Origin of the sequence: Streptomyces sp. NPDC004111 (assembly GCF_042874215.1) — a bacterium.
In the GTDB taxonomy this organism is placed as follows: domain Bacteria; phylum Actinomycetota; class Actinomycetes; order Streptomycetales; family Streptomycetaceae; genus Streptomyces.
In genome coordinates, this window is record NZ_JBIAMU010000014.1 from 223468 (window position 1) to 281138 (window position 57671).

Genomic DNA, 57671 nt, shown 5'->3' on the forward strand with positions numbered 1-57671 from the left:
GAAGCAGCGCGCCTGGGCGACCTCCGCGGGCACCTTCAAGCTCAGTGGTCTGAGCCTGCGCCTGCACAAGGGCGTCAAGGAGTGCTACTAAGCACTCCCTTGCGGGCGGGGCGCTCCCAGGGGCGTCCCGCCCGCTCCTTCTCCCTCATCTTCTGCACAGCAACACCGGTTCCAGGGAGCTGTTTTCATGAGCGCCGAGACCTCGGTTCCGAGCCAGAGCCGCGACTTCCACTACTGGCGGCTGCGCTTTCGCGCATGGCGAGGCGTCCGGCCGTTCTGGGCGGGACTCTTCACCATCATCGGTGGCGTCCCGATCATGTATTTCCCGTACAACGACCTCAAAATGGGCGCGCTCACGCTCACCATGGCGACCACCGCGGGCGCCGGTTCGCTGATCATCGGCGTTCTGCTGGTCACGCTCGGGCTCACGATGTGGTTCCACTCCATCGTGCGGATCTTCGCGGGTGTGGCCGCGATCCTGCTCGCGCTGGTGTCCATCCCGGTGTCGAACATCGGCGGATTCCTGATCGGCTTCCTCTTCGCGCTGCTGGGCGGTGCGATGTCCATCGCCTGGGCACCGGCGAAGCCCGGCGCGGAGCCCGCGGGCGCCGGCGCCGCTGATCCCTCCGCCGCCCCTGCCTCCTTCCCCGGTGCGGAACCGGGCGCGGGCGGTGTTCCGGCCGCCGAGCAGACGATGGCCCTGGGCCGGCTGCCGCAGCAGGCGGGCGGGCCGAAGGCGGATCTCACGAAGAGCGAGGGACCGGGGAGCGGCCCGGACACGAACACGACCGACTCAGCTGGCGACGCCGATGGCAGGAGGAACAGTGCGGGGTGACGAGGCCCAGGAGACCGTAGGTGGGGGAGTGGAGGCGCGCGGCAGAAGCGGGCCGCGCCACGCGGCCCCCAGGAAGTCGCTGCTGACCAAGCTCCACATGCCGGCGGGCAAGGCCCTGGCCCTCGCGGCGATGCCGACCGCCGTGTTCGTCGGGATGAGCCTGACGCCGAAGCTGGCGATGGCCGCCGAGGAACCGGCGAACCCGTTCGCCCCCGGCCCGTGCGTCACCCAGCCGGACGCCGACGCCGACAAGGACGCCGAGGCCAAGGAGAAGGACAAGGCCGAGGACGAGGCGAAGGACGGCGCGGCCGGCGACAACGCCGATGGCGCGAAGGACGACGCCGGGACGAAGCCGAAGGACGACACCGCGGACGGCGCGAAGCCGGGCACCACTCCGGCCCCGGGCGCCACGAAGGCCCCCGGGAAGCCGGCCGGCGACACCGCCCCGGAGACCGGCGGGACCGCGGGCGGGAGCACCCCCGCCCCGAAGCCCACTCCCGCGGAGACGGAGCCGAAGAACCCGCTCGACCCACTGGGCGTCGGCGACAAGATCAAGGACTTCTTCGACGGGCTCGGCGGCAAGAAGGAGGAGGCCCCGGCGACCCCGGCGCCCACCACCTCTGCGCCCGCCCCGAAGGAGACTCCCGCGCCGCAGAAGTCCGCCGGGACGCCGGCCCCTCCGGCGAAGAAGGCGCCCGCCGCGGACGGACCCGCGGCACCGAAGCCGGCGGCGGACGCCCCGAAGGCGGGCGACGACGCGGACACCAAGGCGGAGAAGGACGCCAAGGCGGCCAAGGAGAAGCTCGACAAGGCGGCCGAGGAGGCCGAGGAGAAGGCCGAGCAGGCGGCGGCCAAGACCGAGAAGTCGATCCGCGAGGCCGCCGAGAAGCTCGGCATCAAGGTCGCGGACCTCGACCAGGACGGCGACGGCAAGCCCGACCTCGTCCCCAACGCCGACGGCTCGATCCCCTTCCCCTGCCCCACCGCCGACCCCAAGGCGCTTGCGGACGCGAAGCTGGAGCCGGGAATTCCGGACCTGCCGGACGACCCGTGGACGCTGGAGACGTCGATGCTCACCCTGCGGGGCCTCAACTACGAGGGCATCGTCGAGGTCCGCACCGCGGGCGGCAAGATCAAGAAGGTCCTGAAGTTCACCGCCAAGGAAACCGACATCAAGGACCTGCACCAGACCACGGTGGGCCCGAACGGCACCACCGGTCACGTCCAGGCGCGCAAGGGCTCCACCTCGACCCTCCGCCAGGGCACGGTCACCATGTACACGGAGGAGCTGAAGGGCAACCTCTTCGGGCTCATTCCGGTCACCTTCAGCCCGGAGACCCCGCCGCCGCTGAACGTCCCGATCGCGATGTTCACCAAGGCGAAGGTCACCCAGGCCGGTCAGTTCGGCGGCACCCTGACGGTGCCGGGGCTGCACAACTACTTCACGGGTCCGGGCACGGGCCAGTAGCGGGTGGGCGCCCGGGTGCCACGCACACCGGGCACCCCCGCACCGTACGTACGAGGGCCCGGCAGGACGGAGAACGTCCTGCCGGGCCCTCGGCGTTGGGGCACGGCACGGCACGGCCGGGCGGCGGTCCGGCGGCGGCGCGATCCGGCCGGGCGGCGGTCCGCCGGGCGCGGAGGCCCGTCCGGTAATGCTCACTCCGGACACTTGACCTATGACATGGCCATGTCTATTTTCGCGTTACCGCCGGTAATCGACCGGCGCGAACGCGGAGGTACTCGCAATGCCCCGTTTCATCTCCCCCCACAAGGTCGCCGGCGTGCTCGTGGGCGCGCTGACCGTGGCCGCGCTGACGGCCGGACCCGCAAGCGCGGCGCAGGGCAAGGTCGACGGCACCATCGGAGCGGGCGACAAGTCGTGCAGCTGGACCGGCGGTGTCACCAGCGACACCGCTCCCAACAGCCTCACGGTGGACCGCAGCACCATCAACACCCCCGGCGGCAACCTCAGTTGCTCGGGCCTCAGCGCTTCCCTCAACAACGACCCCGCGGTGACCTTCGACGACGCCGCGGGCACCGCCAAGGCGGACGCCCTCGACGTGTCGGTCACGGTCATCGGCGTCACCTGCCGCTACCGGGCCGAGGGGCTGACGGCACAGCGCGACGGCACCACCCGCAGTTACGCGGCGACCGCCGACGTACCGCTGAAGGAGGGCGGATTCCTCTGTCCGGCCACCCAGACGGTCACGGCCACCCTGGCCTTCCACTGACCGCAGGCCAACCGCGCCCCGGCCGGGCACACCCCGGACCGCCGCCGGAACCCGGCCGGGCGTACCCGTGAACGACGGCGGGCCCGGAGTCCCAGGGACTCCGGGCCCGCCCGCGTGCGTGCGTGCGAGGCTGCCGCCGTCAGGCGGTGGCCCCCTCACCGCCCAGGTGGTGCACCCGCACCATGTTCGTGGTGCCGGGGATGCCGGGGGGCGAACCGGCCGTGATGATCATGGTGTCGCCCTTGTTGTAGCGCTTGAGCTTCAGCAGCTCGGCGTCCACCAGGTCGACCATCGCGTCCGTGTTGTCCACGTGCGGCACCACGAAGGACTCCACGCCCCAGCTCAGCGCCAGCTGGTTGCGGGTGCCCTCGTCCGTGGTGAAGGCCAGGATCGGCTGGGCCGCGCGGTAGCGGGAGAGCCGGCGGGCCGTGTCGCCGGACTGGGTGAAGGCGACCAGCGCCTTGCCGTCCAGGAAGTCCGCGATCTCGCACGCGGCACGGGCCACCGAACCACCCTGCGTGCGCGGCTTCTTGCCCGGCACCAGCGGCTGGAGGCCCTTGGAGAGCAGCTCCTCCTCGGCCGCCACGACGATCTTCGACATCGTCTTGACGGTCTCGATCGGGTACGCGCCGACCGAGGACTCGGCGGACAGCATGACCGCGTCCGCGCCGTCCAGGATCGCGTTGGCGACGTCGGACGCCTCGGCGCGCGTCGGCCGCGAGTTGGTGATCATCGACTCCATCATCTGGGTCGCGACGATCACCGGCTTGGCGTTCCGGCGGCACAGCTCCACCAGGCGCTTCTGCACCATCGGGACCTTCTCCAGCGGGTACTCCACGGCCAGGTCGCCACGGGCCACCATCACACCGTCGAACGCCGCGACGACGCCCTCCATGTGCTCGACCGCCTGCGGCTTCTCCACCTTGGCGATGACGGGGACCCGGCGGCCCTCCTCGTCCATCACCTTGTGGACGTCCTTGACGTCGTCGGCGTCGCGGACGAAGGACAGCGCGACCAGGTCGCAGCCCATCCGCAGGGCGAAGCGGAGGTCCTCGACGTCCTTCTCGGAGAGTGCCGGGACGTTGACCGCCGCGCCGGGCAGGTTGATGCCCTTGTGGTCGGAGATGACACCGCCCTCGATGACGATCGTCTTCACCCGGGGGCCGTCCACGGAGACGACCTTCAGCTCGACGTTGCCGTCGTTGATGAGGACCGGGTCGCCCTTCTGGACGTCGCCCGGCAGGCCCTTGTACGTGGTGCCGCAGATGGACTTGTCGCCCGGGACGTCCTCGGTGGTGATGGTGAACTCGTCACCGCGCACCAGCTCGACGGGGCCCTCGGCGAACTTCGCCAGGCGGATCTTGGGGCCCTGGAGGTCGGCGAGCACGCCCACCGCGCGGCCGGTGTCCGAGGCGGCCTTGCGGACGCGGTCGTACCGGGCCTGGTGCTCCTCGTGGGTGCCGTGGCTGAAGTTGAATCGGGCCACGCTCATGCCGGCTTCGATCAGAGCGACGAGCTGCTCGTGCGAGTCGACGGCGGGGCCAAGGGTGCAGACGATTTTGGAACGGCGCATAAGGCGGATCCTAACGGTTTGTTTCGCTGCGGAATATTCCGTCTGGTGGAATGTACAAATGGGCGGGCGGGCGCTCAGACGGGCCCCGTCGGTCATTTGCTGACGAGGTCGAAAACCTGGTTCGCGATTTCCAGTTCCTCGTCGGTCGGTACAACGGCCACGGCCACGCGTGCGTACTCCGGGGAAATGATCCGGGGTTCGTCGGAACGTACGGAGTTCAGCTCGGCGTCGACCGCCAGGCCCAGCTCGGCGAGGCCCGCGACGGCCGCCTCGCGCACCGGGGCCGCGTTCTCGCCCACACCCGCGGTGAAGGCGACGGCATCCACCCGGCCGAGCACGGCGGAGTAGGCGCCGATGTACTTCTTCAGCCGGTGGATGTAGATCTCGAAGGCCAGCTCGGCCCGCCGGTCGCCCTCGTCGATACGGCGGCGGATTTCCCGCATGTCGTTGTCGCCGCAGAGACCGACCAGACCGGACTTCTTGTTGAGGAGCGTGTCGATTTCGTCGGTCGACATTCCCGCCACCCGCTCCAGGTGGAAGATCACCGCCGGGTCCAGGTCACCCGACCGGGTGCCCATGACCAGACCTTCGAGCGGGGTGAGCCCCATCGAGGTGTCGACGCACCGGCCGCCCGCCACGGCGGAGGCGGACGCCCCGTTGCCGAGGTGCAGCACGATCACGTTGACCTCCTCGGGCGCCTTCCCGAGCAGCTCCGCGGTGGCGCGCGAGACGTAGGCGTGCGAGGTGCCGTGGAAGCCGTAGCGGCGGATCCGGTGCGCGTCGGCGGTCTCCACGTCGATCGCGTACCGGGCCGCGTACTCCGGCATCGTCGTGTGGAAGGCGGTGTCGAACACGGCGACCTGGGGGAGGTCGGGGCGCAGCGACTGCGCGGTCCTGATGCCGGTGATGTTCGCGGGGTTGTGCAGCGGGGCGACCGGGACCAGCCGCTGGATCTCCGCCAGCACCTCGTCGGTGACCACGGTCGGGGCACTGAACTTCAGCCCGCCGTGCACCACCCGGTGGCCGATGGCCGCCAGTTCGGGGGAGTCCAGGCCGAGCCCGTCGGAGGCCAGTTCCAGGGCGACCGCCTGGAGCGCCTCGTCGTGGTCGGCGAACCGGGTCTCGGTGACCCGCTTCTGGCCGGCCCGCTCGCCGGTCAGCGCGGTGTGCACCAGTGCGGAGGTCTGCTCGCCGATCCGCTCGACCAGCCCGACCGCCAGCCGCGAGCGGTCCCGCATGTCCAGGAGCTGGTACTTCACCGACGAGGAGCCGGAGTTGAGGACGAGGACGCGGGTGGGGGAGGTGCTCACGGGTGGGGTGCTCTCTGTGGGGGGTACGGAGGTCATGCGCGCTCACCGTCCGGCCGGTCCTGGCTCTGGGCCTGGATCGCGGTGATCGCGACGGTGTTGACGATGTCCTGCACGAGCGCGCCGCGCGACAGGTCGTTGACCGGCTTGCGCAGGCCCTGGAGGACCGGGCCGACGGCGACGGCGCCCGCCGAGCGCTGCACGGCCTTGTAGGTGTTGTTGCCGGTGTTGAGGTCCGGGAAGATCAGCACGCTGGCCTGGCCCGCGACCTCGGAGTCCGGCAGCTTGGTCGCGGCGACCGAGGGCTCCACTGCCGCGTCGTACTGGATCGGGCCCTCGACCTTGAGGTCGGGGCGCGAGGAGCGGACCAGTTCGGTGGCCTCGCGGACCTTGTCGACGTCCGCGCCGGCGCCCGAGGTGCCGGTGGAGTACGACAGCATCGCCATCCGGGGCTCCACGCCGAACTGGGCGGCGGTGCCCGCCGACTGGATCGCGATGTCCGCGAGCTGCACGGCGTTGGGGTCCGGGTTGACCGCGCAGTCGCCGTACACCAGCACCTTGTCGGCCAGGCACATGAAGAAGACCGAGGAGACGATCTTGGCGTCCGGCTTGGTCTTGATGATCTCGAAGGCGGGGCGGATGGTGGCGGCGGTGGAGTGCACCGAGCCGGAGACCATGCCGTCGGCCAGGCCCTCCTGGACCATCAGCGTGCCGAAGTAGTTCACGTCGGCGACCACGTCGTACGCCAGCTCCACCGTGACGCCCTTGTGGGCGCGCAGCGCCGAGTACCGCTCGGCGAAGGACTGCCGCAGCTCGGAGGTCTGCGGGTCGATGAGCTGGGTGGAGCTGAGGTCGATGCCCAGGTCGGCGGCCTTCTTGCGGATGGTGTCCACGTCGCCGAGCAGGGTCAGGTCGCAGACGTCGCGGCGCAGCAGGACGTCGGCGGCGCGCAGCACGCGCTCCTCGGTGCCCTCGGGCAGCACGACGCGGCGGCGGTCGGACCGGGCCTGCTCCAGCAGCTCGTGCTCGAACATCATCGGGGTGACCCGGCCGCTGCGGGCCACCGACATCCGGTCCAGCAGGTCCGCGGTGTCCACGTGCCGCTCGAAGAGGCCGAGCGCGGTCTCCGCCTTGCGCGGGGTGGCCGCGTTCAGCTTGCCCTCCAGGGCGAACAGCTCGCCCGCGGTCGGGAAGGAGCCGCCGGCCACCGAGATGACCGGGGTGCCGGGCGCCAGCCGGGCCGCCAGGGTCAGCACCTCCTGGCCGGGCTTCTCGTCCAGCGTCAGCAGCACGCCCGCGATCGGCGGGGTGCCGGCGCTGTGCGCGGCCATGGAACCCACCACCAGGTCGGAGCGGTCGCCGGGGGCCACCACCAGACAGCCGGGGGTCAGCGCGTTGAGGAAGTTCGGCAGCATGGCGCCGCCGAAGACGAAGTCGAGCGCGTCGCGCGCGAGTCCGGCGTCGTCACCGAGCAGCACGGTGCCGCCCAGGGCCTGGGTGATCTGCGCGACGGTGGGCGCCGCCAGGGCGGGATCGTCCGGCAGGACGTACGCGGGCACCGGCAGCCGGCGGCTGTCGTTGAGCTTCTCGGCTATCTCCGCCCGGTCCGGCGGGGCGACCCGGTTGACCACCAGGGCGAGCACGTCGCAGCCAAGTCCGTCGTACGCCCGGTAGGCGTTGCGGGCCTCGGCGCGGACCGACTCGGCCGGCTGGTCCTGGCCGCCCACGACGGGTATGACGGACGCGCCGAACTCGTTGGCCAGCCGCGCGTTCAGCGCCAGTTCGTCGGGGAGCTGGGTGTCCGCGAAGTCCGTACCGAGCACGAGGACCACCTCGTACCCGCGGGCCGCCGCGTGGAAGCGGTCGACCAGCCGGGACACCAGCTCGTCGGTGCCCTTCTCGGCCTGCAGCGCGGATGCCTCGTGGTAGTCCATCCCGTACACCGTCGCCGGGTCCTGGGACAGCCGGTAGCGGGCCCGGAGCAGGTCGAAGAGGCGGTCGGGGCCGTCGTGGACCAGCGGCCGGAATACCCCCACCCGGTCCACCTGTCGGGTCAGGAGCTCCATGACTCCAAGCTCGACGACCTGGCGGCCGTCCCCCCGGTCGATCCCGGTCACGTACACGCTGCGCGTCACGCGTGCTCTCCGTCTCGTGTCGTCTTCTTCGGTCGTTCGCAGTGACCCCGGCGGTGAGAACCGGGACCGGGCGGTGCGGACCGATTCGGACGGCTCCTGACCCGACTGCCACTGCGACCAGCATTTTTGTTGAGTTTGTACGGTTAGGGTGGTCTTGCACCCTTGACAATACCTTTGGGCATGGATAGGGCGCCCGCCGGAGAAGGTCCCGCGGACAGGGGCCAAAGACCCCCTGTCCCTCTTGTCCCGGAGTATCCGAAAGCGCGCCGCGCATTCGGACCGTGGAACAATTGGCACCTGGCTCACAAGTACCACCAAGAGCAGGAGACACAGCACGATGCGTATCGGAGTTCTCACCGCAGGCGGCGACTGTCCTGGGCTGAACGCAGTCATCCGGTCGGTCGTGCACCGTGCCGTCGCCGGTCACAACGACGAGGTCATCGGGTTCGAGGACGGCTTCAAGGGCCTCCTCGACGGTCACTACCGCCCCCTCGACCTCAACGCCGTCAGCGGCATCCTGGCCCGCGGCGGCACCATCCTCGGCTCCGCCCGCCTGGAGCGCGACCGCCTTCGCGAAGCCGCCGAGAACTGCTCCGAACTCGCCGCCAAGTACGGCATCGACGTCCTCATCCCGATCGGCGGCGAGGGCACCCTGACCGCCGCCCGGATGCTCTCGGACGCCGGAATGCCCGTCGTCGGCGTGCCGAAGACCATCGACAACGACATCAACGGCACCGACCGCACCTTCGGCTTCGACACCGCCGTCGGCGTCGCGACCGAGGCCATAGACCGTCTCAAGACCACCGCCGAGTCCCACCAGCGGGTGATGGTCGTCGAGGTCATGGGCCGTCACGCGGGCTGGATCGCCCTGGAGTCCGGCATGGCCGGCGGCGCCCACGGCATCTGCCTGCCCGAGCGCCCCTTCGAGATCGACTCGCTGGTCAAGATGGTCGAGGAACGCTTCGCGCGCGGCAAGAAGTTCGCCGTCGTCTGCGTCGCGGAAGGCGCCCGTCCGGCCGAGGGCACCATGCCGTACGAGAAGGGCGTGATCGACCAGTTCGGCCACGAGCGCTTCACCGGCATCGGCACCCGCCTCGCCGTCGAACTGGAGGCCCGGCTCGGCAAGGAGGCCCGGCCGGTCATCCTCGGCCACGTCCAGCGCGGCGGCACCCCCACCGCCTACGACCGCGTCCTGGCCACCCGCTTCGGCTGGCACGCGGTGGAGGCGGCCCACGCGGGTCACTTCGGCAAGATGACCGCGCTGCGCGGCACCAGCATCCGGATGGTCCCGCTCGCCGAGGGCGTCACCGAGCTGAAGACGGTCCCCGAGGACCGCATGTACGAGGCCGAGTCGGTCTTCTAGGTCTTCCGGAGCGCTCCGGAGCGCTTTTTGGCCAGGGTGCCTTCCGCGTACCTGCCGTGTGCCATCCGTGCGCCTTCTGGGCGCCTTCTGGGCAAAGCGCCCCGGAGCCCCGTCGAACGGCCCCCGTCGTCTCCCCTGTGGACGGCGGGGGCCGTTCGGCGTGCTGCCGGAGTTGGCGATTCCCACTCTTGAGTTGTCCGGCCGCCTCAACAAGGCTTCAGCCTGTCCGGGACATGTCCCAACCGCCTTGTCGCCGCCCTCCGGACACCGGCCGGACCAGGTGACAGGAGGCGCCCCGGATGCCCGAGCCCGACCCGCGCGACGCCCGCACGCCCGCCGAGTACGTGGCCCGGCTGCAGGCACTGAAGGAGTGGTCCGGCCTCACCTACCGCGAGCTGACCGTCCGCGCCGAGGCGCTGGGCGAGGTGCTGCCGCGCAGCACGGTCGCGAACATGCTCTCCCGGGCGACCGTGCCGCGCGAGGAACTGGTGGCGGCCTTCGTACGGGCCTGCGGTTGCGGTCCCGCGGCGGTGACCGAGTGGCTGGCGGTGCGCAAGGAACTCACGGCCGGGGGCGGACGCGGGAGCGAACCGGCCGCCGGGCCGCACCCGCGGACGGCCGGCGCACCAGAGGCCACGGTCCCGGAAGCGGCGGGACCGAAGTCCCCGCCCGACGGGCCCCGCGGGGGCCGGGGGTCCCGTCTTCCCCGGGCGAAGGTCCTGGTGCCGTCGCTCGCCCTGCTGGTGACGGCGGCGACCGCGGCACTGCTGGTCGGCGACTTTCCCGGTCCGGTCCCCGGTTCCGGCTCCGGGCCTGCCGCCGGTTCCGTTCCCGGCTCCCGTCCCGCCACCGGTTCCGGTTCCGTATCGGGTTCCGTTTCGCCGCCGGGGCCGGTGCGGGGAGCTCCCGCTCCGGGGGAGCGGACACTGCGTGCGGTGCATTCGGGACTGTGCCTGGCCGAGCGCGCCGGGGCCGGCAGCGGCAAGGTCCACCAGGCTCCCTGCAAGGGCCGGATACCCAAGTACTCCCTGGTCAAGATGGATGGAGAGAACTGGCGGATCGCCTCCTGGCACCCGCAGTTCGAGGACGGGTGCATGGGGGTGCGCTGGGGGAGGACCGGCCCGGGGGTCTGGCTGGAGGACGATGTCTGCGAGAACAGGAACCCGGCCGCCGAGACGTTCCGCTTCGAGCCGGTGGGCAGTCCGGTCAAGGGCTACCGGATCCGCCCCCTGCACACGGACATGTGCGTGACGGTGCCGGGAGCCGCCGTCGCGGAGTGGACGGCGCTGGAGCAGCGGCCGTGCACCGCCGACGCGGCGGGACAGCTGTTCCGCTTCGACCCGGTGGGGGCGGACGGATCCTGACGGGTACGGGTACGGGTACGGGTACGGGTACGGACCGGGGCGGTCGGCACGGGCCGGTGCACGCGAGGTCGGGTGACGGCGGCCGGGCCGGGCCGGGGTTGCGCGCGGTCCGGCGGCGGCCCGTCGCGGCGGCGCCCCCGGTCAGCGGGTGCCCTCGGCCCGTTCCCAGAAGTGCGCCACGATCCCGTCCAGGAACTCCCGGCCCGCCGCCCCGTCGCCCGCGTCCCCGACACCGCCGCCCCAGCCCAGCGTGGCCACCATCCGCGACTGGTAGTCGGCGTGCAGCCGCAGCAGTACGTTCTCCAGCGCGCCGCCCTCCAGCGCGGCCCGCGGCACCGGGAGCATCTTGGTCAGCGGCTTCACGTACGCCTGCCAGCGGGTCGTCACCGCGCTCCGCAGCAGCTCCGCCAACTCCTCGTCACGGCCCGCCGCGGTCATGAACTGGGCCGGGGTCAGGCCGAGTTCGGCGGTGAGCGCGGCGGACTGGCGCTCGTTGCCGCGCCACTTGCCCGCCTCCTCCATCCGTACGTACGCGTCCACCCCGAGCCCGACCCGGCGGGCCAGGTCGGCGGCGTCCAGGCCGTGGGCCGTGCGGTGTTCGCGCAAGGTGCGGGCGGCGTGCAGCAGTTCGGCGGGCGCGCACCACAGCACCCCGGCCAGCGCGGTCACCTCGCGGCTGCTGGGGGTGCGCAGTCCGGCCTCCCAGGCGGCCACCAGGTCCGGGCCGACGTCCAGTCCGTACTGGGCGTTCAGTCCGTACGCGACGTTGCCGTGCACCATTCCCAGCGCCTCGCGCAGGCGCCGCGCGGCGGCGGCGTCGAAGGGCGGCGGGGCGTCGGGCGGCGGGACGGCGGAAGGCTGGCGCACCGGCTCACGGTAGGACGAAAGGAGCGCTTTGGCTACGGTGCGTTCCCACGAGATCACAGGTCGGAGGAATGTCCAGGGTGTACAGAGTCGTGAATCTGTGAACTCTACGACCCAAAGGGTGTGTCGCCGGGGCCGGTGATGCATAGTCGCCGCACCTGATGACGAGCAAGGAGGCACCGGTGGCGGAAGAGAGAACGGAGACGGCCGGGACGGAGGGCCGGGGGGCGCGGCGACGCGACCGCTCGCACTACCTGTATCTGGCGGTCATCGTCGCCGTCCTGTGCGGCATCGCGGTGGGGCTCCTGTTCCCGGACGTGGCCAAGGACCTGAAGCCGATAGGTACCGGCTTCGTGAACCTGATCAAGATGCTGATCTCGCCGATCATCTTCTGCACGATCGTGCTCGGCATCGGTTCGGTGCGCAAGGCGGCCAAGGTCGGCGCGGTCGGCGGGCTCGCGCTCGGCTACTTCATGGTGATGTCCACCGTCGCCCTCGGCATCGGTCTGCTGGTCGGCAACCTGATCCACCCGGGCGACGGCCTCGACCTGAACGCGGGCAAGGAGGCCGCCGCCAAGCAGGCGGAGGGCGCCAGCGAGGGCACCGCCGACTTCCTGCTGAGCGTCATCCCCAAGACGCTCGTCTCGGCCTTCACCGAGGGCTCCGTACTGCAGACCCTGTTCGTCGCGCTGCTGGTGGGCTTCGCGCTCCAGGCGATGGGCGCGGCGGGCGAGCCGGTGCTGCGCGGCGTCGGGCACATCCAGCGGCTGGTGTTCCGGGTGCTGGCGATGGTGATGTGGGCGGCTCCGGTGGGCGCGTTCGGCGCCATCGCCGCGGTGGTCGGGGAGACCGGCTTCAAGGCGCTCCAGTCGCTGGCCGTCATCATGATCGCCTTCTACGTGACCTGCGTGCTGTTCGTCTTCATCGTGCTGGGCACGGTCCTCAAGCTCTGCACCGGCGTGAACATCTTCAGCCTGCTGAAGTACCTGGGCCGGGAGTTCCTGCTGATCCTGTCCACCTCGTCCTCCGAGACGGCGCTGCCGCGGCTGATCGCGAAGATGGAGCACCTCGGGGTCAGCAAGCCGGTCGTCGGCATCACGGTGCCCACCGGCTACTCCTTCAACCTCGACGGTACGGCGATCTACCTGACCATGGCGTCGCTGTTCATCGCCAACGCGATGGGCGACCCGCTGAACGTCGGCGAGCAGATCGCCCTGCTCGGATTCATGATCATCGCGTCGAAGGGCGCGGCGGGCGTCACGGGCGCGGGCATCGCCACCCTGGCCGGCGGCCTCCAGTCGCACCGCCCCGAACTGGTCGACGGCGTCGGACTGATCGTCGGCATCGACCGCTTCATGAGCGAGGCGCGCGCCCTGACGAACTTCGCGGGGAACGCGGTGGCGACCGTACTCGTGGGGACCTGGACGAAGGAGATCGACCGCGAGCGGGTGGACCGGGTACTGGCGGGGCACGAGCCCTTCGACGAGCGCACCCTCATGGACGAGGGCGCCCACGACGCCCCGCCCGCCCCCGCCGACACCCCCAGCCTCAGCAAGCCCTGACCAGGCCCTCAGCCGGACCCGGCCGGGCCCTGAACCGGCCCTGACCAGGCCCTGATCCGGCCCGAAAACACCGCCCCGCCCCCGGACCCGGGGGCGGGGCCCGGCGCGTCGCACTGTCGGTGCCGGATGTCAGGATGATCTCCATGAACTCAACGGGGGATCAGGTCATGAACGACGCCCGCACGCAGGACTCCCACGCCTACGAGCCCCACGGGCGCGCACCGCACGGCCTGGACGCCCTGCTCGCCGACCCGGCCGCCCTGCTCCACGCCGACCGCGACTCGGTGCGCGAGGAGTTGACCTCCCGGGCACGCAGGACGGCGGCGGCCGAGGACGGCCGGGCCGTCTTCCGGCAGGCCGAGGCGATATTCGGCCTCCAGGACGTCCCCCGCGCCGAGTTCGCCGCCTGGCTGCACTTCGCCGCGACCGTCCTCGGCCGGTCCGCGTACGCGGACCGCATCAGGGCCGCCGCCCCCGACATGCCGTGGAGCACCGAGTGGGCCTGGTGGCGCCCGGTGGGCCACTACGTGGCCGACCCCAACCTCAGCGGCGACTGCTCCGCCGCGCACCTCCGTCACGAGGGCCGGGAGTTGATCCAGGTCGACGGACTGTGGTGCGACGACCGCTGGTTCGACGCGCACACCGGTGCGCCGGTCGACCCGGTGCCGGAGGACGAGGCCGAGGACTGGGGTCCGGGCCGCGCCGCCGAGGAGGTGCTGCCCGTCCTCTTCGACGAGGACCCGTCGGCGCCGGCCCTGTCCGTCCCGCCCACCTGGGAGTACGCGGAACCCCTCGACACCGAGGGCCGGTACCTCATCGAGGAGCCGCGCGGCATCGCGGTCCTGCGCATCCACAACGACGTACTGGCGGACTGGCCCGTCGGCGGGGTGAGTTACGAGTCGTCGGAGGACGGCGGCTGCGACCTCGACCCCTCGCCCGAGCTGGGTCTTCCGCTCACCGCGGCCCGGATGGACGACACCTTCGGCGCGGGCGTGCGACGGGTGCCCGAGGCCGATCTGCCCGCCGCCCTGGAGCACGGACCGACCCGGAAGTTCCTCTCCGGCGTCGGCATACCCGGCTGGTGGGCGGGCGGCGCCAGCGGGTTCTCCGCGGACTCCGTGCCCACCCCCCTGGACGGCCACCCGGACCTGCTGGTGCTCGGCTCCCTCGACCTGGGGCACGACGAGGGCGAGGTGTGCGTCCACCGCACCACCGGCACCGTCCACTTCGTGCGGTCGGACGAGGACGGCGACGGCGACGGGACCGGCGGGGACGGAACCGGCGGGGACGATGACGGCGACGGCGGCACCGTCGTCCGGCTGGTGCGCGACGTGGAGACCTTCACCCTGTTCCTGGAGAACCTGCGCCGCTACATGAGCGCGAGCTGGGACCCCTACCCCGAGGAGTCCGGCGCGGAGTTCGAGTACGAGAGCCGGATGGAGCGCCTGGACCCGGAGGCGTTCGCGGACGGAGCGCCGTCCCGTGAGATCTGGGAGCAGGTCTTTGCCGCGATCACCGTCCTGGGCGTCTACGGTTACTGACGCGTCCAACGATGCGTGGCCCGGCGACGAACGGTTTCCGGTCGCCCTCGCTGGGGACCCATGTCCGGGCGCAGGCAGGGTAGGAGTTCCAGTCGACGGGCAGCGCCGCCCGCGCGGTATGGGGTGACCAATATGGGCAGGGAACACCGTTGGATGGACGCATCGGTCTGTCTCGCCGAGCTGATGCTCAGCGAAAGGGAGGTCAGCGGGTTCCTGCGGGAGTTCTGCGGCCTCTCGGTCAAGCTGCTCGACACGGTGGCGGTGGGCACGATGCTGGCCGACGAGAGCGGGCTGCTGCGGGTCGCGGCCGTGTCGAACAACGAGCCCGCGCTCCTCGAACTCATAGCCTCCCAGCCCCAGGAGGGCCCCTGCGTCGACGTCTACCGCTCGGGCGAGCCGCAGTACGACATCGACCTGCGCACCTCGGCCGCCCGCTGGCCGGGCTTCTGCGCCCGCGCCCTGGAGAACGGCATCGGCAGGATCGCCGTGCTGCCGCTGCGCCGCACCGGCGAACTGCTCGGCACCTGGCAGGTGTACGGCTCCGACCGCCTGCCCGACCAGGAGGAACTCGAACTGGCCCAGCGGCTGGCCGACATCACGGTGCTGTCGCTGAGCCATTCCAAGAACCTCTGGCACCTCGCCCGCTCGGCCGGTGAACTGCGCACCGCCCTGACCAGCCGGGTCGCCATCGAACAGGCCAAAGGGATGCTGGCGGCCCAGTGGGGCGTGCACCCGGAGCGCGCCTTCCAGCCGCTGCGCGCCTATGCGCGTTCCCGGCAGCGCAAGCTCCGGGACGTGGCGATCGACGTCGTCGAGGGCCGCCTGAAGCTCCCGCCGAGCGATCAGCCGTAGCAGTCGAACACCCCATCAAGTCAAGCAACTTTTCAGAAATTCACTCGAACGAGTCGATTCTGGATGGCTAACCGATTCTGCGTGGAGCCCTCTGCGTACGTTCGGGAAGGCATCCCAGACCCCGGTGCGTCCGTCGCAAGACCGCAGACTGTCCGATCACCTGGGGTGGGTCCTATGTCGCAATCAGCTGCCGAGCAACCCGTGAGGCTGCGCCGTGCGGGAGACGTGCTCGTCGTCACGCTGGCGGGGGAGTTGGATCTCTTCATGGCCCTTCAGTGCGGCCCGCCGATCGACCGGGCGCTCATCGCGCGCCCGGGTCGCACGGTCGCCGACCTGAGCGGGGTCACCTTCATCGACTGCAGCGGCCTCGCCCTGCTGCTGCGGATGCGCCGGCGGGCGGCCCGCTGGGGCGGTGAGTTCGCCATCTGCAGCCCGGACCGCGGCCTGCTCAGGATCCTGCGGTACGTGGAGGTGGGCGAGCCGCTGGCCTTCGTCGACTCGCTGCCCGACGGCGGCGAGGAGCCCGGCATCCCCGCCTGGATGCACTCCCTGCGCTGACGCACGGCAAAGAGAAATACCCCGGCTGGATTGACAGCCGGGGTATTTCTCTGCGTATATTGAGCGTTTCCATGACTGCATCCGAAAAAGGTCATGGTGAACCGCTCTGTCGATACCTTAACCCAGTGGGGGAAGACTTGTCAACCGAGGAATTGTCAACCCAGGAACTGCACCGGGAACAGCAATTCATTGATGGGCTGTACGCGCGCCTCGACGTGCTCCGGGAGCAGGCCGAGACCGCGGTGCAGGGCTCCTTCGCCCAGAGGGGGAACGGCCTCCAGGCCCGGGTGGAAAGGGAAGTGACCGCGACGGAGCGCTCCGGCGCGCTCTCCGCGCTGAACGCGGTGGAATCCGGACTCTGCTTCGGCCGCCTCGACTTCTCCGAGGAAACGGAAGGCGGCGCCACCCACCACATCGGCCGGATGGGAATCCGCCGCGACGACGCGGAACGCAGCCCGCTGCTGATCGACTGGCGGGCCCCCGTCGCCCGCCCCTTCTACCTGGCGACCGGGCATTCCCCCATGGGCCTGCGCCGCCGCCGGCACCTCACCACCCGGGGCCGCACCGTCACCGCCCTGCACGACGAGATCCTCGACCTCGGCGACACCACCCGAACCGGACACGAGGACCCCAGCGGCGACGCCGTGCTGCTCGCCGCCCTCAACAGCGCCCGCACCGGCCGGATGGCCGACATCGTGCAGACCATCCAGGCCGAGCAGGACCGCATCATCCGCGCCCCCCACCGCGGCGTCCTGGTCGTCGAGGGCGGCCCCGGCACCGGCAAGACCGCCGTCGCCCTGCACCGCGCCGCCTACCTCCTGTACGCGTACCGCGAGCAGCTCGCCCGCCGCGCCGTCCTCGTGGTGGGCCCCAACCCCGCCTTCCTCGGCTACATCGGCGACGTGCTGCCCTCCCTCGGCGAGACCGGCGTCCTGCTCGCCACCACCGGCGAACTCTTCCCCGGCGTCACCGCCACCGGCACCGACACCCCCGAAGCCGCGGCGGTCAAGGGCGGGGCGGCCATGGCGGACGTGCTCGCCCGGGTGGTACGGGACCTCCAGAGCGTCCCCGACGACGTGCGGGAGATCGCGCACGACCAGTACACGCTCCGGCTGGAACGGGCCATGGCGGAGGACGCCCGCCACCACGCCCGCGCCACCCGCCTCCCGCACAACCTGGCCCGCCCGCACTTCGGCAGGTACCTCCTGGACGCGCTGACCGAGCAGCTCGCCGACGGCATCGGACGCGCACCCTACGAGGAGATCGCCGAGGAACTGGGCGAGGAGATCCCCGACGGGAACCTGCTGACCCCGCCGGAGATCGAGCAGCTGGGCAAGGAGATCGCGGGCAACCCGGACGTGCTGGCCGCGATCGAGGAGCTGTGGCCCGAACTGACCCCGCGGCAGCTGATCGGCGACTTCCTCGCCGATCCCGCCGGACAGCTGTCCGAGGAGGAGGCCGCGCTGGTCCGGCGGGAGGCCGGCGCCGCCTGGACCCCCGCCGACGTGCCGCTCCTCGACGAGGCCGCCGAACTGCTCGGCGAGGACGACCACGCGGCCCGGCAGGCCGCCGCCCGTGAGTACGCGGAGCGGGTCGAGTACGCCAAGGGCGTGCTGGACGTGTCCTACGGTTCGCGTACCTACGAGTTCGAGGACGTCGACGACGAGGACTCCGAGGTGCTGGGTGCGCACGATCTGATCGACGCCGAGCGGTTCGCCGAGCGGCACGAGGAGGGCGACCACCGCAGCGCCGCCGCACGGGCCGCCGTCGACCGCACCTGGGCCTTCGGCCACATCATCGTGGACGAGGCGCAGGAGCTGTCGCCGATGGCGTGGCGGCTGCTGATGCGCCGCTGTCCCACCCGCTCGATGACCCTGGTCGGCGACCCGGCGCAGACCGGCGACGCGGCCGGCTGCGACTCCTGGAAGCAGATCCTGGACCCGTACGTGGGCGACCGCTACGAACACACCCGGCTCGGCGTCAACTACCGCACGCCCGCCGAGATCATGGAGGTCGCCGCCTCCGTGATGCGGGGCGTCGCCCCCGACTTCCAGCCGCCGGGATCCGTACGCTCCACGGGCGTGGCGCCGGCCCTGGTGACCGTCGACCTGTCGGACGCCGACGCGGTGGCCGCGGCGGTCGCCGACGCGGTGGCCCGCGAGGCGGGCGACGACCGCAGGCTCGCGGTCATCGCCCCGCCCGCCCTGCACGGCGTGCTCGCCGCCCACGGACAGCCCGCGGGCGAGCCCCTCGACCTGACCCGGCCGGTGGTGCTGGTCGACCCCCGGCAGGCAAAGGGCCTGGAGTTCGACACCGTGGTGGTCGTCGCCCCCGAACTGATCCGCGACGCAGGACCGCGCGGCGTCAACGACCTGTACGTCGCCTTCACCCGCCCCACCCGCGGCCTGTGCGTCGTCAGCGGGGTCGGCGACCTCTCGGAACTCGCCGCGCACACCGGCTGAGCGGCCGGGGCGGGTGACCGGAGCCCACCCCGCTCCGGTCACCACCAGGGCCGCCGGTCCTGCCCCGTCCCGGCGAAGGGCCCTACGGCAGTTCGGGCCGCAGCCAGAGGGTCGCCAGCGGCGGGAGGGTCAGGGTGATGCTCGCCGGGCGGCCGTGGCTGCCGACCGAGTCCGGCTTCAGCGGTTCCGCGTTGTGCACACCGCCGCCCCCGTAGCGCTCGGCGTCCGTGTTGAGCACCTCCGTCCACGCCGGTACGTCGTCCGGGACGCCGATCCGGTACTCGTGGCGCACCACCGGCGAGAAGTGGGACACCGCGAGGAGGGGGCTGCCGGAGGCGTCGAGGCGCAGGAACGCGAAGACGTTGTCCTCGGCGGCGTCGCCGTCCACCCAGGCGAACCCCTCGGGGACGGTGTCCCGCTCCCACAGCGCGGGGTTCGCCGTGTACGTGGAGTTCAGATCGCGGACCAGGTCGCGCACGCCCCGGTGGTCGGGCTCGGCACCGTACGACGGATCCAGCAGCCACCAGTCCGGGCCGTACGCCTCCGACCACTCCGCGCCCTGCGCGAACTCCTGTCCCATGAAGAGGAGTTGCTTGCCCGGGTGGGCCCACATGAAGCCCAGGTAGGCGCGGTGGGTGGCGCGCTGCTGCCACCAGTCGCCGGGCATCTTGGAGACCAGCGACCGCTTGCCGTGCACCACCTCGTCGTGCGAGATCGGCAGCACGTAGTTCTCGCTGTACGCGTACACCATCGAGAAGGTCATCTCGTGGTGGTGGTACCTGCGGTGCACCGGCTCCTTGGCGACGTACCCCAGCGAGTCGTGCATCCAGCCCATGTTCCACTTCAGGCCGAAGCCGAGACCGCCGAAGCCGCCGGGGCCGATGTGGTGGGTGGCGCGGGTGACGCCGTCCCAGGCGGTGGACTCCTCGGCGACGGTGACCACACCGGGATTGCGGCGGTAGACGGTGGCGTTCATCTCCTGGAGGAAGGCGACGGCGTCCAGGTTCTCCCGGCCGCCGTGCGCGTTGGGCACCCACTGGCCCTCCTCGCGCGAGTAGTCGAGGTAGAGCATCGAGGCGACCGCGTCGACCCGCAGGCCGTCGATGTGGAACTCCTCGCACCAGTACGTGGCGTTGGCGACCAGGAAGTTGCGCACCTCGGCCCGGCCGAAGTCGAATTCGAGGGTGCCCCAGTCGGGGTGCGCCGACTTCAGCGGGTCCTCGTGCTCGTACAGCGGCCGGCCGTCGAACTCGGCGAGCGCCCAGTCGTCGCGCGGGAAGTGCGCCGGGACCCAGTCCATGAGCACCCCGACACCCGCCCGGTGCAGCGCCTCCACCAGGAACCGGAAGTCGTCGGGGGTGCCCATCCGGGCGGTCGGCGCGTAGAAGCCGGTGACCTGGTAGCCCCAGGAACCGCCGAACGGGTGCTCGGCGACCGGCATCAGCTCCACGTGGGTGAAGCCCAGATCGGCCACGTACGCGGGCAGTTGCTCCGCGAGCTGCCGGTAGGTGAGCCCGGGGCGCCAGGACGCCAGGTGCACCTCGTACACCGAGAACGGGGCCTCGTGCACCGGCCGCCGCGCGCGCCCGGCCATCCAGTCGGCGTCCCGCCAGACGTGGTGGGTGTCGGCGACGATCGACGCGTTAGCCGGCGGCACCTCCGTGCGGCGCGCCATCGGGTCGGCGCGCAGGGTGTGCGAGCCGTCCGGGCGGGTGATGTCGAACTTGTAGAGGTCCCCCTCGCCGACCCCGGGCAGGAACAGCTCCCACACCCCGCTGCCGCCCAGCGAGCGCATCGGGAAGCCGGTGCCGTCCCAGTAGTTGAAGTCGCCTACCGCCCGCACCCCGCGCGCGTTGGGCGCCCAGACGGTGAAGCGCGTGCCCGTGACGCCCTGGTGGGTGAGCGGCTGCGCGCCCAGTGCCCGCCACAGCTCCTCGTGCCGCCCCTCGCCGATCAGGTGCAGGTCGAGACCGCCCAGGGTGGGCAGGAAGCGGTACGGGTCGTGGATCTCGATCTCGTTGTCGTCGTAGGTCACCCGCAGCCGGTACTCGGGCACGTCGGTGAGCGGCAGCAGCCCGGAGAAGAACCCGTCGCCGTCGTCGCGCAGCCGGGCCCGCAGCCCCTCGGCGAGCACCGTCACCGCCTTCGCGTACGGGCGCAGCACCCGGAAGAGGACCCCGCCGGGACCGGGGTGGGCGCCGAGCACGCCGTGCGGATCGTGGTGCGTGCCGGCCAGCAGCCGCTCCCGGTCCGCCCCGTCCAGCGGCGGCGCGGCCCGCACCCCGGGGGGCGACGCTGGCGGTGCGGGCGGTGCGGCAGGGGGAGTGCCGGGGCCGTCCTGCGCGGCGCGGCCCTGGCGCGCGCCGTCCTTCGCGGTCCTTGCCCGGGGAGTTCTGGGGGCCGTGGCCCCGGTCGGGGTGCGGCGCGGCGGCCGGGGGGTCTCCCCGCCGGATGCGGGGGTGGGACGGGGAGTCACGGGTGGGTCCTCTCGCCGGTCGACGTGCGGGGGTCGGGGTGCGGGCCCGGTCAGGGGGCCGGGGAGGCGGCCAGTCTGCGGACGGCCGCCATCGGGACGGTGAGCCAGTCGGGCCGGTGCCGGGCCTCGTAGAGCACCTCGTACACCGCCTTGTCGGTCTCGTACGCCCGCAGCAGTACGGGCATCTCGCGCGGATCGGTGCCAGCGGCGGCCGCGTACCCGTCGCAGTACGCGCCGCGGCAGTCCTCGGCCCAGTCCGGCTGCCAGGGCCGGTGGTGGCGGGCGGCGTAGTCGAAGGAGCGGAGCATGCCCGCGACGTCGCGCACGACGGGCTGCGGGCGGCGGCGTTCGGTGAGCGGTTTGGACGGCTCGCCCTCGAAGTCGATCACCGACCACTCGCCGTCCGGGCCGCGCAGCGTCTGCCCCAGGTGCAGATCGCCGTGCACGCGCTGGGCGGTCACGATCGGGCCGCGCGCGCCCAGCTCCCGCAGCGCGTCGAAGGCCTCGCGCAGTCCGCCCGCGTAGGGCCGCAGCGTGGGGACGGCCTGCACGGCCGCCGCCAGGCGCTCGGTCATCAGGTCGGCGAGGAGCCCGGCCTGCGGGCGGCCGAGGGTGAGGGTGGGCAGGGCGGCGGCGAGCGCGGTGTGCACATCGGCGGTGGCCCGGCCCAGCGCGTACGCCTCGACGGTGAAGTCCCGGCCGGTGGCCAGGGCCCCGAGGGCGAGCCGCCAGCCGTCGTCGGCGTCGTTCAGGAAGGGCTGGAGCAGGCCGAGCGTGAACGGTTCGAAGGGGTCGTCGGGGTTGGCGCCCCGGAACCAGGCGACCGGTGCGGGCACCCGGGCGCAGCCCTCCCGGGCGAGGGCCAGCGGGAGTTCGAGGTCGGGGTTGGCGCCCGGATGGAGTCGCCGGAAGACCTTGAGTATGTACGAATCGCCGTACACCAGTGAGGAGTTGGACTGCTCGGCGCCCAGCGGGCGCGGGGTGAGGCCGGCCGGCAGCGACGCCTCGGGGGCCTTGTCGAAGCGGAGCGGTCCCAGCGGTCCCGGCACCCGCAGCCGCTCCAGGAGCAGCCCGGCCAGCCGGGGGTCGGCCAGGCCCTCGTACACCGTGTGCCCGGCGAGCGGGCCGTCCGTCACCCGTCCCATGCGCGAGGACGCGAGTGCGGGGGGCAGGGAGCGGCGGGTCCCGACGAGGAGCTGGTAGCAGTCGGCGGGCGGCGGCGCGGGGTCGGCGTGGGGCGAGGAGGGCCCCGGTAAGGGGGGCTGCTGCGTACGCACCAGCAGGTGGAGCAGCCCGGGGGAGCCGGCCGGCGGGAGCAGTTCGGTCGCCGAGACCAGGCTGAACCCGGTGATCGGGCGGCCCTTGCCGGCGAACCACCGCTGCCGGGGCAGCCACTCGTGCAGCAGCGGGGCCAGCGAGGTGAGCAGTGCCGATGCGGCCTGTGGGGCGGGTGGGGCGGTGAGGGCGGAGGAGAGGGGTGAGGCGGGGGACGAGGCGAGCGGCGAGGCGGAAGCGGCCTCGGACATGGCATCGCGTCCTTTCCCCGGGCACCCTCGACGGAAGTGCGGAGTGTCCCGGATCGCGGCTGTGCTGTACGGGACGTTCGCTGTGCGGGACGTGACGGGTGCCCCGGGGCCGGAGGGCGAAACCGTCCGGCCCCGGGACACGGGCTCACTGCTTGGGCCGCGGCGGCCTGATCTGCTGCCCCGCGTCCTGGCGCAGCCGGAACCAGTAGAAGCCGTGCCCCGCCAGCGTGAGCAGGTACGGCAGTTCGCCGATCGCGGGGAAGCGCACCCCGCCGATCAGCTCGACGGGGTGGCGGCCGTTGAAGACCTGGAGGTCGAGCTCGGTGGGCTGGGCGAAGCGCGAGAAGTTGTGCACGCACAGCACCAGGTCGTCCTCGCCGTCCCTGGTCGAGGGCGCCTCGCGCAGGAAGGCGAGCACCGCCGGGTTGGACGAGGGGAGTTCGGTGTACGAGCCGAGCCCGAAGGCGGGGTTCTGCTTGCGGATCTCGATCATGCGCCGGGTCCAGTGCAGCAGGGAGGCCGGCGAGGTCATGGAGGCCTCGACGTTGGTCACCTGGTAGCCGTAGACCGGGTCCATGATCGTCGGCAGTGAGAGCCGGCCCGGGTCGCAGGAGGAGAATCCGGCGTTGCGGTCCGGTGTCCACTGCATCGGGGTGCGGACCGCGTCGCGGTCGCCCAGCCAGATGTTGTCGCCCATGCCGATCTCGTCGCCGTAGTAGAGGATCGGCGAGCCGGGCAGCGACAGCAGCAGCGCGGTGAACAGCTCGATCTGGTTGCGGTCGTTGTCCAGCAGTGGCGCCAGACGTCGGCGGATGCCGATGTTGGCGCGCATCCGCGGGTCCTTGGCGTACTCCGCGTACATGTAGTCGCGCTCCTCGTCGGTGACCATCTCCAGGGTCAGCTCGTCGTGGTTGCGCAGGAAGATGCCCCACTGGGCGTTGTGCGGGATGGCCGGGGTCTTGGCGAGGATCTCCGAGACCGGGTAGCGCGACTCGCGGCGCACGGCCATGAAGATGCGCGGCATCACCGGGAAGTGGAACGCCATGTGGCACTCGTCGCCGCCCTTGGAGAAGTCCCCGAAGTAGTCGACGACGTCCTCGGGCCACTGGTTGGCCTCGGCGAGCAGCACCGTGTCCGGGTAGGAGGCGTCGATCTCCTCGCGCACCCGCTTCAGGAAGTCGTGGGTCCTGGGCAGGTTCTCGCAGTTGGTCCCCTCCTCCTGGTAGAGGTAGGGGACCGCGTCCAGCCGGAACCCGTCGATGCCCAGGTCCAGCCAGAACCGCAGCGCGGAGATGATCTCCTCCTGCACGGCCGGGTTCTCGTAGTTGAGGTCCGGCTGGTGGGAGAAGAAGCGGTGCCAGTAGTACTGCTTGCGGACCGGGTCGAAGGTCCAGTTGGACGTCTCGGTGTCGACGAAGATGATCCGGGCGTCCTGGAACTGCTTGTCGTCGTCCGCCCAGACGTAGTAGTCGCCGTACGGTCCCTGCGGATCGCTCCTGGACTGCTGGAACCACTCGTGCTGGTCACTGGTGTGGTTCATGACGAAGTCGATGATCACGCGCATGCCGCGCTGGTGCGTGGCGTCGACGAACTCCACGAAGTCCGCAAGATCGCCGAACTCCGGCAGCACGGCGGTGTAGTTGGAGACGTCGTAGCCGCCGTCGCGCAGCGGCGACATGAAGAACGGCGGCAGCCAGAGGCAGTCGACACCCAGCCACTGGAGGTAGTCCAGCTTCGCGGTGATGCCCTTGAGGTCGCCTACTCCGTCGCCGTTGCTGTCCTGGAAGGACCGGACGAGGACTTCGTAGAACACGGCGCGCTTGAACCACTCGGGGTCCCGGTCCTTCGCCGGGGTGTCCTCGAAGGTGTCGTGCACGGGCTCGTTGACGATCATGTGGGTGACCCTCCGGTCAGCGGGGACGGTCGCAGGGTGACGAGGTGGGCGGGCGCGCGGCCCGGCTCCAGTCGCACGTACGTGGCCCTGCCCCAGTGGTAGGTCTCGCCGGTGAGCTCGTCGCGCACCGGGACGGTCTCGTGCCATCCGTGGCCGAGTGCCGGCATGTCCAACGAGACCGTGGCCTCCTGGGTGTGGTGGGGGTCGAGGTTCACGACCACCACAACGGTGTTCGAGGCGGCCCCACCCCCCGTGGTGCCACTGCTTGCTCCACTGCTGTCGACGGGTGGGCCGGCGGCGTGTTTCGAGTACGCGAGGACCGAGTCGTTGTCGGTGTGGTGGAAGTGGATGTCCCGCAGCTGCTGGAGTGCGGGCAGTTCGCGGCGCAGCCGGTTCAGGGTGGTGATCAGCGGAGTGATCGTCCGGCCCTCGCGCTCGGCCGACTCCCAGTCGCGGGGCCTGAGTTGGTACTTCTCCGAGTGCAGGTACTCCTCGCTGCCCTCGCGCAGCGGGATGTTCTCGCACAGCTCGTAGCCCGCGTACACGCCCCAGGAGGGCGACATGGTCGCGGCCAGCACGGCCCGTACCTCGAAGGCGGGACGGCCGCCGTGCTGGAGGTAGGCGTGCAGGATGTCGGGGGTGTTCACGAAGAAGTTCGGCCGCATGTACGCGGCGCTCTCGCGGGAGAGTTCGGTGAGGTACTCGGTCAGCTCCGCCTTGGTGTTGCGCCAGGTGAAGTAGGTGTACGACTGCTGGAACCCGACGGCGCCCAGGGTGCGCATCATGGCGGGCCTGGTGAACGCCTCGGCCAGGAAGATCACGTCGGGGTCGGTGCGGTTGATGTCGGCGAGCACCTTCTCCCAGAAGACGACGGGCTTGGTGTGCGGGTTGTCGACGCGGAAGATCCGCACGCCGTGCGCCATCCACAGCCGCAGGATCCGCAGGGTCTCGGCGACCAGCCCCGCCATGTCCCGGTCGAAGGCGATCGGATAGATGTCCTGGTACTTCTTCGGCGGGTTCTCCGCGTACGCGATGGTGCCGTCGGGGCGGTGGTGGAACCACTCGGGGTGCTCGCTCACCCAGGGGTGGTCCGGGGAGCACTGGAGGGCGAAGTCGAGCGCCACCTCCATGCCCAGGTCCCGTGCGGTGGCGACGAACTCGTCGAAGTCCTCGAAGGTGCCGAGGTCCGGGTGGATCGCGTCGTGGCCGCCGTCCGGGGAGCCGATCGCCCAGGGCACGCCGACGTCCGAGGCGGAGGCGGAGAGCGTGTTGTCCGGGCCCTTGCGGTACGTCGTGCCGATCGGGTGGACCGGCGGCAGGTACACCACGTCGAAGCCCATGGCGGCGACGGCCGGCAGCCGTTTCGCGGCCGTGCGGAAGGTGCCGGGAGTGGCCGGAAGTCCGCCCTCGGACGCGCTCGCGCCCTCCGAGCGCGGGAACAGCTCGTACCAGGAGCCGAACAGGGCGCGCCTGCGCTCGACGAGCAGCGGCAGCGGCTCGGAGGCCGAGACCGGCTCGCGCAGCGGGTGGCGGGACAGTGCGGCGTCGACGTCGGGGGTGAGGGCGGCGGCGAGCCGGGCGGGGGCCGGGCGGCGGGTGTCGCGCAGGGCGTCCACGGCGGTGAGCACGGCCTCGCGGCCGTCCCGCTTCGGGATTCCGGCGGCGGCCCGTTCGTACAGCGCGGCGCCCTCGGCGAGGACGAGTTCGGTGTCCTGGCCGGCCGGGACCTTGATCGTGGCGTGGTGCCGCCAGGTCGTCACGGGGTCCCCCCAGGCCTCGACGGCGTACGACCACAGTCCCTCGCCGTCGGGCGTCACCTCGGCGCCCCACCGGTCGGTGCCGGGGGCGAGTTCGCGCATCGGGGTCCAGGGGCCGGGGCGGCCCCCGGGATCCAGCAGGACCACGTTGGCGGCCACGGCGTCGTGGCCCTCGCGGAAGACGGTGGCGGAAACCTGGAACGTTTCTCCTGCCACCGCCTTGGCCGGCCTTCTCCCGCGGTCCACCGCGGGAAGGACGTCCAGGACGGGGATACGACCGATCATGCGCTCACCTGTCCGCAATCGCTCGGGGTCTCGGAGGGGGGTGGTGCGAGTTCTCGACTCAGGCGCTCGACGGTGCTCTGCGTTGCTCGACGCGGGTGCTTCGACGCGGGTGTTTCGGCGTAGGTGTCCGGCGGGGTGCTCGACGGGGCTCGTGGCCGTGCTCGGCGTGCTGCCCGACGAGGGTGCTCACTTATACGAGTACCGGGGGAGGCTTCCCCTACACATCGGGGGGTCAATCCGGTGCTTTGTTAACTACCGTCGCGTAACGGTGCGGACAAGGCGTGACGTGGCGAAAAGCAAAGGGACCCGTCGTTCGCGACGAGGCCCCTTTGCTCAACTTTGCTTCTTTCGCGGTCAGTTGTTGACCTGAAGAAGCAGGTTCGGAGAGCCGGTGCCGGGTCCCTTCACCTTGCCCCTGGCCGCCCGGCCGGTGAGTGCGCCGCTCACGTCCGCGGGGGTGGCCCACGCGTGGTCCGCGAGGTACAGCGCCGCCGCACCGGAGGCGTGCGGGGCGGCCATGGAGGTGCCGGAGTAGGTGTCCTCGGCGCCGTCACCGCTGTTCACCGCCGAGGTGATGCCGACCCCGGGGGCGAACAGGTCCACCCGGGAACCCCAGTTGGAGAAGCCGGCCCGGGTGTCCTTGGCGTCGGTGGCGCCGACGGTGACGGCCTCCCCGACCCGGGCGGGAGAGGAGAGGCTCGCGGGCATCCCGTCGTTCCCGGCCGCGACCACGAAGGACACCCCGGACCGGATCGCGTTGCGCACCGCCGCGTCCAGCTGGGCGTTGGCCACCCCGCCCAGACTGAGATTTGCCACCGCGGGTTTCCGCGCGTTCCTCGCCACCCAGTCGATACCGGCGATGACCTGCGCGGTCGTCCCCGAACCCGCGGCGTCCAGCACCCGCACACCGACGACCTCGGCCTTCTTCGCCACCCCGTACCGCTCGCCGACGGCGGTCCCGGCGACGTGCGTGCCGTGCCCGTTCTCGTCCTGGGCCACGGCGTCGTTCTGCACGAAGTCCCAGCCGTCGCTCGCGCGCCCGCCGAAGTCCCGGTGGGAGGTGCGGATTCCGGTGTCGATGACATACACGTGGACGCCCGCCCCGGCGCTTTCGGGCCAGGTGTACGAGGTGTCCAGCGGCAGGCTGCCCTGGTCGATCCGGTCCAGCCCCCAGGACGGCGGGTTCTCCTGCCGGTGCCCGGCCCTCACCACGGTGTCCTGCGTCACCGAGGCGACCCGCGGATCCGCCGCCAGCCGTTTCGCCTGCGCGGGGCTCGCCCGTACCGCGTACCCGTTGAGCGCGCTGCTGTACGTGTGACTGATCCGCACCCCGTACGCGGCGGCGAGCGCCCGGCCCTCCGCCGACGGTGCCCGGACTCCCTGCGGCCCCGCCCGAAGGGTGACGAGATAACCGCCGGCCACGGAACCGGCCGACCCGGCCCCCAGTATTCGCCCCTCCGCAACCGCAACCGTGGCCCCGGCGGCCGGAGCGGCCTGGGCGGGCAGCGCGACGGCCGAAAGGACCGCCGCCGCACCCACGGCGGCAACGGCCCCGACCGTGCGAAGACGACGGCGACGCGACAGTGTCATGTGCTGGCTTCCCCTCCTCGACCCGGCGCATGTCCCGCGGAACCGACCCGCTCGGGCCCCGGCACGATCCGCGGAACGGCCGACCTCCCGCCCGGCGGAACCCCGGGGCCACGACGCGCGCACTTGTCAGCCTCTCGTGCGGTGTGAACCACAACAAGACCGCACGAGGGGGCGGAATCGGCCATATCGCTCGTGAGGGAAATGCGAGGCGAGCGGGCGGGGCCGGGCGGGGGCTTTCCGCCTACTTCTCCCCGGTGGCCGGCGGCGGGGTGGCCGCCGGCTCCATGGTCGCCCTGAAGTACAGGCGCGTGCTGCCCGGGGCGAACTCGTGGAGGAAGAGCGTGACGCAGCGCTGGAGGTACTTGCCCTCGGGGGTGCGGAGCCCGTCGGGGCACGCACGGGCCGTCCGCATGCCCTCGGTGAGGGTCTCCGGTTCCGGCAGCCCGAGGTGGGCGAAACCGTCGGCCGGGCTGTAGTCCTTCTTCTGGGGCCGGTCGTTCGGGAACGTCTTGGGAGACCCCTCGACCAGGCGGTCGACGTAGCCGGTCGCGTCCCGGGTCGGCAGGGTGAAGACCAGCAGCCCCGTGTCCAGTCGCTGCCCCGCCTTGTACCCGGCCCGCCGGTCGGTGGCCGCCTCCGGGGGTCTGACTCCGAGTTCCTCACCCACCCAGGCAGGTGTGGCCCCCTCCTCCCAGCAGCAGTTCTTCTCCTGCGCGTCGATCTCGGACCCGGCCCACTCGAACACCAGCGAGAGCGCCCCGATCCCCAGCGCACCGATCAGACACAGCACCCCCAGCCAGGTGAGCACATGACGCCGCAGGGTCCACCGGCGCCCACCGGGCGCCCTCGGCCGTGGCGCCGACGGACTGCCGCTCGGTGACTCGTTCATGGACGGGATGCTCACCGGCCTTCCTGCTGTTCACGCCCCAGGTCTGTGCGGCTGCCTTCGCGCCCCGGTTCCTCGGGGCCAGGAAGGGGCCCGGAATTCGGAGCCTCTCCGCCGAGGTCGTAGTGCTTGACGGAGCTACTGCCGGCCATGTTGTACTCCTGGGCGATTCCGGCGTTGTGGAGACGGGCCATCTGCCCGTCCGGAATCGACATCGGACCGATCGTGACGCCCTTGCCCTCGTCCCAGTTGTAGCGGTCCCACGCGTTGGCCTGGTAATCGAGGCCGACCCGAGGGCGACCATTCTCATCGGGAACAACCGTCACCACACCCGTGACGTTCGATCTTGTCGAGCCCACCGCGTAGAACCAGTTGCGCTGCGTTTCCTTGTTGAACGAGTAGTCCTCGTTCCTGGTTTCCACGGGGAAGGCGACCGGCTGACCTCCGTTTCTACGGAACTCGGCCAACGCCTGTGCGTGCCATTCGTCCTTGTTCTTGTCGATGTGCAGATTCCGTACATGCTTCTCGAAACCGGCATCATCGAGCATCATCTTGTCGACGGGCAGGTCCATGTCCGTACCACTGTTGCCCAGATAGTGCGCCATGTTGCGCGAGGCGTCGTTCATCCCTCCCCAGTCGGCACCCTCCGCGATCAAGTTCATCGTCTCGCGCGTCCGACGGTCCTCCGCGTTGGGTTCGCGGATTCCGTAGGGCCCGGCCCCTCGGTCGGCCGCGATCTGCTTCACCGTGGGGGTCAGCAGGCCCGCCGCGAGCAGCCCGTCCTTCTGCTCGCTCCACAGCCGGGAGCGGGCCGACGGGCTCAACGAGCCGAACAGACGGTGAAGCTCCGCGCGCTGTGCCTTGTTCGCGTCCTCCCCGAGTGAAGCCAGCTTGGTCGCGCGCGGGAGCTGGTCCTGGTCGAGGGAGGTGTAGCTGCCGTGGCCCGCGTCGTGCGGGTCGTTGCCATGGCTCCTCGACAGTGACCGGGCCAGCGATGCGTCGATCTCCGCCGCGTGCGAGACCAGCCCGGTCAGCGTGTCGGCATACCACTGCATCAGGTCCTTGGTGCGCTGCGAGGTGCCGTCGACGTCGCACACCGCCTCCATGACCTTTACCGTGCCGCCGGGTCCATCCATGACCAGCAGCGCCGGGGTCGGCGATCTGCCGGCCTGGTTGCCTTCACGCGCTTCCGCCGACAGCTGCTTCGCCTGCTTCTGTACCTGGGAGAGTTCGTCGTATGCGTCCTCCAGAAGCTTGGCGATGCTCGTGGCCTCGGTGTGCAGGTCCGTGAACTCCTTCGCGGTCCTGCGTACGAACTCCTGGGTGACCGTGGCGTTCAACCCCGCCCACTTCGCGCCGTCGGAGAGCCTCACCAGGCCGTCACGGGACTGGGCGGCCAGCTTCTTCAGTCCCTCGGCGGTGTTCGCCCATTGAGTCCGAGCGGCCTTGAGCTTGCCGAGATCGACCTCGACAAGATCTGTGTAGGTGAAGGTTCCCATGTCGCATGCCCCCTAGGTCATTTCACGTACTTTTCGAGCTCGGACACGGGGACCGGACGACCATTGCGCTGCTTCATCGATGCTTCGATGAGCGCCTCGTCCTTGGCGTGCTGACCTACGGAATAGTCCAGGTGGTTCGAAATGTGTGCGCACATCTGCAGCACCGTCTTCACCTGGGACGTCCACATCTCCAGCGTCGTGTAGAGCTCGGAGCCGGAGGAGAGGTTCCGGCTGCGCAGTTCGGCAGCCGCCTGGGCGGTCGTGCCCGCGCCGCTCTTGTTCGCACCGCCCCCCGCAACATCTGCCGTCTTCTGCAGAATGCCGTGCAGTCGGAACGCTTCGTTGCCCACTTTCCCGAGGTCGTCCTGGTGAACCCGGAGGTGGGGACCCGGCCCGCTGTTCGCGCCACCCGGCCCAGGACCGTTTGCGTTGAGTTGCATCTGTTCGGCTCGGCCGGCCTTGGCCTCGGCCTTGAGTTGGGCCCACTCCTCGCGGAACGTCACAGTTCCCCCCGGTTGTCGCGCTCCATGTGGGCAAGCTAGCCCATCAGTTCGGATTTGCAGAAGCGTGTTTCCCGATTGTGATCGCGAACCACTGCCTGCCTACGTGCCCCGTCACGCGTACTCCCGCCCGCCCGTCGTGCGCCGTGGATCGGGGGCGTGGGTGCGCACTACCGTCGAGGGGGGTGGGCGCACGCGCGGTGGGTTCGCCCGGAGTCCTTTTGTCCCCTGCGAAGGTGGTCACGTGAAGGCAATTCGTCGGTTCACCGTGCGTCCCGTACTCCCCGACCCGCTCCGGCCGCTCAGTGATCTCGCCCGGAATCTGCGCTGGTCCTGGCACACCGAGACCAGGGAACTCTTCCAGGCCGTCGACCCGGAGGGCTGGCAGGCGTCCGGCGAGGACCCGGTGCGGCTGCTGGGGGCGGTGTCCGCCGAGCGGCTGGCGGCGCTGGCCGGGGACCGCAGGTTCCTGCGGCGGCTGGACGCCGTCGCGGACGACCTCGCCGACTACCTGGGCGGCCGGCGCTGGTACCAGCAGCAGGAGACGCGCGAAGGCGCCGAACTGCCGCGCGCGCTCGCCTACTTCTCGCCCGAGTTCGGGGTGACCGCCGCACTGCCGCAGTACTCGGGCGGTCTCGGCATCCTCGCCGGGGACCATCTCAAGGCGGCCAGCGACCTCGGCGTACCGCTCATCGGGGTCGGACTGCTCTACCGGCACGGCTACTTCCGGCAGTCGCTGTCCAGGGACGGCTGGCAGCAGGAGCACTATCCCGTGCTCGACCCCAACGAACTCCCCGTCAGCCTGCTGCGGGAGGCCGACGGAACCCCCTGCCGGGTGGCCCTCGCCCTCCCCGGCGGCCGGCTGCTGCGCGCCCACATCTGGCAGGCCCGGGTGGGCCGCGTACCGCTGCTCATGCTCGACTCCGACGTCGAGGAGAACGGACCGGGGGAGCGCGACGTCACCGACCGGCTGTACGGCGGCGGCAGCGAGCACCGGCTGCTCCAGGAGATGCTGCTGGGGATCGGCGGGGTGCGCGCGGTGCGGGCGTACTGCCGGCTGACCGGCCACCCCGAGCCCGAGGTGTTCCACACCAACGAGGGGCACGCCGGCTTCCTCGGCCTGGAGCGCATCCGCGAACTCGGCGCGCGCGGCCTGGAGTTCGACGCCGCGCTGGAGTCCGTACGGGCCGGAACCGTCTTCACCACCCACACCCCCGTGCCCGCCGGCATCGACCGCTTCGACCGCGAACTGGTCGCCCACCACTTCGGCTACGACGGCGAGCTGCCCGGAGTGGACGTGGAGCGGGTGCTCCAGCTCGGCATGGAGACCTATCCCGGCGGCGAGTGCAACCTCTTCAACATGGCCGTGATGGGACTGCGCCTCGCCCAGCGCGCCAACGGCGTCTCCACCCTCCACGGGGCGGTCAGCAGGGAGATGTTCGCCGGGCTGTGGCCGGGGTTCGACCCCGACGAGGTGCCGATCACCTCCATCACCAACGGCGTGCACGCCCCCACCTGGGTCGCCCCCGAGGTGGTCCGGCTCGGCGCCCGGCAGATCGGCGCGGGCCGCACCGAGGACGCGCTGACCGTCGGCGGCTCCCCCCGCTGGGACGCCGTCGCGGAGATCTCCGACGCCGAGGTGTGGGACCTGCGCCGGGTCCTCCGCGAGAAACTGGTGCACGAGGTGCGCGGCCGGCTGCGCACCTCCTGGCTCCAGCGCGGCGCGGTCGACGCCGAACTCGGCTGGATCGACGGGGTGCTCGACCCCGACGTGCTCACCATCGGATTCGCCCGCCGGGTGCCCTCGTACAAACGCCTCACGCTGATGCTGCGCGACCGCGACCGGCTGATGGAACTGCTGCTGCACCCCGACCGGCCGATCCAGATCGTCGTCGCGGGCAAGGCGCACCCGGCCGACGACGGCGGGAAGCGGCTGGTGCAGGAGCTGGTCCGGTTCGCCGACGACCCCCGGGTGCGCCACCGCATCGTCTTCCTGCCCGACTACGGGATGCGGATGGCGCAGAAGCTCTACCCGGGCTGCGACGTCTGGCTGAACAACCCGCTGCGCCCCCTGGAGGCCTGCGGCACCAGCGGCATGAAGGCCGCGCTCAACGGCTGCCTCAACCTCTCGGTGCTCGACGGCTGGTGGGACGAGTGGTTCGAGCCCGACTTCGGCTGGGCGGTGCCCACCGCCGACGGCGCCGCCACCGAGCACGACCGCCGCGACGACCTGGAGGCGAGCGCCCTCTACGAGCTGATCGAGCAGCGCGTGGTGCCCCGCTTCTACGAGCGGGGCAGCGGCAGGCTTCCCGACCGGTGGATCGAGATGGTCCGCCGCACCCTGGTCACCCTGGGACCCAAGGTGCTCGCCGGGCGGATGGTGCGCGAGTACGTGGAGCGGCTGTACGTACCGGCCGCGCGCGCCCACCGGGCCCTGACCCCGGACGCCGCACGGGAGCTGGCCGGCTGGAAGGGGCGGGTGCGGGCCGCCTGGCCGCGGGTCGCCGTCGACCACGTCGAGGCCGTCGCCGCCACCGCCGTCAACGGCACCGCCGAACTCGGCTCCACCCTCTCCCTGCGCGTCCGCCTCTGCCTCGGCGAACTGGGGCCCGACGACGTGGAGGTGCAGGCGGTGGCGGGCCGGGTCGACTCCGAGGACCGGATCGGCGACGCCCAGTCCTTCCCGCTCAAGCCCGCTGCGGGCCCCGACGGGGAGGGCCGCTGGACCTACGAGGGCCCCCTCGCCCTCGACCGCACCGGCCCCTACGGCTACACGGTCCGGGTGCTGCCCACGCACCCGCTGCTGGCGAGCGGCGCCGACCTGGGCCTGGTGACCCTGCCGACGGAGGCGACGGGGGAGGGGGCCGGGGTCCTGATGCGCTGACGGCGGGATGCGGCCGGGGTCCTGGTGCGCTGACGGCGGGGTGCGGCCGGGCCTCACGGCCGTGGCCGGTTCTCCTCGTTCGGCACGTCGTCCACCAGGGCCTTCGCGCTGAGCACCTGGCCCGTGAAGCACAGCCGGTACACCGGCAGCGGCTCGTAGCGGTCGTAGCGGTAGTACACGCAGTCGTCGGCCCCGGCCGGTTCGGGGCCGACGCCCGCCGGGGGCCCGTCCAGCGGATGGTCGGGCAGCCGGTGATCCAGCACCGCCCGCCGGTCGCCGACCTGCACCTCCTTGAACAGGTCGCCGTCGAGCACCGCCCGCGACTGGCTGTACTGCTGGAAGACCAGCATCAGCACACCGAGCACCGCGAACACCGCCGCCGGAGCCACGACCGCCTGCACCAGACCGCGCCGCACCCGCCGCCTCGCGGCACTCAACTCCCGCGCCGCCGTGGCCGACCGGTCGGGCACCGGCGGTACGGGCCCGCCCGCCCTGGGCAGCGTCGCCCGCACCCGGAACCCGCCGTCCCCCGTGGGCCCGTGGCTCAGCGTGCCGCCCGCCAGCCGGACCCGCTCGTCCAGCCCGACCAGACCGGTGCCGCCGCGGGCCGTCCCACCCGGCCCACCCGGCCCGGCGGAAGCGGCCTCCCCGGCCCGCGGGTTGACCACCTCCACCCGGATGCCGCCCGCCGCCCGCCCCGCGTCCCCGCCCGCCCCGGCGGGCCCCCGCCCGTCCCCGTCCGGGGCCACCGTGACCCGTACCGGCGCACCCGGCGCGTGCTTCGCCGCGTTGGTCAGTGCCTCCTGCACGACCCGGTGGGCCGCCCGGTCCGCCATCGGCGCCAGCCCCCGCAGCTGCTCCTCACCCACCAGCTCGGCCTTCAGCCCCGAGCGCCCGGCCCGCTCCACCAACGCCGCCACCGTCTCGTCGGCCGGTGTGGTCGGCGCGTGCTCCTCGTCGGTGCGCAGTACGCCGATGATGTCCCGCAGCCGGGCCGTGGCGTCCGCCGCCGCCTGCCGCAGCTCGCCGGCCGCCGCCCGTTCGGCGGCCGGCAGACCGGGGCTGACCTGGAGGGCGGCGGCCCGTACCGCGATCAGGGAGAGTTCGTGGCCCAGCGAGTCGTGCATGTCGCCCGCGATCCGGGACCGTTCGCGCAGCCGCTCCCGGTCGGCGACGGCCCGCTGCTCGCGCTCCATCCGGTCGGCGAGCTCCCAGCCGTTGGCGACCATCCCCGCGTACTGACGTACGAACCTGCCGATCAGCCAGGGGATGACCGCCTGCAGCACCAGCGTCGTCAGCTGCGCGAACCACACCCACAGGGTGTCGTCGAAGGAGGTGCTCCAGACCAGTCCGGCCAGGGCGTACCCGGCGAAGACCAGCACGGTCGGCCACACCCGTGCGGCACGCCGCCCCACCAGGAACGCGAAGAGACACATCGCGGCCGTGTACGTCGGCGAGAACAGCTCGGGGCTGCGGGAGGCGCTCCACACCACCGCCACCGTCAGCGACACCAGCGGCCACTTCCGGCACAGCAGCACTCCGGCGCCGAGCGAGAGGACGCCGCCGACCACCAGGGGCCACGGCTCGCCCTCGTAGGGGCTCTCCTTCATCAGGACGAAGCAGCTCAGGAACGCCCACAGGAGGGCGTCGAGCACCCACTCGCGGCGGTGCTCCCGGCGCAGGGAAGCTGTCACGCGCATGCCGCCAGCTTGCCGGACGCTCCCGCCCGGCGGCACTGACGAAAGTAAGAGCCTGCGCCGGGTCCCGGAAGCCAGTGGTGCCCGGGACCGCCGACGGCCCCGGGCACCACTGTCACTTCGGTTGCTGCTCATGCGCCGCGCGGGGCGGGCACCGGATCAGAAGGTGAGCTTCCACCCGTTGATGTAGCCGGTGTCCTGCGCGGCCTTGTCCTGCACCTTGAGCTTCCAGGTGCCGGCGGCCAGCTCGGAGGAGGCGTTGACCGTGAACTGCTGCTTCACGTTGTCCGCCGAGTCGCCGGAGCTGGTGTTCTTCAGCAGGTAGACGGTGCCGTCCGGGGCGACCAGGTCGACCCGCAGGTCACCGCGCCAGGTGTGGACGATGTCCACGTCCACCTTCAGCGTGGCCGGGGCGTTGCCCGTCTTGGTGACCGCGATCGAGGACGTCACGGCCGCGCCGTTGTCCGGGATCGCCACGTCGGTCTGGTTCTCGAAGACGGAGCCGCCCGGGTCCGGGTCGCCGCCGCCGGGACGGGACCCGACGTTGATGGCGGCCCAGGCGTTCTCCACGCCCTTGACCTCGGCGCTGTTCGCGCCGTACAGCTCGGTCGCCGCGGCCACCGTGCCGACACGGGCGTTGGCGTAGTTGGTGCTGGCCGTGAACTTCGTGGTCAGCGCCTTGAACCAGATCTTCTCGGCCTTGTCGCGGCCGATGCCGACGACCGGCTTGCCGTCGGAGGTCGGGGAGTCGTACGAGACCCCGTTGATGACCTTCGCGCCGCTGCCCTCGGACAGCAGGTAGAAGAAGTGGTTCGCCGGACCCGAGGAGTAGTGGACGTCGATGTTGCCGATGCCCGAGTACCAGGCGTCCTTCGACGCGCCGTCCTTGGACGGCTTGTCCATGTAGCGCAGCGGGGTGCCGTCGCCGTTGATGTCGATCTTCTCGCCGACCAGGTAGTCGCCCGGGTCCTTCGGGTTGTTGGCGTTGAACTCGACGGCCGCCGCGAAGATGTCGGAGGTCGCCTCGTTCAGGCCGCCGGACTCACCGCTGTAGATCAGCTTGGCGGTCGCCGCGGTGACGCCGTGCGTCATCTCGTGCGCGGCCACGTCGATCGAGGTCAGCGGCTTCTGGTTGCCCTCGCCGTCGCCGTACGTCATGCAGAAGCAGGAGTCCTGCCAGAAGGCGTTGACGTAGGCGTTGCCGTAGTGGACGCGGGAGTACGCGCCGACGCCGTCACCGCGGATGCCGGTGCGCCCGTGCACGTTCTTGTAGTAGTCCCAGGTGAGCTGGGCGCCGTAGGCGGCGTCCGCGCCCGCGGTCTCCCGGTTGGAGGGAGCACCGGTGCCCCACGTGTCGTCCGGACCCGAGAAGAGGGTGCCGGTGCCCGACGAACCACCGTTGAGGTCGTACGTCTTGTGGTTGCCGCGCCCGCCGTCGGTGAGGTTGTACGTCGAACCCGACTGCGTCGAGCCGACGGTGACCTGACCGCTGTACTGGGTGTTGCCGACGCCGTTCTCCACGGCCTGCCACTCGAAGAGCTTCTTGCCGGTGGCGGCGTCGGTGATGACGTGCAGCTCGTTGGGGGTGCCGTCGTGCTGGAGCCCGCCGACGACCGTCTCGAACGCGAGGACCGGCGCGCCGGTGCCCATCCAGACGACCTGGCGCGGGGCCATCGACGCCTTGCTGTCCTTGGACCCCTCCGCCTTCGCGAGACCGAGTGCCTGCTTCTCGGCGGCGGCCGGGGCCACCTTCGGGGCGGCGGCGATGCCCTGGAGCTTGGCGGTGGTGGAGCGGGAGACGCCCTTGGTCGTGGCGGCCTTGTCCTTCTTGACGATCAGGTCGCCGCCGAGGACGGGCAGCCCGTCGTAGGTGCGCTCGTAGCGGGTGTGCGTGGTGCCATCCAGGTCCTGGGCGACGTCACGGACCACGAGGGCTTCCTTGGCGCCGAGGCCGAGCTCCTTGGCGGTGGCCGCCTTGGTCTCGTTGGCCTTGGCGATCAGCGCCGCACGCTGGGCGGGCGTCAGCTTCGCGGGCGTGGCGCCCGGGTTGGCCTGCGCCGCGGCCGGAGCTGCGGGCCAGCCGATGTCGGCCGAGGCGGATCCGGTCTGGACGCCTACGAGCAGCGCCGCGGCGGCGAGCAGAGCGCCGGTCGCGGTGGCGCGCTTACGGTGCGTGGATCTCACGCGGACTCCTTCTGCGAGGGGGGTTCCGACCGGCTGGGTGAGGCCGGCGGGGCTGAGCTGTGCAGAGCAGGCAGAGCAGTTGGTGCGCGTGGTGCACGGTCTTCCGCGGTGCTGAGTGCTCCGCGGAACGACGGAAGAGTGGCAGTTGGTTGGACGTGCTGTCAGGAGCGCGTCAACAAGTTGGCCGGATCCATGTCCTTGGGCGGACGGCCATGTTCGGTATGCGGATTGTTTGCCCGTGCGTAAGACAAAGGTGCGTGGGCGGTGCCGAACGGGCCGGTCGGGCCTTTGCCGGGGCCCCGTGCGGACCGCGCCATCGCAAACGGGGGCGCGCGGAAAACGGGACAGCGGTGGGCGGACCGCCCGCCTCCACGGGGCGGACACGGGAGGGGCGGGTGGCCGGTTTCCTGTGGTGGGTGTGATGGGGGTGGGGTGTGGTGCGACCTTCCTGAAAAGGTTGTAACCACCCTCGGGCGGCGGTGCCGCACCCCCCCCGCCCCGCCTCCTTGGGCGGCGGGGCCGCCCCCCGGGGGGCGGGACGGGCGGGCAAGGGGGCGGCCCCCGGCGGAGCCGCACCCCTGTGCCCCGGTCCCGCCCGGCCCCGGCCCGGGTCCCGCTCCGCACCCAAGTGGCCCGCTGCGCGGAGCTTCACCCCACCCCGCCCCTTCCCGAAACCGGGGCTCCGCCCCGGGCCCCGGGTGGCGGGCCCGCCGAGGGAGAGTGCGTACCGCGCGGGAGGAGTGGGGTTGCTCGCGCAGTTCCCCGCGCCCCTGAAGGGCGCGTCACGCTCGCGCCCGCGTGGCGGTAGGCGCACATTGGTACAGCCCCACGCCCCTGACGGGGCGCGTGCTCGTGCCCGCGCGGCGGTAGGCGCACATTGGTACAGCCCCGTGCCACTGAAGGGGCACGCGCCCCGCGGCGGTAGCCGTACCGTGGGGCAGGACCGGGGGCCTGAAGGGCGCGCCCCGTGCGGCGGGGCCGCAGATGAGATGGACGCACCCCCCGCCGGCACGATTCGCTCAGACTCCCGCCTCCACCGGCACCCCCACCAGCGACGCCACCTCGTCCAGCACCGCGTCCGCCCCGGCCCGTACCTCCTGGCTCGCCTCGAAGGTTCCCGCCGTCCGGTCCACCAGGCCCTCGATTCCGGCCACCGACAGCGTCGCCGTCGTCGGGCGCAGTCCGACCCGCTCCAGTACCGGCCGGATCATCGTGATCGCCGGGGCGCCGCCCGAGGGGCCCGCGCTGTAGCTGACCAGGCCCACCGGCTTGTCCTGCCACTCGGCGTAGAGCGAGTCGATCGCGTTCTTCAGCGGGGCGGTGAACCCGCCGTTGTACATCGGCATCACGAAGACGAACGCGTCCGCCGGCGAGATGGTCGCACTCCACTGCTGGGTGTGCGGGTGGGCGTACCGGCCCGTCGACGGGTACTCCGGCTCGTCCAGCAGCGGCAGTCCGACCTCCGCGAGGTCGATCGTCGTCACCTCGAATTCCGGCCGCTGGGCGGCGAGTTCGGCCACCCAGTGGGCCAGCGGTCGGCCGGAGGAGGTGGGACGGGTGCTGGCGGCGATCACGTACAGGCGAGACATGGGTGTTCCTTTGTGTGAAGTGGAGTGAGGCGAAGTGGAGTGAGGCGAAGTGGAGTGGAGTGAGGCGAAGTGGAGTGGAGTGAGGTGGTGTGAGGTGACGTGGTTAACGACGTTCGGTGGTCGGGGGAATGGGGTTGGGGAGAGGGGAAGAGGGGCGTGCCCGCCGCGTTCACCGCCGCGTCAGCGTGAACCGCCTCAGTGCCGGCTGCGTCAGCGGCCCGATCGTCGCGGCGAACAGCACCGTCCCGACCCCCACCGTTCCGCCCAGCAGCCACCCCGCCACCAGCACCGTCAGCTCGATGCCCGTGCGGGCCACGCGGATCGAGATGCCGTGCCGGGCCAGGCCCGTCATCAGGCCGTCGCGCGGCCCGGGGCCCAGTCCCGCGCCCACGTACAGGCCTGTGGCCAGCGCGTTCAGCAGGATGCCGGAGACCAGCAGTGCGATCCGCAGGGCCGTGCTGTCCACGGACGCGGGCAGCATCCGCAGCACCCCGTCCGCGACCAGGCCCACGACGACGATGTTGAGCACCGTGCCGACGCCCGGCCGCACCTTCAGCGGTATCCACGCCAGCAGCACCAGCGCGCCTACCCCGGCCACCACCAGGCCCAGTGAGATTCCCGTGCTGCGCGAGAGTCCCTGGTGGAGCACGTCCCAGGCGGAAGCGCCCAGCCCCGCCGCGATCATCAGCGCCATGCTGATGCCGAACAGGACCAGTCCGAACGTCAGTTGCGCCGACCTGCGCTGCCAGGAGGCGCCGCCCGGAGTCCGTCGACTGCGGTCTGGGCGAGCCACGGTGCCTCCATATGGTTGACGTGTCACTCATTACGTTAGAGGTCGGTTCGGTGACGTGTCAATCAATTCTCGGTACGCTGTCGTACGTGACCACCGACGCCCCCCGCTGGCTGACCGACGCCGAACAGCGCACCTGGCAGGCCTACCGCCGCATGCAGTTGCTCCTCGGTGCGCAGGTCTCCCGCGACCTCGCCCGCGACAGCGGACTCTCCGACGCCGACTACGACGTCCTCTCGCACCTGAGCATGACCGAGGAGCGCGGCTGCCGGGTCAGCGACCTCGCGGCCCGGATGCTCTGGTCGCGCAGCCGCCTCTCGCACCACCTGACCCGCATGCAGCAGCGCGGCCTCATCGTCCGCAAGGGGAGCGCGAGCGACGCGCGGTGCGCCGAGATCACCCTCACCGACGAGGGGCTGCGCACCCTGGAGGCGGCGGCCCCGCTCCATGTGGAGTCCGTACGGCGCCACTTCATCGACCTGCTGACCCCCGAACAGCACGCCGCGTTCGCGGAGATCGGCGAAGTCGTCGTACGCCACCTCTCGGACGGCGCCGAACCCCGGCCGCCGAAGAAGCGCGCCGCCGACCAGTAAGCCCCCCCGGCACCTGCGCCGCCCCGCCCCGTCCCGGTCGTGCGTCAGCCGGTGAGGCCCGGTACCACCAGGCCCGATTCGTACGCGATCACCACCGCGTGCGTCCGGTTCTGCGCGCCGAGCTTGGCCAGTACGTTCCCGACGTGCGTCTTCACCGTCTCCGGGCTCACCGTCAGCGACTGCCCGATCTCCGGGTTGGACAGGCCGGTGGCCATCAGCCGCAGTACCTCCTCCTCCCGCTCCGTCAGCGCCGCCCTCGGCAGTGCCTCGGCGGAGCCCAGCGGGCGGGCGGCGACCATCCGGCGCAGGGCCGCCGGGAAGAGGATCGCCTCTCCCGCAGCCACCACGCGCACCGCCTCGGCGATCTGCCGCACCGGAAGCCGCTTGAGCACGAACCCGCTGGCCCCCGCACCGAGCGCCGCCGTGACGTAGCCGTCGTTCTCGAAGGTGGTGATCATCACGACCTTCGGCGGCCCGGCCGGCCGGGCCGGGTGGGCGAGGAGGTGCCGGGTGGCCTCGATCCCGTTGCGCCGCGGCATCCGTACGTCCATCAACACCACGTCCGGCCGCAGCAGCTCCACCTGCTCGACCGCCTCGACGCCGTCGGCGGCCTCGCCGACCACCGTGATTCCCGGCTGCGCCGAGAGCAGGGTGCGCAGACCGCTGCGGGTCACCTCGTCGTCGTCCGCGATCAAGAGGGTGACGGGCGCACCGGCGGGGGAGGAGCCGCCGCCCGGCGGAGCGGCCGAGCCCGCGCCGGGGCCGCTCATGCCGACATCCGTGCCGGGGCTGCTCGTGCCGACATCCGCGCCGGGGCCGCTCGTGCCGATACCCGTGCCAGTGCCGCTCATGCCGACACCCGCACCGGCAGCCGTACCGACAGCCGCCACTGCCGGGGGCCGTGGGGGCCGACCTCGATCTCGCCGTGCAGCAGCCGCACGCGTTCCGCGAGGCCGGGCAGCCCGTGCCCGGAGGTCCGGAAGGCGCCCGTACGCGTGCCCCCGCCCGCCCCGTTGACCACAGCCAGTTCGAGGCAGTCCGGCAGGACCGCCACCCGGACCCCGATCGGGCCGTCCGCCCCGTGCCGCAGCGCGTTCGTCAGCCCTTCCTGGAGAATCCGGTACGCGGCCCGGGAGAGCGTCCCCTGCACCTGCGCCAACTCCCCGGACAGCGTCACGTCGAGGACCGCGCCCGCGTGCCGCAACCGGTCGAGCAGGTCGGGCAGATCGGCCAGGGACCTGGTCGGCGCCGTCTCCGCCGCCTCCTCCTCCCGCAGCACACCCAGTACGTAGTCCAGGTCCTCCAGCGCCGCCCTGGCCGACTTCTCGATGCTGCGCAGCGCGGCCCGCGCCGCCACCGGGTCCGCGGACATCACCTCGCCCGCGACCGCCGCCTGGATCGTGGTCGCGGTCAGCGTGTGCCCGATCGAGTCGTGCAACTCGTGGGCCAGCCTGTTGCGTTCGGCCAGCCGCTGCTCCCGCTCGGCCAGCAGCGCGAGCCGCTCGCCCGCCGAAGGGCCCAGCAGCCGCGGCGCCAGCCACCGCAGCGCGCCCGTCACCAGCCCGCACACCACCGCCGCGAGCAGCAGGCAGCCGAGCGCCAGCACCCAGTTCCGCCATCCCCCGTCGGACCGCAGCGAGAGGCCGAACAGGCTCAGCCCCGCTTCGGCGCCGAGCCGGCCCCCGGGCAGCGTGATCCCCATGAGGACCAGCACGCCGCTCGTCAGCGCCCCCGCCCACCCCAGCACCACGTGCAGCAGCAGCCACAGGGGAGTCCGCCAGCGGTCCGCGCCGGACGGCACGGCGGCGGGGTCCGGCAACGGCACCCTCAGCAGGGGGCGGGCGCACGCGATCAGCGCCCGGCGCACCGGACGGACCAGGCCCACCGCGCCGATCAGCACCGCCCAGAACAGGAGCACCAGGGCGGCCTGCGCCCCGTAGGGGGCGGACGGCCACGCCAGTGCGGGCAGCATCGCGAGAGCCAGCAGCGGAAGGCCCGCCAGCGCGCCGCAGTAGGCGAACAGCATTCCCGAATAAGTGGAGCCGCGCAGCAACGGCCGAATTCCCCTGAACATGATTTTCCCATTATCGCCGGACGGTTCCCGGCGGCCTCCCCCGATCGGGGGAGGGAATTCTCCCGCCTTTCCGTGATGTGCGTCCACGGCCGCGAAGTCAGGATCGTGCCCTGAGAACTCGTGCCCTGAGAACTCGTGTCCTGAGAAGTCGACCGGAGGAAGAACGATGAACACGCACGGAATGCCGAACACGCACGGAACGGCGGGCGCCCGGGGAACGCTGAGCGCCTGGGGAACGGCGAGCAGCCCCGGCACGGCGGTGCCGCCGCACCGCACCGCACCCGCCAACGGCCTGGCCCGGACCGCCCTGGTGCTCGGCGTCGTCGGCCTGAGCACGTCGATCTTCGTCATCGGCGGACTGGTCGGCGGCATCGGTCTGGTGCTGGGCGTCGTCGCGCTGGCGACGGCCGGGCGGACCGGCACCGGCCGGGGCAGGGCCCTCGCCGGTGTGGTGACGTCGCTCATCGCGATCGTGGTGTCCGCCCTGGCCGCCGCCCTCTTCGTCTGGTACGCCGACAAAACGCAGGAGTGCTACCGGCCCGACAGTTTCCAGCAGTACAAGAACTGCGTCCACAAGCAGTTCACCGGGAATTGACGCGGAATCGGGAAGCGCCCCGCGAAATGCGGGAAGGGGCTTCCCGGTCCCGGCATTCCCGGTGCAACTGCCGGGCCGCGCGGACGGCCCGCCGCTGCCGTCACACCAGGCTGTCCCGCCACGCCCGGTGCAGGTCCGCGAACCGGCCCTCGCCGCCGATGAGTTCGGCCGGGGCGCCGTCCTCGACGATCCTCCCGTGCTCCATCACCAGCACCCGGTCCGCGACCTCGACCGTGGACAGCCGGTGTGCGATCACCACGGCGGTACGGCCGTGCAGCACCGTGTGCATCGCGCGCTGCACCGCCCGTTCGCCCGGGATGTCCAGCGAGCTGGTCGCCTCGTCGAGGATCAGTACCGCCGGGTCGGCGAGCAGCGCCCGCGCGAAGGCCACCAACTGCCGCTGGCCCGCGGAGATCCGGCCGCCCCGCTTGCGTACGTCCGTGTCGTAGCCGTCGGGCAGCCCCATGATGAAGTCGTGCGCGCCGATCTCCTTCGCGGCCTGCTCGATCTCCGCGCGGCTCGCCTCCGGGCGGCCGATCGCGATGTTCTCGGCGACCGTCCCGGAGAACAGGAACGCCTCCTGGGTGACCATGACGACCCCGCGCCGCAGCTCGGGGACGGACAGCTCGCGCAGGTCGGTGCCGTCGAGCAGCACCCGGCCCTCGGTCGGGTCGTAGAACCGGGCCAGCAGCTTGGCCAGCGTCGACTTGCCCGCGCCGGTCGAGCCGACCACCGCGACCGTCTGTCCCGCGCCCAGCGTCAGGTCGAAGGCGGGCAGCACCTCGCCGCCGGTCCGGTAGGCGAACCGCACCCCGTCGAACTCCACCTCGCGGCCCGGGTGCGCGGAGTCCTGCACCGGCAGCGGGCGCGGCTCGGCCGGCTCCGGCACCGTCGGGGCCTGGGCCAGCAGCCCCGCGATCTTCTCCAGCGAGGCGGACGCCGACTGGAAGGAGTTGAGGAACATGCCGAGCCGGTCGATCGGGTCGTACAGCCTGCGCAGGTACAGGACCGCGGCGGCCAGCACGCCCAGCGCGAGGGTGTCGGAGGCGACCCGGTAGGCGCCCCACAGGACGATGCCCGCGACGGCCGTGTTCGCGACCAGGCGCGAGCCGACGACGTAGCGGGCCATCTCCAGCAGCGAGTCGCCGTTGGAGATCTCGTGCTTGCGGTTGAGAGCGGCGAAGGCCTCGTCGTTGGGCCGCTCGCGGCGGAAGGCGCGGACCGGTCGGATGCCGTTGAGGGTCTCCGCGAACTTCACGATCACCGCGGCGATGGCGGACGAACGGTGGCTGAAGACGACCCCGACCCGCCGCTGGTACAGCCGCACCAGCAGGTACAGCGGTACGAACGAGGCGACCGCGACCGCGCCCAGGCCCAGGTCCAGCCAGAGCAGCAGCACCGAGATGGACACGAAGGACAGGACGACCGCGATCAGTTCCTGGAGGCCCTCGGAGAGCAGCTCGCGCAGCGACTCCACGTCGGTGGTGGCCCGGGAGATGAGCCGCCCCGAGGTGTAGCGCTCGTGGAAGTCGACGCTGAGCGCCTGCCCGTGCCGGAAGATCCGGCCGCGCAGGTCGAGCAGGACGTCCTGGTTGACGCGCGCGGAGGTGCGGAAGAAGGCGTACTGGAGCGCGCCGGAGGCCACCGAGCAGATCAGGTAACCGACGCCGACCGCGATCAGCGGGCCGTGGTCGTGGTCGCGGAAGGCGGGGACGCCCCGGTCGATGGCGTACGCGACGAGCAGCGGACCCGCCTGGATGGCGGCCTGCTGGAGGAGGAGGAAGAGCGCCGAGAGGGCCACGTACCCGCGGCGCGGACGCAGCAGCGAACCCAGCAGCCGCCAGGTCGCGCCGGGCGGGGACGGCAGTTCGTCCTGGTCGAAGGGGTCGACGGCCAAAGCCGAGGCGGCGGCACCGGCCGCCCGGTCGGGGGCCACGGGCGGCTTGCCCTGGTCGATGGTGGTCACGCGTCCGCTCCCTCGTGCAGGCTCTTGTCGGCGGTGGTCTTCGCCCGCTCACCGGAACCAGGTGATCCGGTCTCCGGTCCGCCGGGTTCGGGCGATTCCGTCTCCCGGGCACCGGTTGTCGGCCCGTCCGGCTCCTGTGCACCCGACATCAGCCAGGCGTACTCGGCGTTGTCCCGCAGCAGTTCGTGGTGGGTGCCGACGGCGGCGATCCGGCCGCCGGACAGCAGCGCCACCCGGTCGGCGAGCATCACCGTGGACGGGCGGTGCGCCACCACCAGCGCGGTGGTGTCGGCCAGCACGCGCCGCAGCGCCGCCTCCACCAGGGCCTCCGTATGGACGTCGAGAGCCGACAGCGGATCGTCGAGCACCAGGAAGCGCGGCTTGCCCACCACCGCGCGGGCCAGCGCGAGACGCTGCCGCTGGCCCCCGGAGAGGCTCAGCCCCTGCTCGCCGACCTCGGTGTCCGCGCCCTGGGGCAGCTTGTGCACGAAGTCGGCCTGGGCGATGCCCAGCGCGCGCCGCAACTCCTCGTCACCCGCGTCCGGACCCGCGCCCATCAGCACGTTCTCGCCGACCGTCGCCGAGAAGAGGGTCGGTTCCTCGAACGCCACGGCCACCAGCTCGCGCAGCTCGGCGCGCGGCATCGTGTCGATGTCCCGTCCGTCGAGCGTGATCCGGCCGCCGGTCCGCTCGTGCAGCCGCGGCACCAGCGCGGTGAGCGTCGTCTTGCCGCTGCCGGTCGCCCCGACCAGGGCGAGCGTCTCACCGGGCCGGATGTGCAGATCGATGCGCTCCAGCAGGGGTACGGAGTCGGCGGGCGCGTCCGGGTAGCGGAACTCCACTCCCTCGAACCGCAGACCACCGGACGCCTCGGACCCGCCGGCCGCCGCGGTACCACCCTCCGTACCAGCCCCGGTTCCCGTACCGGCCCCGGCCTCCACATCGGCCCCGCCTTCCGCGCCGGCCCCGGCTTCCGCACCGGCCCCGGCGGTGCCCGCACCCGGCTCCGCGCCCTCCGGGTCCGTCTCCTGCGGCGAGTCCAGCACCTCGAAGAAGCGGTCCGTCGCCGTCGCCGCCTCCTGGCTCATCGCCAGCAGGAACCCGATCGACTCGATCGGCCAGCGCAGCGCCAGTGCCGTCGACAGGAACGCCACCAGCGTGCCCGCCGACAGCCCGCCGTCCGCCACCTGGATCGTGCCGAGCACCAGCGCCGCACCGATCGCCAGCTCCGGGATGACCGTGATCAGCCCGAGGATCCCCGCCAGCAGCCGGGCCTTGACCAGCTCCGTACCGCGCAGCCGCTTCGACAGCTCGCGGAACGCCTCCGCCTGCGCCCGGTGCCGGCCGAAGCCCTTGATGATGCGGATGCCGAGCACGCTCTCCTCGACGACCGTCGTCAGGTCGCCCACCTGGTCCTGCGCCTTGCGCGACACCAGCGCGTACTTCTTCTCGAAGAGCGCACACAGGATCATCAGCGGGATCACCGGCACCATCAGCACCAGGCCCAGCGTCCACTCCTGCATCAGCAGGATCACGAAGCCCACCAGGATCGTCGTGCCGTTGACGATCAGGAAGGTCAGCGGGAACGCCAGGAACATCCGGATCAGCATCAGGTCGGTGGTGCTTCGCGACAGCAGCTGCCCCGAGGCCCACTTGTCGTGGAACGCCATCGGCAGCCGCTGCACATGCCGGTAGAGATCGGCGCGCAGCCCCGCCTCCACCCCGGCGAGCGGACGCGCGACCAGCCACCGCCGGAACCCGAAGAGCGCGGCCTCCAGGATGCCGAGGCCCAGCAGCGCGCCGGCCCCCAGCCAGACACCGCCCGGGTCGCGGTCGGCGATCGGACCGTCGACCATCCACTTCAGGACCAGCGGGATGACCAGGCTCAGACACGACGCGACGATCGCGATGACCGCCGCGCTGCCCCAGCGGGCCCGGACGGGTCTGACGTAGGGCCACAGGCGCAGCAACGAGCGCACGGCGGAGCGCTTCTCAGGCTTCTCCTGGCGCGTCCGGCGCGCGTCCGGTATTTCGGTGGTGGGCTCGGGGGATGTGCGTGTATCGGTCATCGGACCTGAGCCTACGATTCGCCCACGCCGGGGCCCAGTGAGTATTCGGGGGCGCAGGGCAGCACGCCCCGGCCCGGCCAGGCGAGCCGGTACGCCCGGCCCCGCTCCGTACTCCTGCCCGTACCCCCGAAGCGACCCCGACGCCGCCCTCGGCCCGCTCGGGGTGTCGTACGGGACGGGTCGGCCGATCGGCGTCCGCATCAACCGATCGGCCGATGCCCCGGTCGAGCGCGATGGCCGATACCGGCGCGGCGGCCGTCGGGCGAAGCTCCTGCCATGCCCCTCATCGAAGTCAGCGAACTGCGCAAGTCCTACGCCGGCCGCCCGGTCGTCGACGGTGTCTCCTTCACCGTCGAGGAGGGCGAGATCTTCGGCATCCTGGGCCCCAACGGCGCCGGGAAGACCACCACCGTGGAGTGCGTCAGCGGTCTGCGGACCCCCGACGGCGGCACCGTCCGGGTCGCCGGTCTCGACCCCGTGGCCGACCACGACCGGGTCACCCGGCTGCTGGGGGCCCAGCTCCAGGAGAGCGAACTCCAGCCCAAGATCCTGGTCCGCGAGGCCCTTGAGCTGTACGCCGCCTTCTACCCGAACCCGGCCGACTGGCGCCCGCTCGCCGAACGTCTGGGCCTGGCAGCCAAGTTGACCACCCGGTTCGGCAAGCTGTCCGGCGGCCAGAAACAGCGGCTGTCCATCGCGCTCGCCCTGATCGGCAACCCGAAGGTGGTCGTCCTCGACGAACTGACCACCGGGCTCGACCCGCGCGCCCGCCGCGACACCTGGCAGCTCATCGAGGACGTCCGCGCCCAGGGCGTCACCGTCCTGCTGGTCACCCACTTCATGGAGGAGGCCCAGCGCCTCTGCGACCGCATCGCCGTCATCGACAAGGGCCGGGTGGCCGCGCTGGACACCCCCGCCGGGCTGATCGGCCGCTCGGCGAGCTCCACCGTCATCACCTTCACGCCGTCGGCCCCGCTCGGCCCCGAGGACCTCGCCGCCCTCCCGGAGGCCGCCTCGGTCGACCGCAAGGGCGAGCAGCTGACCATCACCGGCACCGACGCCACGGTCAACGCGGTGATCACCCTGCTCGCCCGGCGCCGGATCACCGCACGCCAACTGCGGGTCACCGACGCCACCCTGGACGACGCCTTCCTCGACCTCACCGAGGACCGCGGCACCGCCCCGGCAGCCCCCACCGCCCACCTCACAGACAAGGCCGCCTGAACCCATGAGCACCGCATCCGCCCCCGCACGTCCCACCGCCGGCGCCCGCGGCCAGGGCGACAAGGTCCTCGCCGCCGTCTTCAGGGCGGAGGGCCGCCTCTTCCTCCGCGAACCGGGCTCCCTCTTCTGGATCCTCGGATTCCCGACCCTGCTGCTGGTCATCCTCGGCCTGATCCCGTCCTTCCGGGAGGCCAACCCGGACCTCGGGGGCCGCCGCGTCATCGACCTGTACGTCCCCGTCGCCGTACTCCTCGGCATGATCATGGCGTCCATCCAGGCCATGCCGCCGGTCCTCACCAGCTACCGAGAACGCGGCATCCTGCGCCGGCTGTCCACCACCCCGGTGCGCCCGCTGTCCATCCTGGGCGCGCAGATCGCCCTGCACGGCGCCGCGATGATCGTCTCCGCGCTGCTCGCCATCACGGTCGGCCGGCTCGCCTTCGGGGTGGCGCTGCCGTTCGGGCGGCCCGGCTACCTGCTGGCGATGCTGCTGATGACCGCCTGCGCGCTGGCCCTCGGCTCGACCCTCTCCGCCATCGCCGCGACCACCAAGGCGGCGACCGCCATCGGCTCGGTGGTGTTCATCCTGATGATGTTCACCTCCGGGGTGTGGCTGCCGGTGCAGACGATGCCCGACCTGCTCCAGACCGTCGTGGGCCTGACCCCGTTCGGTGCCGCGTCCCAAGCCCTCGACCGGTCGATGCTCGGAAGCTGGCCGAACTGGTCGCACCTGGGGATCATGGCCCTGTGGGCAGCGGGACTGACCGGTGCTGCGGCACGCTGGTTCCGCTGGGAATGACCGGCACGGTGCCGGGAGCACACGGACCGACCGGGGGGCGGCACATGAACGACCACGACGAGTGGTGGCTGAGGTTCTGCCGCTGGGGCCCCTACGCCCTGCTCGCCCTCGCCACCGTGATCGCGGCCTTCACCGTGGACGAGCTGGAGATGAGCCCCGGCGAGGTCTACGCGGTGCCCCCGCTGCTGGTCACCGCCCTCGCCCTGCACCTGTGGGCCGGGTGGGCCGGGGTGTGGAGCGGGACCGTGGACCCCGACACCGGCGTCGTCACCCACAACTTCGCCTGCGTCGCGTACTACGTGGTGCGTACGTTCCTCGCCTTCGCCCTGACCTGCCTCAACCCCTTCTACTCGATCTACGCGGTGATCGGCTACTTCGACGCCGGGCACCTGCTGCCCGGCCGCTGGTGTCGGGTCGGGCTGCTGGTCACCGCGGTGACGATGGCGCTGTCGCAGTCCGGCGGGGCGTGGGGCCTGTTCGTCGCACTGTTCTTCCTGCACGCGGCACTGACCATGGTCTTCGAACACCTCGGCCGCAAGGCGGAGGCCGACCGGCTGGCGAAGGCCGCCACCATCCTCGCGCTGGAGGACGCCAACGCCCGCTTGGAGAAGGCCCTCTCGGAGAACGCCGGGCTGCACGAGCAGCTTCTCGTCCAGGCACGGGAAGCGGGCGTCACCGCCGAACGCACCCGCCTCGCCGCCGAGATCCACGACACCATCGCCCAGGCGCTCACCGGCATCGTCACCCAGCTCCAGGCCGCCACCGACAGCCCCGACCCGGCCGCCACCGCCGCCCACATCGACCGGGCGACCTCCCTGGCCCGTACCGGACTGAGCGAGGCACGCCGCTCCGTGCGCGACCTGAGCCCCGCCGCACTGGAGCACGACGACCTGCCCGAAGCGCTGGCGAAGACCGTCACCGAGTGGGCCAGATCCACCGCCACCCGGGCCGAGTTCACCGTCACCGGAGCCGTCGCCCCGCTGCACGACGAGATCCAGGCGACCCTGCTGCGGATCGCCCAGGAAGCCCTCACCAACACCGCCAAGCACGCCAGGGCCAGCCGCGTCGGCGTCACCCTCTCCTACATGGGCGACGAGATCACCCTCGACGTGCGCGACGACGGCCGCGGCTTCGACCCCGGGGCGGAGTCCGGCCTCGGCTTCGGCCTCACCGGGATGCGCGCCCGCGCCGAACGGCTGGCGGGCACCGTCGACACCGAGTCCGAACCGGGGTTCGGCACCGCCATATCCGCCCGCGTACCGTTGGTGAACCATGCCTGAGAACCCGCCCGTCACGTCCCCCATCACCCTCCTGCTCGTCGACGACCACCCGGTGGTGCGCGACGGGCTGCGCGGCATGTTCGCCGCCGCCGAGGGCTTCGAGGTGCTCGGCGAGGCCGCCGACGGGCCCGCCGGAGTCGAACTGACCGCGCGGCTCGACCCGGACGTCGTCCTGATGGACCTGCGGATGCCCGGCGGCGGGGGAGTGGCCGCCATCACCGAGCTGACCCGCCGCGGCCTGCGCGCCAAGGTGCTCGTCCTCACCACGTACGACACCGACTCCGACACCCTCCCCGCGATCGAGGCGGGCGCCACCGGCTACCTCCTCAAGGACGCCCCGCGCGACGAACTCTTCACCGCGGTACGGGCCGCCGCGGCCGGCCGCACCGTGCTCTCCCCGGCGGTCGCCACCCGCCTGGTCACCCAGGTGCGCGGCCCGCGCCCCGCCCCGGCGGCCGAGTCGGCCCTCTCCGCCCGCGAGCACGAGGTCCTCACCCTGGTCGCGAAGGGCACCTCCAACCGGGAGATCGCCCGCACCCTGTTCATCAGCGAGGCCACCGTCAAGACCCACCTCACCCACCTCTACGCCAAACTCGCCGTCAACGACCGCGCCGCGGCCGTCGCCACCGGCTACCAACGAGGCATCCTCACCTGACCGTTGGGTCCACGGCCCCACCCGCCCCACCGCCCACGATCGTGACCCGCCCGTGCTGGCCGCCCCACCCGTCCCGCCCGCACCATGCGCGAGGACAAGTGAGCGAAAAGGGTGGGGACAGTGGGGAAGAAGTGGAGAGCGATGGCAGTGGCGGCACTGCTGGTCGCGCTGGCGGCGTGCGAGGCGGGGGCGGACGCGCCGGCCAGGAAGACCGCCTCGCCGAAGCCCACCGGCCCGCACGCACTCTTCAAGAGGCCCCTGCGGGACCAGGTGCACGCCGCAGGCCGGGCGACGAAGGAGGTCGGCAACGCCCACTTCCGCTCCACGCTCCGCTACGGCTCCGCCCGGGGCGACATCGTCCTGACGGAAGAGGGCGACCAGGACTACCTCACCGATTCGGCGGTCGCCCGGACCACCTTCCGGATGCCCGCCGCGCACCCGCGCGGACTGCTGGACGACATCGGCGAGGAGTCCCGTACGAGCGAGAAGAACTTCGCCGTGGTCGACAGCGACGTCTACTACCGCACCGCCTCCGGCCGCTGGCTGCGCTACTCGCGCGGCATGAGCCAGGAGTTCAGCGAGAACGCGTCGCACATGCTGAACAGGAACGCCGATGCGGCGCCCTACTCCGTGCCGTTGACCGGCATCATCGCCGCGATGGCCCCCCGCAGAGCGCCGCAGGTGCGGCCGGACGGCATCCGCCGGTACACCGCGCCCCTGACTCCCGCGGACATCCAGGCACTTCTCCCCGAGCAGTTGGACAAGCTGCTCCCGGACCGGGCGCGCGACGGGCTGACGGCCCCCCTGACCGTCGACATCGACGCACAGGGCCGGCTGAGGAAGGCCACCGCCCAGCTCGACGGCGTGCTCGCGGTGCTGAAGAAGCACCGCTCCAGCTACCGGGGACTCACCACGCTCCGCGCCGAGTACACCCTCTCCGGCTTCGGCCGCTCCTCGCCCAAGGGGCTGCCCGGCGGCTCGGGCGTCGACGACGCGGAGAAGGTGCTCGTGGCGCTGAAGTCGGCGCGGCCCGGTGCCTGCGGCACCACCGACACCGGCCTGTCGGGCATCTCCCTGATGCGCCCGGTGGACTGCGCGAAGCCGCACGACGTGCGGGTCTTCGCCCATGTCTCCTTCGACGAGAACGTCCCGGGAGCCACCTACGACAAGGCCATGGACATGGCGCTGGAGGCCTGTGACGGGAAGTACGGCTCGATGCCCCGTGCCTGGCGGTCCTCGAACGGCGACTTCTGGGCCCATGAGGACGCGTACGACCTGTGGATCGGATCCGGGGAGTCGCAGCTCGTGGCCGACTACACCTGCTTCACCCGCACCTCCTGACCCGCCGAACACACCCGCAGCAACAACACCGCCCGCCCCGGCACCACCACCTTCTCCCCGCCCGCGTACACCGTCCCCGGTGCCTCCCCCTGCTCCTCCCGCGAGGTGTCCACGACGCAGGTGTACGCGGCGGCCCACGGTTCCCCGGGCAGGGTGAACGGGGCCGGGGTCTCGTCCGCGTGCAGGATCGCCAGGAAGCTCTCGTCCACCACCTGCTCGCCGCGCGCGTCCCGGCCCGGGATGTCCAGGCCCGACAGGTACATCCCCAGCGTCGCCGCCGGCGCGTACCAGTCCTCCGGCGTCATCTCCTCCCCGCGCGCCGTGAACCACGCCAGGTCCCGCAGCCCGTCCGCCTGCTGGGGGCTGCCGGAGAAGAACGCCCGGCGGCGCAGCACCGGGTGCGCGTGCCGCAGCGCCAGCAGCCGGGACGTCAGGTCGAACAGGGCGCGCCAGCCGGGGTCCGCGAGCAGCGACCAGTCCACCCAGCTGATCTCGTTGTCCTGGCAGTAGGCGTTGTTGTTGCCGCCCTGGGTGCGCCCCATCTCGTCGCCCGCCACCAGCATCGGCACCCCGGTCGACAGCAGCAGCGTCGTCACCAGGTTCCGCAGCTGCCGCCGCCGCAGCGCGGCCACCGCCGGGTCGTCGCTCACGCCCTCGGCACCGCAGTTCCAGGACCGGTTGTCGTTCGTCCCGTCGCGGTTGCCCTCGCCGTTGGCCGCGTTGTGCTTGCGCTCGTAGCTCACCAGGTCGCGCAGGGTGAAACCGTCGTGCGCGGTGACGAAGTTGACCGAGGCGTACGGCCGCCGGCCGCCCCAGGCGTACAGGTCGCTGGAGCCGGACAGGCGGTAGCCGAGGTCCCGCACGTCCGGCAGCGCACCCCGCCAGAAGTCCCGCACCGCGTCCCGGTACCGGTCGTTCCACTCCGTCCACAGCGGGGGGAACGCCCCCACCTGGTAGCCGCCGCTGCCCACGTCCCACGGCTCCGCGATCAGCTTGCAGCGCCGCAGCACCGGGTCCTGGCCGATCACCGCCAGGAACGGCGACAGCATGTCCACGTCGTGCATGGACCGGGCCAGCGCCGCCGCCAGGTCGAAGCGGAAGCCGTCCACCCCCATCTCGTTCACCCAGTACCGCAGCGAGTCCGTGATCAGCCGCAGCACGTGCGGCTGCACGACGTGCAGGGTGTTGCCGCACCCCGTGTAGTCCGCGTACCGCCGCCGGTCGTCCTGGAGCCGGTAGTAGCCGCCGTTGTCGATCCCGCGCAGCGACAGCGTCGGGCCCAGCTCGCCCGCCTCGGCCGTGTGGTTGTAGACCACGTCCAGCACGACCTCGATGCCCGCCGCGTGCAGCGCCCGCACCATCCGTTTGAACTCGCCGACCTGCTGGCCCGCCGTGCCGGTCGCGGCGTACCCCGCGTGCGGGGCGAAGTAGCCGATGGAGTTGTAGCCCCAGTAGTTCCGCAGGCCCCGGCGCAGCAGATGGTCCTCGTGGGCGAACTGGTGCACCGGCAGCAGCTCGACCGCCGTCACCCCCAGGGCGCGCAGGTGCGCGATCGCCGCCGGGTGCGCCAGCCCCGCGTACGTACCGCGCAGCTCCTCGGGGATGTCCGGGTGGCGCATCGTGAAGCCCCGTACGTGCAGCTCGTAGATCACCGAGTCCGCCCACGGCGTCTTCGGCCGCCGGTCGTCGGCCCAGTCGTCGTCGTCATGGACCACGACCCCCTTGGGGACGTACGGCGCCGAGTCGCGCTCGTCGCGCACGGTGTCGGCCACCTGCTGCTGCGGCCAGTCCCGTACGTGTCCGTACACCTGCGGCGGCAGCCGGAAGTCGCCGTCCACCGCCCGCGCGTACGGATCGAGCAGCAGCTTGGCCGGATTCCACCGCGCACCCGTCCACGGGTCCCAGCGGCCGTGCACCCGGAACCCGTACCGCTGTCCGGGGTGGACACCCGGCACGAAGCCGTGCCACACCTCGTGCGTCAGTTCGGCCAGCGGGCACCGCACCTCCGCGCCGTCCTCGTCGAACAGACACAGCTCGACCGCCTCCGCGCCGGCCGCCCACAGCGCGAAGTTGGTGCCCGCCACGCCGTCGGGGCCCACCCGGAAACGGGCCCCCAGCGGGTTGGGAGCCCCCGGCCACACGGGCGGACGGGGGCTCTCACCAGGCCGTTTCCACCGGCCGTTGCCGGCTGCGGCTTTGGTCGGCAGTTCGGCCCGAACTCCGGCTCCGGCACCGGAGGGCGGGGCGTGCGGCGCCCCGCCCTCCCGTGCCACCTGCGGCTTGTGCTCGGGTGCGCTCGACACCTTCTCGCCTCCCGCGGCTCGTCGGGACCGGCGAGTCGAGCGGCACAGCGGCGTCCCTGCCGCCAGGCTCTCCACATGAGGTCCTCCCTGCTGTTCTGCCCAGAGTGGCGCTCGCACTCACGTTTCCCTCGTCGAGCGGCCCAACTGCTCCTGCGCGCCGGGTCGGTCACCGCCCTGGCCCTCGCCCTCACCGGCTGCGGCGTCGGCTCCTGGTTCGACAGCGAACCGCCGACCCCCGAGGAGACGATCACCATCACCCCGGCCGACCGCGCCAAGGACGTCGGCGCCGCCACCCGCCTCGAAGTGAGCGCCCCGGACGCCAGGCTGGAGCGGGTGAAGGTGCTGCGGGTGGAGGACGCCGAGCAGCAGGAGGTACGGGGAAGGATCAGCGCCGACGGCACCTCCTGGCAGCCGGACGCCTCCCGCCCCGACGGGAAACTGGTGCTGGCCGCCAAGTACCGCGTCCAGGCCGTCGCCGTCGACGAGGACGGCCGCCGCTACGCCCGCACCACCACCTTCACCACCCACGTCCCCGACGAGCGCTTCATCGGCTACTTCAAGCCCGAGAACCGCTCCACCGTCGGCACCGGCATGATCGTCTCGTTCTCCTTCAACCGGCCCATCGAGAACCGGGCCGCCGTCGAGCGCGCCATCCGCATCACCTCGCAGCCCGCCGTCCCCGTCGTCGGCCACTGGTTCGGCAAGGAACGCCTCGATTTCCGGCCGCGCACCTACTGGCAACCGGGCACCCGCGTCTCCACCGACATCCGGCTGCGCGACGTGCAGGGCGCCCCGGGCGCGTACGGCATCCAGAACAAGACGGTCACCTTCACCGTCGGCCGCCACCAGACCTCCGTGGTCGACGCCGAGTCGCACACCATGACCGTCACCCGCGACGGCGAGGTCCTCTCCGAGGTGCCGATCAGCGCCGGGTCGCCAAAGAACCCCACGTACAACGGGAAGATGGTGGTCAGCGAGATGCACGACGTGACCCGGATGAACGGCCGCACGGTCGGATTCGGCGGCGAGTACGACATCTCGGACGTACCGCATGCCGTTCGGCTCACCGCCTCCGGCACCTTCCTGCACGGCAACTACTGGTCCAGCGGGGTCTTCGGGTCCACCAACGCCAGTCACGGCTGCATCGGGCTGCGCGACGTCAAGGGCGGCAGCGGGGACACTCCGGCCGGCTGGTTCTTCGACCGCACCCTTGTCGGGGATGTCGTGGAAGTAGTGAATTCGACTGACCGAAAGGTCGCTCCTGACAACGGCCTCGGCGGCTGGAACATGGGATGGGAACAGTGGACCGCGGGCTCCGCCCTGCGCTGAGCCCCGGTCACTCCCGCACCTGCTCCCACTTGGGACGGAACGGTGACATACGAGGGGAGTTCCAGCCGCGTCCGATGTGATTGTCTAGCGCAGTGCGCGGTAGTTGCGTACGGGGGTGCGGGCCTGGTCAGGGCCGTGCGCGAGGGGAGAATTCCACATTGAACAGGCAGCCGATATCCGTCCGTTCGGGACTTTCGGAACCCGCCGCCAACCGGCCCCGGACGCGGCGGCGCGGCGGCCGGACACTGCTCGCGGTCGTCCTGGGCGCGCTGCTCCTTCTGGTCACCGCCTGCGGCGGGGGCGGCGGGGACAAGGCGGGTCCGGCCGACAAGGAGAAGCCGGGCGCAGAGCAGGCCGACACCAAGGCCTCCCAGGCAGTCGTCACGGTGGCACCGAAGAACGGTGCCAAGGACGTCGCCACCAGCGGCAGCCTGAAGATCACCGCGGACAAGGGCAAGCTGTCCGAGGTCAAGGTCACCGACACCAAGGGCAACGAGGTGGAGGGCAGGATCGCCGCCGACGGCGCCGCCTGGGAACCCGCCCACCACCTCGCCGCCAGCACGACGTACAAGGTGCACGCCCTCGCGAAGGACTCCGAGGGCCGTGCGTCCGCCCAGGACACCACCTTCACCACGCTCGTCCCGAAGAACACCTTCATCGGTGAGTTCCGCCCCGAGGACGGCAGCACCGTCGGCGTCGGCATGCCGGTGTCCTTCAACTTCACCCGCGGCATCACCAACCCGGCCGCCGTCGAGAGCGCCATCAAGGTGACCGCCGAGCCGGCGGTGCCGATCGAGGGCCACTGGTTCGGCAACGACCGCCTCGACTTCCGCCCGGAGAAGTACTGGAAGGCCGGCACCAAGGTCACCGTCAAGATGAACCTGGACGGCGTCGAGGGCCGCCCCGGCGTCTACGGCAAGCAGACCAGGACCGTGAAGTTCACCATCGGCCGCAGCCAGGTCTCCACCGTCGACGCCAAGAGCAAGACCATGAAGGTCGTCCGCGACGGCAAGACGATCCGGACCATCCCGATCACCGCGGGCGCCCCCTCCACGACGACGTACAACGGCCAGATGGTCATCACCGAGAAGCTGGAGGTGACCCGGATGAACGGCGCCACCGTCGGCTTCGGCGGCGAGTACGACATCAAGGACGTGCCGCACGCGATGCGCCTGTCCAACTCCGGCACCTTCATCCACGGCAACTACTGGGCCTCCTCCGGCACCTTCGGCTCCG

General features: G+C 71.8%; 42 protein-coding genes (2 of these 42 only partly in view). 21 read left to right on the forward strand and 21 right to left on the reverse strand.

Going from position 1 to position 57671, the window contains the following annotated elements:
• The 4 genes from ACFYVL_RS26910 to ACFYVL_RS26925 all read left to right on the forward strand — a co-directional run.
• A protein-coding gene (locus ACFYVL_RS26910; protein ID WP_389249108.1) for a DUF6230 family protein crosses the window boundary here: on the forward strand, positions 1 to 91 show its final stretch. 542 nt of this gene lie to the left of the window's left edge; only the last 91 of its 633 coding nucleotides appear in the window; the start codon falls outside the window, past its left edge; the stop codon is at positions 89 to 91.
• Positions 92 to 187: 96 nt separating this feature from the next.
• Positions 188 to 835, forward strand: a complete 648-nt coding sequence (locus ACFYVL_RS26915; protein WP_389249110.1) for a DUF6114 domain-containing protein — start codon at positions 188 to 190, stop codon at positions 833 to 835.
• On the forward strand, positions 825 to 2303 hold the full coding sequence (locus tag ACFYVL_RS26920) for a hypothetical protein (RefSeq protein ID WP_389249112.1): 1479 nt from the start codon (positions 825 to 827) through the stop codon (positions 2301 to 2303). The genes ACFYVL_RS26915 and ACFYVL_RS26920 overlap by 11 nt, the downstream gene beginning before the upstream one ends.
• A 280-nt stretch (positions 2304 to 2583) precedes the next feature.
• A complete protein-coding gene (locus ACFYVL_RS26925; protein WP_389249114.1) occupies positions 2584 to 3069 on the forward strand; it encodes a hypothetical protein in 486 nt (161 codons plus the stop codon).
• A 139-nt stretch (positions 3070 to 3208) separates the two neighbouring features.
• On the opposite strand, the gene pyk is transcribed toward ACFYVL_RS26925, so the two are convergent.
• From pyk to pta, 3 genes are all read right to left on the reverse strand, one after another.
• Entirely contained in the window at positions 3209 to 4642 is a 1434-nt protein-coding gene (gene pyk, locus ACFYVL_RS26930) for a pyruvate kinase (RefSeq protein WP_389249116.1), read from the reverse strand.
• Positions 4643 to 4734: 92 nt separating this feature from the next.
• Complete coding sequence (locus tag ACFYVL_RS26935) at positions 4735 to 5988, reverse strand: acetate kinase (protein ID WP_389249118.1); 1254 nt, start codon at positions 5986 to 5988, stop codon at positions 4735 to 4737.
• Positions 5985 to 8084, reverse strand: a complete 2100-nt coding sequence (pta, locus tag ACFYVL_RS26940) for a phosphate acetyltransferase (protein WP_389249120.1) — start codon at positions 8082 to 8084, stop codon at positions 5985 to 5987. Before pta ends, ACFYVL_RS26935 begins: the two co-directional genes overlap by 4 nt.
• Before the next feature lie 337 nt (positions 8085 to 8421).
• Here pta and ACFYVL_RS26945 point away from each other — a divergent pair, with 337 nt between their 5' ends.
• Positions 8422 to 9447 (forward strand): ATP-dependent 6-phosphofructokinase, encoded by a 1026-nt coding sequence (locus ACFYVL_RS26945; RefSeq protein ID WP_389249122.1) that lies wholly within the window; start codon positions 8422 to 8424, stop codon positions 9445 to 9447.
• A 299-nt stretch (positions 9448 to 9746) separates the two neighbouring features.
• Positions 9747 to 10811 carry a helix-turn-helix domain-containing protein gene (locus tag ACFYVL_RS26950; protein WP_389249124.1) on the forward strand — a complete coding sequence of 355 codons (1065 nt, stop codon included), beginning with the start codon at positions 9747 to 9749 and terminating at the stop codon, positions 10809 to 10811.
• Positions 10812 to 10952: 141 nt separating this feature from the next.
• Here ACFYVL_RS26950 and ACFYVL_RS26955 read toward each other — a convergent pair whose 3' ends face one another.
• Positions 10953 to 11678, reverse strand: coding sequence for a helix-turn-helix domain-containing protein (locus tag ACFYVL_RS26955; protein ID WP_389249126.1), 726 nt, complete (start codon positions 11676 to 11678; stop codon positions 10953 to 10955).
• Positions 11679 to 11836: 158 nt separating this feature from the next.
• Between ACFYVL_RS26955 and ACFYVL_RS26960 the strand changes: the two genes are divergently transcribed.
• From ACFYVL_RS26960 to ACFYVL_RS26980, 5 genes are all read left to right on the forward strand, one after another.
• Positions 11837 to 13237 carry a cation:dicarboxylate symporter family transporter gene (locus ACFYVL_RS26960; protein ID WP_389249128.1) on the forward strand — a complete coding sequence of 467 codons (1401 nt, stop codon included), beginning with the start codon at positions 11837 to 11839 and terminating at the stop codon, positions 13235 to 13237.
• A 143-nt stretch (positions 13238 to 13380) separates the two neighbouring features.
• Positions 13381 to 14778: an SUKH-4 family immunity protein gene (locus tag ACFYVL_RS26965; RefSeq protein WP_389249130.1), complete on the forward strand. Its 1398-nt coding sequence runs from the start codon at positions 13381 to 13383 to the stop codon at positions 14776 to 14778.
• Between the two features lie 153 nt (positions 14779 to 14931).
• Positions 14932 to 15630: a GAF and ANTAR domain-containing protein gene (locus tag ACFYVL_RS26970; RefSeq protein WP_389249132.1), complete on the forward strand. Its 699-nt coding sequence runs from the start codon at positions 14932 to 14934 to the stop codon at positions 15628 to 15630.
• A gap of 174 nt (positions 15631 to 15804) precedes the next feature.
• Positions 15805 to 16188, forward strand: coding sequence for an STAS domain-containing protein (locus tag ACFYVL_RS26975; protein WP_389249134.1), 384 nt, complete (start codon positions 15805 to 15807; stop codon positions 16186 to 16188).
• 167 nt (positions 16189 to 16355) lie between these two features.
• Positions 16356 to 18650: a HelD family protein gene (locus ACFYVL_RS26980; RefSeq protein ID WP_389249234.1), complete on the forward strand. Its 2295-nt coding sequence runs from the start codon at positions 16356 to 16358 to the stop codon at positions 18648 to 18650.
• Between the two features lie 82 nt (positions 18651 to 18732).
• Here ACFYVL_RS26980 and glgB read toward each other — a convergent pair whose 3' ends face one another.
• The 8 genes from glgB to ACFYVL_RS27020 all read right to left on the reverse strand — a co-directional run bounded on the left by glgB (position 18733) and on the right by ACFYVL_RS27020 (position 31066).
• Positions 18733 to 21126 (reverse strand): 1,4-alpha-glucan branching enzyme, encoded by a 2394-nt coding sequence (glgB, locus tag ACFYVL_RS26985; RefSeq protein WP_389249136.1) that lies wholly within the window; start codon positions 21124 to 21126, stop codon positions 18733 to 18735.
• A 50-nt stretch (positions 21127 to 21176) separates the two neighbouring features.
• Entirely contained in the window at positions 21177 to 22652 is a 1476-nt protein-coding gene (locus tag ACFYVL_RS26990) for a maltokinase (RefSeq protein WP_389249138.1), read from the reverse strand.
• A 145-nt stretch (positions 22653 to 22797) separates the two neighbouring features.
• Positions 22798 to 24546 (reverse strand): maltose alpha-D-glucosyltransferase, encoded by a 1749-nt coding sequence (treS, locus tag ACFYVL_RS26995; protein WP_389249140.1) that lies wholly within the window; start codon positions 24544 to 24546, stop codon positions 22798 to 22800.
• Complete coding sequence (locus tag ACFYVL_RS27000; protein WP_389249142.1) at positions 24543 to 26588, reverse strand: alpha-1,4-glucan--maltose-1-phosphate maltosyltransferase; 2046 nt, start codon at positions 26586 to 26588, stop codon at positions 24543 to 24545. Before ACFYVL_RS27000 ends, treS begins: the two co-directional genes overlap by 4 nt.
• A 354-nt stretch (positions 26589 to 26942) precedes the next feature.
• A complete protein-coding gene (locus ACFYVL_RS27005; protein ID WP_389249144.1) occupies positions 26943 to 28178 on the reverse strand; it encodes a S8 family peptidase in 1236 nt (411 codons plus the stop codon).
• Between the two features lie 241 nt (positions 28179 to 28419).
• Positions 28420 to 29067 (reverse strand): hypothetical protein, encoded by a 648-nt coding sequence (locus ACFYVL_RS27010; RefSeq protein ID WP_389249146.1) that lies wholly within the window; start codon positions 29065 to 29067, stop codon positions 28420 to 28422.
• 11 nt (positions 29068 to 29078) lie between these two features.
• Positions 29079 to 30563, reverse strand: a complete 1485-nt coding sequence (locus tag ACFYVL_RS27015; RefSeq protein ID WP_389249149.1) for a hypothetical protein — start codon at positions 30561 to 30563, stop codon at positions 29079 to 29081.
• A 17-nt stretch (positions 30564 to 30580) separates the two neighbouring features.
• Positions 30581 to 31066: a hypothetical protein gene (locus ACFYVL_RS27020; protein WP_389249151.1), complete on the reverse strand. Its 486-nt coding sequence runs from the start codon at positions 31064 to 31066 to the stop codon at positions 30581 to 30583.
• Positions 31067 to 31307: 241 nt separating this feature from the next.
• Between ACFYVL_RS27020 and glgP the strand changes: the two genes are divergently transcribed.
• Positions 31308 to 33947: an alpha-glucan family phosphorylase gene (gene glgP / locus ACFYVL_RS27025; protein ID WP_389249153.1), complete on the forward strand. Its 2640-nt coding sequence runs from the start codon at positions 31308 to 31310 to the stop codon at positions 33945 to 33947.
• Positions 33948 to 34000: 53 nt separating this feature from the next.
• Here the strand turns inward: glgP and ACFYVL_RS27030 are convergent, their stop codons facing one another.
• The 4 genes from ACFYVL_RS27030 to ACFYVL_RS27045 all read right to left on the reverse strand — a co-directional run bounded on the left by ACFYVL_RS27030 (position 34001) and on the right by ACFYVL_RS27045 (position 40210).
• Positions 34001 to 35647 carry a sensor histidine kinase gene (locus ACFYVL_RS27030; protein ID WP_389249155.1) on the reverse strand — a complete coding sequence of 549 codons (1647 nt, stop codon included), beginning with the start codon at positions 35645 to 35647 and terminating at the stop codon, positions 34001 to 34003.
• 156 nt (positions 35648 to 35803) lie between these two features.
• On the reverse strand, positions 35804 to 37828 hold the full coding sequence (locus ACFYVL_RS27035) for a M4 family metallopeptidase (RefSeq protein ID WP_389249158.1): 2025 nt from the start codon (positions 37826 to 37828) through the stop codon (positions 35804 to 35806).
• Positions 37829 to 38847: 1019 nt separating this feature from the next.
• On the reverse strand, positions 38848 to 39417 hold the full coding sequence (locus ACFYVL_RS27040; protein ID WP_389249161.1) for an NADPH-dependent FMN reductase: 570 nt from the start codon (positions 39415 to 39417) through the stop codon (positions 38848 to 38850).
• A 169-nt stretch (positions 39418 to 39586) separates the two neighbouring features.
• A complete protein-coding gene (locus tag ACFYVL_RS27045; protein ID WP_389249163.1) occupies positions 39587 to 40210 on the reverse strand; it encodes a YitT family protein in 624 nt (207 codons plus the stop codon).
• Between the two features lie 86 nt (positions 40211 to 40296).
• Here ACFYVL_RS27045 and ACFYVL_RS27050 point away from each other — a divergent pair, with 86 nt between their 5' ends.
• Positions 40297 to 40800 carry a MarR family winged helix-turn-helix transcriptional regulator gene (locus ACFYVL_RS27050; RefSeq protein ID WP_389249165.1) on the forward strand — a complete coding sequence of 168 codons (504 nt, stop codon included), beginning with the start codon at positions 40297 to 40299 and terminating at the stop codon, positions 40798 to 40800.
• 44 nt (positions 40801 to 40844) lie between these two features.
• On the opposite strand, the gene ACFYVL_RS27055 is transcribed toward ACFYVL_RS27050, so the two are convergent.
• Both ACFYVL_RS27055 and ACFYVL_RS27060 read right to left on the reverse strand, forming a co-directional pair.
• Positions 40845 to 41570: a response regulator gene (locus ACFYVL_RS27055; protein WP_389249236.1), complete on the reverse strand. Its 726-nt coding sequence runs from the start codon at positions 41568 to 41570 to the stop codon at positions 40845 to 40847.
• A 77-nt stretch (positions 41571 to 41647) separates the two neighbouring features.
• Entirely contained in the window at positions 41648 to 42874 is a 1227-nt protein-coding gene (locus ACFYVL_RS27060) for a sensor histidine kinase (protein WP_389249168.1), read from the reverse strand.
• Positions 42875 to 43040: 166 nt separating this feature from the next.
• On the opposite strand from ACFYVL_RS27060, the gene ACFYVL_RS27065 reads away from it, so the two are divergent.
• Complete coding sequence (locus ACFYVL_RS27065) at positions 43041 to 43469, forward strand: DUF4190 domain-containing protein (RefSeq protein WP_389249170.1); 429 nt, start codon at positions 43041 to 43043, stop codon at positions 43467 to 43469.
• Positions 43470 to 43569: 100 nt separating this feature from the next.
• On the opposite strand, the gene ACFYVL_RS27070 is transcribed toward ACFYVL_RS27065, so the two are convergent.
• The gene (locus ACFYVL_RS27070; protein WP_389249238.1) at positions 43570 to 45405 is read right to left on the reverse strand and encodes an ABC transporter ATP-binding protein; all 1836 of its coding nucleotides are present in this window, start codon (positions 45403 to 45405) and stop codon (positions 43570 to 43572) included.
• Between the two features lie 26 nt (positions 45406 to 45431).
• Positions 45432 to 47504 carry an ABC transporter ATP-binding protein gene (locus ACFYVL_RS27075; protein WP_389249172.1) on the reverse strand — a complete coding sequence of 691 codons (2073 nt, stop codon included), beginning with the start codon at positions 47502 to 47504 and terminating at the stop codon, positions 45432 to 45434.
• Between the two features lie 276 nt (positions 47505 to 47780).
• Here ACFYVL_RS27075 and ACFYVL_RS27080 point away from each other — a divergent pair, with 276 nt between their 5' ends.
• The 5 genes from ACFYVL_RS27080 to ACFYVL_RS27100 all read left to right on the forward strand — a co-directional run bounded on the left by ACFYVL_RS27080 (position 47781) and on the right by ACFYVL_RS27100 (position 52803).
• On the forward strand, positions 47781 to 48728 hold the full coding sequence (locus ACFYVL_RS27080; RefSeq protein WP_389249174.1) for an ABC transporter ATP-binding protein: 948 nt from the start codon (positions 47781 to 47783) through the stop codon (positions 48726 to 48728).
• A 4-nt stretch (positions 48729 to 48732) separates the two neighbouring features.
• A complete protein-coding gene (locus ACFYVL_RS27085; RefSeq protein ID WP_389249176.1) occupies positions 48733 to 49527 on the forward strand; it encodes an ABC transporter permease in 795 nt (264 codons plus the stop codon).
• Positions 49528 to 49571: 44 nt separating this feature from the next.
• Positions 49572 to 50807 carry a sensor histidine kinase gene (locus tag ACFYVL_RS27090; RefSeq protein WP_389249178.1) on the forward strand — a complete coding sequence of 412 codons (1236 nt, stop codon included), beginning with the start codon at positions 49572 to 49574 and terminating at the stop codon, positions 50805 to 50807.
• Positions 50800 to 51462, forward strand: coding sequence for a response regulator (locus tag ACFYVL_RS27095; protein WP_389249180.1), 663 nt, complete (start codon positions 50800 to 50802; stop codon positions 51460 to 51462). The genes ACFYVL_RS27090 and ACFYVL_RS27095 overlap by 8 nt, the downstream gene beginning before the upstream one ends.
• Positions 51463 to 51603: 141 nt before the next feature.
• Complete coding sequence (locus ACFYVL_RS27100; protein WP_389249182.1) at positions 51604 to 52803, forward strand: hypothetical protein; 1200 nt, start codon at positions 51604 to 51606, stop codon at positions 52801 to 52803.
• Here ACFYVL_RS27100 and glgX read toward each other — a convergent pair.
• Positions 52776 to 55106 carry a glycogen debranching protein GlgX gene (glgX, locus tag ACFYVL_RS27105; protein ID WP_389249183.1) on the reverse strand — a complete coding sequence of 777 codons (2331 nt, stop codon included), beginning with the start codon at positions 55104 to 55106 and terminating at the stop codon, positions 52776 to 52778. The two genes, ACFYVL_RS27100 and glgX, sit on opposite strands and share 28 nt — an antisense overlap.
• Before the next feature lie 75 nt (positions 55107 to 55181).
• On the opposite strand from glgX, the gene ACFYVL_RS27110 reads away from it, so the two are divergent.
• Both ACFYVL_RS27110 and ACFYVL_RS27115 read left to right on the forward strand, forming a co-directional pair.
• Complete coding sequence (locus ACFYVL_RS27110; RefSeq protein ID WP_389249185.1) at positions 55182 to 56435, forward strand: Ig-like domain-containing protein; 1254 nt, start codon at positions 55182 to 55184, stop codon at positions 56433 to 56435.
• Between the two features lie 158 nt (positions 56436 to 56593).
• Positions 56594 to 57671: the 5' portion of an Ig-like domain-containing protein gene (locus ACFYVL_RS27115; RefSeq protein ID WP_389249187.1), read on the forward strand. The gene runs 194 nt beyond the window's last position; only the first 1078 of its 1272 coding nucleotides appear in the window; its start codon is at positions 56594 to 56596; its stop codon lies off the right edge, out of view.

Bases quoted from the DNA above. Each gene is read 5' to 3' on its own strand.
- ACFYVL_RS26915 (WP_389249110.1), top strand. From the start codon at position 188: ATGAGCGCCGAGACCTCGGTTCCGAGCCAGAGCCGCGACTTCCACTAC.
- ACFYVL_RS26925 (WP_389249114.1), top strand. From the start codon at position 2,584: ATGCCCCGTTTCATCTCCCCCCACAAGGTCGCCGGCGTGCTCGTGGGC.
- pyk (WP_389249116.1), bottom strand. From the start codon at position 4,642: ATGCGCCGTTCCAAAATCGTCTGCACCCTTGGCCCCGCCGTCGACTCG.
- ACFYVL_RS26935 (WP_389249118.1), bottom strand. From the start codon at position 5,988: ATGACCTCCGTACCCCCCACAGAGAGCACCCCACCCGTGAGCACCTCC.
- ACFYVL_RS26945 (WP_389249122.1), top strand. From the start codon at position 8,422: ATGCGTATCGGAGTTCTCACCGCAGGCGGCGACTGTCCTGGGCTGAAC.
- ACFYVL_RS26950 (WP_389249124.1), top strand. From the start codon at position 9,747: ATGCCCGAGCCCGACCCGCGCGACGCCCGCACGCCCGCCGAGTACGTG.
- ACFYVL_RS26960 (WP_389249128.1), top strand. From the start codon at position 11,837: ATGACGAGCAAGGAGGCACCGGTGGCGGAAGAGAGAACGGAGACGGCC.
- ACFYVL_RS26965 (WP_389249130.1), top strand. From the start codon at position 13,381: ATGAACTCAACGGGGGATCAGGTCATGAACGACGCCCGCACGCAGGAC.
- ACFYVL_RS26970 (WP_389249132.1), top strand. From the start codon at position 14,932: ATGGACGCATCGGTCTGTCTCGCCGAGCTGATGCTCAGCGAAAGGGAG.
- ACFYVL_RS26975 (WP_389249134.1), top strand. From the start codon at position 15,805: ATGTCGCAATCAGCTGCCGAGCAACCCGTGAGGCTGCGCCGTGCGGGA.
- ACFYVL_RS26990 (WP_389249138.1), bottom strand. From the start codon at position 22,652: ATGTCCGAGGCCGCTTCCGCCTCGCCGCTCGCCTCGTCCCCCGCCTCA.
- treS (WP_389249140.1), bottom strand. From the start codon at position 24,546: ATGATCGTCAACGAGCCCGTGCACGACACCTTCGAGGACACCCCGGCG.
- ACFYVL_RS27000 (WP_389249142.1), bottom strand. From the start codon at position 26,588: ATGATCGGTCGTATCCCCGTCCTGGACGTCCTTCCCGCGGTGGACCGC.
- ACFYVL_RS27005 (WP_389249144.1), bottom strand. From the start codon at position 28,178: ATGACACTGTCGCGTCGCCGTCGTCTTCGCACGGTCGGGGCCGTTGCC.
- ACFYVL_RS27010 (WP_389249146.1), bottom strand. From the start codon at position 29,067: ATGAACGAGTCACCGAGCGGCAGTCCGTCGGCGCCACGGCCGAGGGCG.
- ACFYVL_RS27015 (WP_389249149.1), bottom strand. From the start codon at position 30,563: ATGGGAACCTTCACCTACACAGATCTTGTCGAGGTCGATCTCGGCAAG.
- ACFYVL_RS27030 (WP_389249155.1), bottom strand. From the start codon at position 35,647: ATGCGCGTGACAGCTTCCCTGCGCCGGGAGCACCGCCGCGAGTGGGTG.
- ACFYVL_RS27040 (WP_389249161.1), bottom strand. From the start codon at position 39,417: ATGTCTCGCCTGTACGTGATCGCCGCCAGCACCCGTCCCACCTCCTCC.
- ACFYVL_RS27055 (WP_389249236.1), bottom strand. From the start codon at position 41,570: ATGAGCGGCCCCGGCGCGGGCTCGGCCGCTCCGCCGGGCGGCGGCTCC.
- ACFYVL_RS27060 (WP_389249168.1), bottom strand. From the start codon at position 42,874: ATGTTCAGGGGAATTCGGCCGTTGCTGCGCGGCTCCACTTATTCGGGA.
- ACFYVL_RS27065 (WP_389249170.1), top strand. From the start codon at position 43,041: ATGAACACGCACGGAATGCCGAACACGCACGGAACGGCGGGCGCCCGG.
- ACFYVL_RS27075 (WP_389249172.1), bottom strand. From the start codon at position 47,504: ATGACCGATACACGCACATCCCCCGAGCCCACCACCGAAATACCGGAC.
- ACFYVL_RS27080 (WP_389249174.1), top strand. From the start codon at position 47,781: ATGCCCCTCATCGAAGTCAGCGAACTGCGCAAGTCCTACGCCGGCCGC.
- ACFYVL_RS27085 (WP_389249176.1), top strand. From the start codon at position 48,733: ATGAGCACCGCATCCGCCCCCGCACGTCCCACCGCCGGCGCCCGCGGC.
- ACFYVL_RS27090 (WP_389249178.1), top strand. From the start codon at position 49,572: ATGAACGACCACGACGAGTGGTGGCTGAGGTTCTGCCGCTGGGGCCCC.
- ACFYVL_RS27095 (WP_389249180.1), top strand. From the start codon at position 50,800: ATGCCTGAGAACCCGCCCGTCACGTCCCCCATCACCCTCCTGCTCGTC.
- ACFYVL_RS27100 (WP_389249182.1), top strand. From the start codon at position 51,604: ATGGCAGTGGCGGCACTGCTGGTCGCGCTGGCGGCGTGCGAGGCGGGG.
- ACFYVL_RS27110 (WP_389249185.1), top strand. From the start codon at position 55,182: ATGAGGTCCTCCCTGCTGTTCTGCCCAGAGTGGCGCTCGCACTCACGT.